Source organism: uncultured Campylobacter sp. (genome assembly GCF_963517995.1).
In the GTDB taxonomy this organism is placed as follows: Bacteria; Campylobacterota; Campylobacteria; order Campylobacterales; family Campylobacteraceae; genus Campylobacter_A.
In genome coordinates this window covers 1-57,671 of sequence record NZ_CAUQHQ010000001.1, presented here as the reverse complement: position 1 = coordinate 57,671, position 57,671 = coordinate 1, and the positions used below count along the sequence as shown (strand labels likewise).

Sequence of the window (57,671 nt, the reverse complement as noted above, 5' to 3'; positions counted from 1 at the left end):
CACGCAATACACCAAAGCGGGCGCCTTTTGCAAATCCTGCGTGCGTCCGGGCGGACACGAAAAGCGCGAGTATTATCTCGTCGATATCCTCGCAGACACTAGAGCCGAGATGGAGCGGGAGAAAAAGCAAGCCCTCATCGACGCGCAAGCCGCGGGTAAATTTGACGACGTGAGCTTTGAAAATATGACCGTCGTGGGCCAGCTAAAAGCCATCGAGAGCGTCATAGATAGAGATATCCGCCCGATGCTGATGATGGACGGCGGTAATATGGAAATCCTCGATCTGCAAAAAGACGCCGAGGGCAAATTTGACGTCTATATCAGGTATATGGGCGCTTGCAACGGCTGCGCGAGCGGCGCAACGGGCACGCTATACGCGATCGAAAACGTATTACAAGAAAACCTCAGCCCAAATATCCGCGTTTTGCCTATTTGATTAAATTCGGGCGATTATTTTAGCCGCCCGAAAAAATCGGCCGCGAATTAAACTGGCTATTATAGAGATAGATTGTTCTAGAGGTAAGAAACTGGCCGCAAGTATTAAATTTCGGGAATCATCCCGAAATTAAGCCCTTTTATTTTCTAGGCGGTTTAAAACAGGTTTTAAAAACTCGTCAAATTCGTCCTGCGTTAGTACTCTTTTGCCCAGTTTTTCCTTGCACTCTTTGCCAAGCTCGCACAAAACCTCTCGGTTTGCTATACTTTGAGCCTTGCCGTGTCTTGCTAGTACGGTGTTTAGCTCGTGTTCTTGGGAAAAGTTAACCAACTCTCGATCTGTTGCCATCTTAGCTCCTTTGTTAAGAATTTTTGTAGATTATACAATTTTTAGCTTTAAAATGTAGCTAAATTTAGCGCCGAATTTGGATACTAAATTTGCCTTGCGGTAGCGATTTTGCTGCCGAATTTAGTCTAAATTTACTTGCAAGTGCTCAAATTTCTTGCTAGGCAAACGACGGCCGTTACGGGGTAGCGTTGGTTAGCGGCAGATGCGAGTAAAAAGCATCGTAGCAATAAGCTAGCGTAAAAGCCGTTGCCTGAAACTCGTAAATGCAAATCTAGTTAAACGGTAAAGTCGGCATTTTTTAAATTTTTAGAGATTTGTGCTTCTAACATTTTAGCCTTTCTGCCGCTTTTGCTTAGCGTAGCTTGGCTTATGTTCTAAAATTTACGTTAAATTCGGACGGTTAGTTTAGCCGCTCTACTCTATTTTTGTAAATTTGATACGACTTATAATATGGTTTTTGGCGCTACAGAATCGCAAAATCCACCTTATGAAACAAACAAATTTAGCTGCTCTAGCTTTGCGTAAATTTGAGTACAGAATTTGACTACTAAAATTTACTCTTTTAGCTCCTCGTAAACACTCTGGTTGTGATATATACAAGCCGCAATCACTATAATTAGTATCGGAGTTAGCAACAAAAATACACCAAAAGCTCCTATTGCCCCATCGTTATGCTGGCTTTTGCCGGATAAAGTGATAGGAAGATAAAAAATCAATGCAAAAGTAGCAAAATGTTCTACCGCAAAAATCGTGTCACTTTTTTCGGGATTTTTAATAAAAAGATTGCTGTATTTGCGTTTTAAAATTAAAAATAATAGCGTACAAACAATGGCAGATAGTGCGACTAGATACAAATTATCCATACCTAAATAGTTCAGGGTTAAGCAATAAGCCAATGCCGTAAGAGTCGGAAAATTCAATCTAATCAAGCGATGAAGCTGATATCTGCGCTTTAAATTTTTAGGGATTTGCGCTAAGGCTTTGCCGTATTCCAGCGCTTCGGCGATTTTATCTTTTTGAGTTTGCATTTTTGCCTCCTTTTTTATTATTTTAGCCTAAATTTTAACTCTATCATCACCAAAACCCATCTACCCCGATTTTCAATTTACAAAATTAAATTTTTCTACTTCATTTATCAAAATGCCTAAAATTCCGATAATCGTTAATGTATGCGTTTTTAGTAATAAAGTTAGATTTTTGCATATTCGGTTTTTAAGTTTTATAAAAGTTTAGGTTGTTAATATTCGCTCAGATTTTAATACGAAATCAAATTTAATCACAAAGGAAAACGCAATGTTTAGCGCAAGAAATCAACTACAAGCTCAAATCACGGAGGTAAGAGAGGGAGCGGTAAACTCTCTAATCGTAGCAAAATTGCAAGGCGGAGAGACCGTAAAAGCAACCGTAACCGTAGATAGCCAAAAGGCTCTAGATCTAGTAGCGGGCAAAAAGGTAGTTTATCTATTTAAAGCTTCTTCTATCATAGTAGCTAAAGGCGAAAACGGTCTAAAACTAAGCGCTACTAACCAACTAAAAGGTAAGGTAGTAAAAGTAGTAGAGGGTGCGGTAAATGCCGAAGTAGATATCGAGATAACAGGCGGAGATAAACTAAGCGCTATCATCACTAACGAATCTGCTAAAAACCTATCTCTAAAAGCGGGTGATGAAGTAACTGCTATCATTAAAGCTAGCCACATTATTATAGGTGCTTAATTATTTAAATAGCGAGTGTTTTAAGTAATGCTCGCTAAATTTTAAATTTGATCCAGATTTACTTCATCTTTTCTTTCAAAATTTAACTTTTTTCATAAAATTTTTAACCCAAAATACCAAATCTATCCGCTCGAATTTAACCCCTGTTTTGTCTGATTTAGCGCTTGTTTGCTCTTTATTTTTTCTTAAATATTTTGATATATAATTTGCCTAATCATTATCAATATTAAGGAGAAAATTTTGAACGCACAATGCAAATTTGCAGGCTTATCTATTTACCTTGCTTGCTCGCTTTATGCAGTCGATGCGAACCTCGGCGAGGTGACCGCCTATGGCAAGGCAGACCTATCCACGACCGAGGGAACGGGCTCGTATACGACGGGAAATATGAGCACCGCAACCGGACTAAATCTAAGCATACGCCAGACGCCCCAGTCGGTATCCGTCGTCTCAAATCAGCTCATAAAAGATCTAAACCTAAAAGACGTAGACACTGCGATGAACTACGCGAACGGCATCACGCTCTACCGCGATAGCGGGCGCGACCGTATCGTCTCTAGGGGATTTAACATCGACAATATCCAAGAAGACGGCGTCGCATCCTCGGTCTCGATCACGGCTCAAGGCACGCTTGGATTTTCAAAAGAATTTACCGATCTCGAGTTTTATGACCGGGTCGAGGTGCTTCGCGGCGTGGCGGGCCTTACGCAGAGTAACGGCGAGCCCGGCGGTACGGTAAATCTCGTCCGCAAGCGCCCGGGTGACGAGCTTGGCGTAAATTTGGGCCTAAGTATGGGCAGCTGGAATAACTACAGAGGCTCGTTTGACGTCACCGACGCGCTAAACACAGATGGCACGATCCGCGGTAGGCTAATCGGCATCCTAAATAAAACCGGCTCGTTTAAAAACCACAAAAACGGTCACCGAGAGGCGCTGGGCGGTACGTTTGAGTTTGATCTAACGGATAAAACGATGCTAACTACCGGCCTCATCTGGCAAAGAACGATCGGCGTCTACGACATCTACGGCGTGCCTGCTAGCGATGCCGGCGGCAATCTTTTAAATTTGAGCCGCAAAAGCTACTTCGGCTCGAGCTGGGACAAAAGCGAATACGAGAAATTTAACGCCTTTACCGAGCTTTCGCACCAGCTTAGCGACGATACGAAAATCTACGCTAAACTAAACTACACCAAGAGCGAAGGAATGTTTAAATTCGGTGCGATGGGCGGCACAAACCCTTACAACGTCGCGATAGCAAGACCGACGCACAACGTGAGATTTAGAAAATACGATAACGAATCGGACGAGGTAAATTTACAAATCGGCGCAGATGGTAAATACGAACTTTTCGGCCAAAAGCACGAGTTTTTCGTAAACGGATCGCTCTCTCGCGAGAAATTTACCCGCCACGACAAATGGGCGCCAAACGCCAGCCTAAGCTCGCTGGGTATAGGGCTATATAACTGGAACGGTAGCGCCATAGCCGAGCCAAACTGGGGCGGTAGTAGCATCACCGACGATGATCTATACACGACTAAAATTTATCAGCGCGCCTTTGGTATCGGCACTAGATATAACTTTACCGATGATTGGCATTTGCTAGTAGGCGGGAGATTTACCAGCGTAAAATACGACAAAAAGTGGGACGACCTAAAAAATCATACGAGCAAAAAGACGCTAGATCTAACCAAAAATCACTTCGCGCCTTATGCGGGACTAACATGGGATTTTGCCAAAAATCACAGCTGGTACCTTAGCTACGCCGAGATATTTAAACCTCAAAGCGCGACGGACGCTAACAAAAATATCCTAAAGCCGATCGTTGGCTACAACGTAGAAACGGGCGTAAAATCAGAGTACTTTGACGGCGCGCTAAACACGGCCGTAGCGCTATTTCAGGTCGTACAAGAAAACAGAGCCATCCAAGATCCGCTAAATACCGCCAACAGCATCGCCGAGGGCAAGGTGCGAAGCCGCGGCCTAGACCTTGAAATTTCAGGCGCGCTAACAGATAGGTGGAACCTCTTTGCCGGCTATACGTTTAACAAAAGCGTCTATATGAAAAGCGAGAAAAAGACCTCTACGAACGTAAACTACGACAAGGGCGCGAACGCAAAATCCTACGTACCTAAGCATTTGTTTAAAATTTACACCAGCTACGAGATACCTTTTTCAAGCAGCCAAAAGCTGAGCTTTGGTACCGGAGTGAGATGGCAGAGCGCGACTTCGGGCTTTTATCAAAACGTAGCCTACGTAGCGCCGGCACAAAAAGCCTATGCGCTTTGGGACGCGAACGTGAACTACTTTTTCAACAAAAATTTCAGCCTCGGACTCGCGGTCAAAAACATAACTGACAAAAAATATTTCATGAACACCCAAAACAGAACCGCCGGCATGAACAACTTCTACGGCGATCCGCGAAATTTCACGCTGACGTTTAACTATACGTATTAAAGGGCTTTGGCGGGCTAAATTTGCGCGAAATTTTGCTTTTTGAAGCGGCGAGTAAAAACGCCGCTTCGCTTTTTCTAGCGGGGCGGGCGTAAATTTGGCGCGAAAGGGCAGAGCGGACAAATTTGCTCAATGCAGGCTAAATTTAGATTAAAATTCGCGCCGTAAAAAAGACTCGCCGTAAATAGCAAAAACCAAACAAAAAGGCTAAATTTGCAAATTTTAAAGAAGTTTTTCATCATCGCGGGCTGGTTTTGGACGGGCAAGCGCTCGCTGGGGGCGTGGACGATGCTGGCCGTGACGCTGGGAGCTAGTCTAGCCATCGTCAAGGTCGCGACGCTCATGAACGCATGGGATAAAAAATTTTACGACGCGATCGAGAAATTTGAAAAAGATCTCATGCTCCCGCTCGTGGGCGAGTTTCTCGTTTATACCGCGATTATCGTGCTTTTTATCGTGATAGGAAACTGGTTTAAAAAGCTGCTTGTGATCTCGTGGCGCGAAAACCTAAGCCAAAAGATGGAAAATTTATGGCTAAAAAACGCAAATTTTTACCGCTTGTCCGGCGCTGCGGGCTTTGATAATCCGGATCAGCGTATCGCCGAGGATAGCCTCCTGCTCGCCGATAAGAGCGTAAATCTCATAAAATCCATGGTTTACAACCTCTCCAAGCTTTTTGCCTTTACCTTTATCCTCTGGGAGGCATCAAAGGTGTTGCGCTTTAGCGCGTTTGGACGCGAGTTTGCGCTGGAGGGATTTTTGGTCTACGTCGCGCTCGTTTATACGCTTTTTAGCTCGCTTATCACACACCTCATCGGCCGCACTCTAAAGCGCCTTAACTACGAAAAGCAGCAGGTTGAGGCCGACTACCGCGCAAACCTGCTCATTACCCGCGAAAATGCCGAAGCCATCGCGCTGATGAAGGGCGCGTGCGCCGAAAAATCGCGCTTTAGAGCGAGTTTTGGCGAGGTAGTGCGCAACTGGCGCGTCATCATGAACACCGAGTTTCGCCTTGAGTGCTTTTCGGCAAGCTACCTAAAGGTCACGAATCTCATCCCGATTTTCGCCTGCTTGCCGCTTTATTTTGCGCACGCGATGAGCTTTGGCGATATGATGCGGGCACGCTCGGCGTTTTACAGCGTGCAGGACGGCTTTGCGTGGTTTATGGATTATTATAAACAGATTATGGAGTGGGCTGCTAGCGTAGAGCGCGTGTATAAATTCATCGATATAGCTCAGGCGACGGATTCTAAGGTCAAATTTGACGCTAAAATTAGAGAGCAAAACAGCGATCTTGACGGAGTGAACGAACCTGCCCAGGTAACGGCAGCAAATTTGGCACAAGATAAATTTGACGAAAACGCCGAAGCAAACGAGCTAAGGTGTACAAATTTACAAATTTTTACCCCGAGCGGCGAGAAGCTGGTTTGCGGGCTAAATTTGAGCGTAAAAAGCGGCGAATGGGTGCTGCTACGCGGCGCTAGCGGAACTGGAAAAAGCAGCGTATTTAGGTATATCGTGGGCATCTGGGATCACGGCTCTGGAGAGGTTTGCGTACCGCGCGGGACGATGAGCGTACCGCAAAAGCCGTTTTTAGCGCGTATGAGTCTAAGGCGGCTTATCGCGTATCCTAGTGATTTGCAAGGCGTCGATACCGATTTTGAGGGGATTTTACGGCGCGTACGGTTGGAGAAATTTATCCGCGAATTAGACGAAGTTAAAGATTGGGGCAAGATTTTAAGCGGCGGCGAAGCGCAAAGGCTTGCGTTTGCGAGGGTTTATTTTGCGCAGCCTACGTTTTTGCTGCTTGACGAGGCGACTTCGGCGCTTGATAGCGCGCTGACAAAAGAGCTTTTAACCGCCCTAAAGCGCGACTTTCCACGCCTTGGCGTACTAGCTATCACACACCAAGAGGAGCTTAAATTTATCTTTGACAAGGTTGTAGATACAGATAAAATTTAAAAATTATCGCTAAATTTTTAGTCCTATATTAAGCCCGTTTTGTTAAATCAATACACTTACGCACCGGAGCGTTTTATATTTTATTTTTTATCAAAACGACCACATTTTATCTTTTTGTATCGGTTCAAAGAGCACGATTTAACGCAAGTTCCAAATTTACGGTTAAACGGTCTCCCAAAAATCTCAGCTTCGTTTTGATCGCGTCCTGATTTTTTTCGCGTAAAATTTGCAAAAACTCTTTAAAATTTGGCATAAAATCGAAACGGCGGGCGCGAATTTATATTCGGCCGAGCCGTCTTGCTCAAACTCGTCCGCAAAACAAATCCGCGCAATCCCGCCAAAAAGCAAAACGCTAAAAGTTATGATTAAAATTTCGGTTATTTTTAAAATTTGAGTCCTTTCAAAAATGCAAATTTAACCCCTGCGTCGCTTGCGGCCGAGCTTAAGCCGCTTTTTTGACGCCGTTAAATTTAGCGCCCTTAAATTTGAGTTCGCCGCAAAATCTCTTGCCGAATTTCGCCTCGACGATAAGAACCAGCACGAAAAATATCTTTTCGTCGTTTAAAGAAGCGATTTGGCGCAGGGTTTGATCTGCACCGCTAAATTTGACGCCGTTTTCGCGCAATGTGCGGCAAAACTCGGTCTCATCAAAACCCAGTTTTTGTGAGATTTGGGCGATAGTGTAGGGCTCTAGCGAGGCGATAATGCGGTCCATGTTGCACATGCTGGGATTTTTGCGGCGAGTGACGACGTCTATGAATTCGTTTGAGAGCTTAATGAGCTTTTTCTTGCGATTTATCACGTGCAAAAGCGCTGCGAGCGCAACCAAAAAGCCTGCAAATTTATGCGCGCTCATCCAAAACTCGCCGTACTCTCCAAGCGCGAAATTTAGTCCCGAAAACGCGAGCAAACTGAGCCCCAAAATCAGCGCGCAAACCAGGCAAAATTTATAAATAATCTCGACTTTAAGCATAAAATCTCCCAAAATATATTTTCGTAATTATACATTTTTAAAATAAGCAATATTTTAAGGACAGATTTTATCCTTTTATTGACGCAAATCATTCGATTAAATTCTCGTTTTGGATAAACTATCGCCCGAATTTTCATATCACAAAGGAGAAAAGTATGCGTGAATACAAGAAGTATTGGTGGGCGCTGGTAGCAGTCGTTACTATCGCCTTCGGGATACTCGGCTATTACGGCGTAGAGGTTTACCGTGAAGCGCCGCCGGTGGTGAGTTTTGCCGATAAAAACGGCAAAATAATAGTCGAGCAAGAGCAAATTTATAAAGGTCAAGAGGCCTGGCAAAGCATCGGCGGTATGCAAGTGGGCTCGGTCTGGGGACACGGGGCGTATCAGGCGCCTGATTGGACGGCTGATTGGCTGCATAAAGAGCTAGTCGCGTTTATGGATATAAAGGCAAATCAGCTTTACGGAGTTAAATTTAATGCTCTTAACGCCGAGCAACAAGCAAACATCAAGGCTCTAACAAAGAGCGAATACCGCACGAATACGCTAAAAAACGGCGTTATAACGATCAGCGACGAGAGGATCGCCGCGGCAAAAGTAGTGCGCGACGAGTACAACGGGCTTTTTGGCAACGATCCGAAATACCAGAAGCTACGCGAAAACTACGCGATGAAAAACAACACGCTGGCTAAAGAAGAAAACCGCGAGCAGCTAAATGATTTCTTCTTCTGGGCGACCTGGGCTACGGCGACGAATCGCCCAAATAGCGAAGCTACGTACACGAACAACTGGCCGCACGAGCCGCTAATCGACAACGTTCCGACGCAAGAAAACGTATTTTGGACGATTATTAGCGTCACGATTTTGGTTGCGGGAGTTGGCTTACTAGTTTGGTTTTCAAATTTCTACGGCGAAAAAGATCACGAGAAACTCGCTCCTATCGATGCCGATCCGCTTTCAAAGCTAAATTTGACTCCGTCTCAAAAGGCGCTTGGCAAATACCTTTTCGTAGCACTCGCGCTATTTGTTTTCCAGATCATGATAGGCGGCTTCGTGGCGCACTACACGGTCGAGGGACAGGAGTTTTACGGTATAAATTTATCCGAGCACATACCGTACTCTTTGGCGCGCACTTGGCATATCCAAGCGAGCATTTTCTGGATCGCGACGGGCTTTTTGGCGGCCGGACTTTTCCTAGCGCCTATCATCAACGGCGGTAAGGATCCTAAATTTCAAAAACTAGGCGTGGATTTGCTATTTTACGCGCTGCTTTTCCTAGTCGTGGGTAGCTTTATCGGCGAGTACATGGCGATAGCGGGTAAGATGGAAACGTCTACTAGCTTTTGGCTCGGTCACCAAGGATACGAGTATATCGAGCTTGGCAGGGTTTGGCAGCTTATTTTGTTTGTCGGTCTTGTTATCTGGATGGCGCTCGTGCTTCGCGGATTCGTCGGCGGATTTAAGGCTGACGGCGATAAAAACCTGCTAGCTATCTTTACGGCTTCTGCTATCGCGGTGGGACTTTTCTACGGCGCGGGACTATTTTACGGACAAAGAAGTCCGCTACCGGTGATGGAATACTGGCGCTGGTGGGTCGTTCACCTTTGGGTCGAGGGCTTTTTCGAGGTGTTTGCGACCGCTTCGCTTGCGTTCGTGTTTGCATCTTTAGGCTTAGTTGGTAAAAAATTTGCGACCTATTCGACTCTAGCGAGCGCGAGCTTATTTTTGATCGGCGGCATCCCGGGCACCTTCCACCACCTTTATTTTGCCGGAACGACTACTCCGATCATGGCGGTGGGCGCTAGCTTTTCTGCGCTTGAGGTCGTGCCTTTGGTGCTTCTTGGAGCCGAGGCCTTTCATCAGTATTCGCTTCAGTTCGCGCAAAGCTGGGCGAAAAATCTCAAATGGCCGCTTTACTGCTTTATCGCGGTGGCGTTTTGGAATATGCTGGGCGCGGGCGTGTTTGGCTTCCTTATCAACCCGCCGTTATTTTTATTCTACATCCAGGGTCTAAACACCACTTCGGTGCACGGACATGCGGCGCTGTTTGGCGTTTACGGATTTTTGGCGCTAGGTTTTGTTTGGCTCGTGGCGCTTTACCTTTTCAAAGGGCAAGAATTTAACGACAAGCTGATGAAAGTAGGCTTTTGGTCGCTAAATGCGGGACTAATGCTGATGATTTTAGCGTCGCTGCTTCCGATCGGTCTTTATCAGGCCGTCGCCGCGATAGACGTGGGCATGTGGTACGCTAGAAGCGCGGAGTTTTTACAGATGGATCATTTGCAAAATTTACGCTGGCTAAGGATGATCGGCGATACGATCTTCATCATCGGCGGCATTTGCTTCTTTATCCAGATTCTTAAATTTATCGCGGGAAGCTGCGGCTGCAAGGCCAAAGCCTAATCCCTCTAAGCCCCTATTTTAGGGGCTTAGCTTCTTCTAAACTTCTATCTTGTAAAATTCGTCCCAAAGGACGAAAATGCAAAAATTTAAAAAATATCTCCGAAATTTTATCTTTGGCTTCTTGATTGCCCTGCACGTTACGGCGTTTGCGGCGATAAACTACGCTTTTCCGCACTACGACGAAGCGATCATCACGGGCGGCGAGGTCAAGCGCATGGACAAAGACGGCTTTATCGACGCGCAAAATCCCGCTGACGGCCCGACGCGCGACGTGTATTTTATCTACACGCGCGAAATTAACGGCACGAAAGTGATGCCGTATCGAAACGAGGACACGGGCTGGGGCTTGCCGCTTTATTTTAAATTTAACTCCGCCGATGTCCAAGCCGCCGCCCAGAGTCTAGTGGGCGAAGGCAGGGCGCAGATCAAATACTACGGCTGGCGTATCGCGGTGCTAGATATGTTTAGAAACGCCGTTTCGGTAAAAAAGCTAAAAGATGGCGAAACGCGCGCAAATCCTATTTTTAGCTATGTATTTTACGCTTTGACTGCGGTTTCGCTTGCGGTTTGCGCCGTTTTTGTTAAAAGGAAATTTAAAGACGAGCTAAGCTCAAATTTATAATCCAAGCTAAATTTGAGCGGTTTTTCGTCGCCTCGCTCAAATTTGGCTAGGCAAAAGCGGCAAATTTGACGTAAAATTTGAGACCAAAGGACATGCGTGAGCGAGCTATACATCTTTATCTCCGAGCTTTGCTCTCTGATAAACGAAAATTTAAAAAAGAATTTTTATTTTCAGGCGGGATTGTTTTTAGTTATAGTTTTACTCGGATTTTTGGCGGTTTGGATGCGGGATTAGTCAAATTTGAGCGGACAAATTTGGCTAAGACGAGCTAAATTTAACGGACGCAAGCCGCGTAAATTTAATGCTAAAAAGCAAATTTTAAAAATCCCAAAAATACCGCCAAGGTAGCATCAAACTAGCGCATCCAGACGTCCCGGCGTTTTAGCGTAAAAAGCTAGCATAACAAACCAAGGTTAAATTTGCTTAGTAAATTTACCCCGCTTATACGCACTCCGCCGTCAAATTTAACGCGGTATAGCCGCCGCACGAAAATTTACTCTTTTATGTTATCCGGCAGCATCGGTTTGCCTAGCAAAAATCCCTGCGCGTATTTGATACCGAATTTTTTTATTTCTGCAAGGATCTCTTCTGAGCTAACAAACTCCGCCACGACGTTGTAGTCCTGTCTTGCGGCAAAGTCGATGATGGTTTGCAGCAAGTAGCGGGCGTTTTGATCAAACGGTAATTTTTTGATAATCGAGCCGTCGATCTTGATCGTGTCGATATCAAGCTCCAAGATACGGTAGTAGTTAGAGTAGCCGCTACCGAAATCATCGATCGAGATTTTGCAGTCGTAGGCGCGGACCTTGTTGATGAAATCGTTTACGATATTATAATCGTCCACGCCTTCGCTCTCTAATATCTCAAAATACACGCGCTCGGGGCTAGAGCATACGCGTAGTTTTTTCTCAATGAGTTCTCTTATGCTCTCGTTTGTGATATCGCTACTTGAAAGATTCATCGAAAAACCCACGTTTTCAAATCTCTCGACCAGTCTAAAGACGTGTTCGATGACCTTTTTTGTGATGTCGTTATAAAGCGAAATTTTCTTTGCGATATCAAGAAATTCGCCAGGATAGCGTATCTTGCCGTTTTCGTCGATGAGGCGCACGAGCACTTCGTAGTATTTTATCCGCGCGCTTTGGCCGGATACGTCGTAGATAGGCTGACACTCGACGATAACGGTGTCGTTATATAGTGCGCTCTCGATAGTGCGCGACATGATTTGGTTGTGGTAATACTGCTGCTCGATGTAGCTGTTTTCGGTATAAAACTGCGCCGCCTCGCCCCTTTGCACGGCTTCGTGGTGGGCTAGCATGGCTTGAGTTAGGCGATTTGTCTGCACTGTGTCTTGAGGCATACTGACGCCTAAGGTTATTTTTATGTTAGGTATGGATTCGCGCTCGCCGTCTACGGTTACGTAGAGATTTTGCGTTTTGAAATAATCTACGAATCGCTTAGCGTCCCTGTTTGCGTCCTCGCCGTTATACCAGATGCAAAATTCGTCAAACTGCACTCTGTAGATATCCGCGTCCATCGCGTAAGTATCAATACAAAGCTTTAGCGTAGAGGCAAACGAGGCGATGATAAGGTCTACGGTTTTGGTCTTGTAAAAAAATCTAAAATCCATAAAATTGTTTATGTTTATGTAGATTATCATCCCGCTAGGATGGCGCTCCATGCGCTGCGTGAGCGCGAAATAGCTGCCAAATCCAGTTAGCTTGTCTATGAGGGCTTCGTTTTGCAGCTGCTTGTTTTTATCTTCGAGCTCTTTTGTTATCGCTATCTCTTTGGTTCTATCGAATTTGATCGCCATGTAGCCGTCTTTGTAGCCTTTTTCGTTAAAAAGCGGCGAGAAAACGACCTGCTCGCGTATTAATTTACCGCTTTTGGTTTTGCTGATTAGCTCATCAGCGCGCCAGATATTATCGTTTTCTATCGCGTCTATCATTCTTTGATAAAACTCTTGCGGATGTAAGCCAGATTTTAGTAAATTTATATTTTTGCCGCTTATCTCTTCAAATTTATAACCCGAGTTTTGCTCGAAAATTTTATTTACGTATCTGACTTGCTTATTTAGATCGGTAAAAGCGATGGAGTTAAAGCTGTTATCCACGGCTTGTTCGAAGCGATTTAGCAGTCTGATGTTGTTTCTAGCCCTAATATACGATAGATAAATAAACGCCGCCGTAATCCCGAAAAGTACGAACACGAAAATCGTCGTGCCGCGTAAATTCGACGTCACGCGCTCTACGTAGGCATCGTTTTTGCTTCTTAGCTCGTATAGCTTTTTGCTTAGATTTAGGTCTTGTATGCTAGCTAGCGTCCGGTCTGCTTCCTCGTAGCGCTGCAGCAGCTTTTGCGCGCTTTGTAAAAAATCTTTCTCGCGCTCGTTTAAATTTAGGCTTTCATAGCTTTTTAGCAGCTCTTTAGCGCCGTTTATATCGGCGTTTATACCGTATCTAATCAGCAAAATTTTAGGCAGCAGTTCGCTAAAACGCGAGTCGTTTAAAGAGCTAAATTTCAGCATCGTTTCTTCAAAACCAAGCTTTGCCAGAGCGCTAAGAGAGTTAAATTTATCGATTAGCTCGCTTTTTTGATCAAACGTTTCTCGTATCTCGTTTACCGCTCCCTCGCCGATAGCTAGCCGCTCAAACGATGCCAGCTTGCCGGAGCTTAAATTTAACAAATCGTTTTTAAGACTGGCCGCATATCTCATCGTCGCATCGTAATCAGCCTGCAAAAACGTCCTTTTTAGCGCAAAGTCTATCTCGTCGTCGGAGTCTATCATGTTTTCTATCGCGCCTTTGTATTCGTAGGCTTTGATTACGTCTTTGGTGGCTTTTTGCGTCATCACCGTGCCGAAAAACGCGATGCAAGCGATGATGAAAAGTAAAATTTTGTGAAAGATTATCTTGTGTTTCATTTTAAAATTTCCGGTCGTTCGCCGCTTAAAGCAAGCAAAAATTTATAAAGCAACCTTGTCTGCTCGTCGCTTAACTCATAGCCGATACGCTCTTTGGCGATAAATTTTATCGCGTCTTTTAGATCCGCTATCTCGCCGCTATAAAGATAGGGCGCGGTCTTTTCGATATTTCTTAGGCTAGGCACTTTGTAGCGAACCTGTTTGCCTTTATCGCTGGAGCTTAGCTCGTAGTAGATATTAGCGCCTAGATTGACCCCGCCGTGGCAGTTTATACAGCCGATTTTTTTAAATAGCTCAAACCCGCGTTTTTGCTCCGCATCCAGCGCGTCTTCGTCGCCGCCGATAAATTTGTCGAATTTGGCGTTTGGCGTGACGAGGGCTTTTTCGAAATTTACCAGCGCGTCGGCGATGTTTTCAAAGCTTACGCCGCCCGGGTAAAGCCGCTCGAACTCTTTTTTATAAACCGCGTTTAGACCGACCTTTTCTTCTAGTTTTTTGGGCTCCTCGCCCAACTGCTCTTTGCCGGTTAGACTCTGTTTTACCTGATCTTTTATATCTTTTACGCGGCCGTCTTTAAAAAATATAAAATTTAGCGCCGAATTTAGCGCCGTAGGCGGGCTGGCTTCTTTGTCGGCGGAGATTTTTAGGTTTTTTTTGCTCGTGCCGCTTAGCTCCCAGTAAAGGTTGTGGCATTTCTCGCAAGATACCGTGCCGCCGGGGCTTAGCGACGCGTCAAAAAAGAGCTTTTTGCCTAGCCGCGCCTTTTCGTCGTCGTATTTAAGCGGTGCCGCCGGACTTAGCGAGGATGCGAAAACCTCGGCGCAAAAAAAAGGCAAAATGCAAAAAAATATCGGCAAAAACGCTCGCGGCAACTAAAATCCTTTTTAAATTTTAAATAAATAAAGCGATTATATCTTAAAAAACCAAAAGCTTCATTGAAGAGATGATTTTTTCCGTCACGAGGCCGTCTTTCGCGATGCTTTCTAGCCGCGATCTGACCGCATTTTCATCGTGCGCGAAATTTGCGATCTGTAAATGCCAAAGCGCGTTTTGCGTCATCTCTTCAAGCGTGCGTTTTTGCTCGCGAGACTCCTCGAGCACGCAGGAGTTAAAGGCGATATTTTCTAGGCGCAAGTACTCTTCAAAGAAATTTGCCTTTTCTTTAAAGCATCGCTTCTCGGATCCTTCGTAAAAAAGCTCCAAAACGCTTGAATTTCGCGGTTTATTCCACCAAAGATAGACCCTTTTTTCGCCCAAATTTATAAATTTACTAAAATCCTCCTCGTCCGCGATCGCAGGGCTCATCGTGCTAAAAGCCACGTCGTAAACGCGGCTTGGATTAAAGTTTTTAAAATCGCTTTGAACGGCGGTTAAATTTGAAATATTAAATTTAGCAGCGTCTTCTAGCATGACTTTTAGCATCTCGCCTGAGATATCCATGCCGGTTATCTCGCGGCAAATTTGCGCTAAATGCAGCGTATGTACGCCCGTGCCGCAGCCGATATCCACGACGCTTTTGCCCTCAAATTTGACGCCAAACTCGGCGATCTTAGCGTAAAGCCCTCTATGAAAAACGCTAGGCTCGCCCATAAATCTCGTATAGCTTGACGCCTTTTTGTCCCACATCTCTTTCATTTTGTTTGCCTTTAAATTTTTGCTACAATTTTAGCGTTTTTAGGAGCGAAAATGAAAATTTTTTATTACGAATTTATCGTGGGCGAGGACGCCATCGACGTGAATCATCACGCAAACAACGCTCATTACGTCATCTGGATGCAAGAAGCCGCTAGCGCCCACTCAAACGCCGTGGGCGACCTTATAGAGACCAATCTCGCGCAAAACCGCACGTGGATGGTGCGCAGGCACGAGATAGACTATCTGGGGCAGCTATTTTTGGGCGATAAGGTGCGCGTGAAAACCTGGACGCAGCCCGAAAAAAGAAGCTGCTCGAAGCGTTTTTACGAGTTTAGCAAGGACGGCGCTATGGTCGCCAGCGCGGTGACGACTTACGTATTTTATGATCTTACGCGCGGTCGTCCGATCGCGATACCGTCGGAGATCGCAAAGCTTTACGATGATTAGTTTTTAAATCGCCCGCGTCAAATTTGATTTTTAAATTTGACGCGGTAACCGCTTTAAATTTAGCAGACTGCGGTTTTATAAATTAGCGGTAAAATTTGCTCGCTAAGTCGTTTTTTAAATTTAATGTCGGTAAGCAAATTTGAGTTCGGAATTTATCGCCAAATTTAAAGCGCAAATTTTAAAAGCAGTCGTCACAAACGCCCTTAACTACGACGCTTTTGACGTGATTTTGTTTTAGGCGCGGCATGTCGATATTAGTCATCTTGTGGCAGACGTCGCAGACAAAATACGCCTTTGCTCCGCTTTCAAGCTCGTAGAAGTTTTTGCGGTTATTTTCGCTTTTTAGCACGATGCCCTTAGCCTCAAAAAGGTCCATGCAGCGGTAAAACGTGGTTTTGTTTGCGCCTATTTGGGCTAAAATTTCATCATAGCTAAGCGGCGCGGCGGCGGCGCGTAAAATGCGTAAAATCTCGAGTCTAAGCGGAGTGATTTTGATATCATTTTTCGTTAAAAGCTCCTCAAAACCGGCTTTTTCTTCCAAATTTTCGCCCATATTTTTCCTCCGCGTTAAGAATTTTAGGGTATTATACCTTGAGAAAAATTAATTTGCAACTAAGTTGCTTTTGATATAATTTCGCCCAAATTTTAACATGGAAAGGATAAAAATGAGAAAAATTTTCGCGTTTTTATGTTTGGGCTTAGTCGCGCTCTACGCCAAAGGGCAAGTTAGCGTCAGTATTTTGCCGCAGGAGTATTTCGTCAAGCAAATCGCGGGCGAGGCCGTCGAGGTAAACGTGATGGTGGGCAAAGGAGCCGATCCGCACACGTACGAACCAAAACCCAAGCAAATGACCGCGCTTGAAAAAAGCGACCTTTATTTTGCTATCGGGATAGAGTTTGAGGAGGCTTGGCTGCCGAAATTTCAAAAATCCTATCCAAATCTCAAAATCGTAAAAACCGACGCGGGCGTGGAAAAGATCAAATTTGAAGGCCATCACGAACACGGCGAACACGATCATCACCACGACGCCAAGCACGAACACGCAAGCCACGATGCAGACCACGAGCATAAACACGAACACGCAGGCCACGATCACCACGATCACGAGCATCACCACGGCGAATTTGACCCGCACATCTGGCTAGATCCCGTTTCCGTAAAAGTCCAAGCTAAAAACATCGCCGACGCGCTAATCGAAAAATATCCTGAGAACAAGGCGCTTTTTGAGGCAAATTTGGCCAAATTTGAAGCTAAGCTTGACGAGCTTGACGGATTTATCAAAAGCACTCTAGCAAACGTCAAAAACCGCGAATTTATCGTATATCACCCGTCTTGGGGCTACTTTGCTAAGCGCTACGATCTAGAGCAAATCGCGATCGAAGTAGAGGGCAAGGAGCCAAAACCCGCCCAGCTAAAAGAGCTCATCGAGGAAGCAAAAGAGCACGGCGTGAAGGTCATTTTCGTCGCTCCGCAGTTTTCTAAAAAAGCTGCTCAAACCGTCGCTAAAGAAAGCGGCGCTAGCGTCGTAGAGATCGATCAGCTGCCGCTTGATTGGGACGCCGAGCTACGCAAAACGGCGCAAATTTTCGCAAAGAGCCTGTAAATGAAATTTGGACGCATACTCGCCATTTTAGCGCTTTTTGCGTCCTTTTTTAGCTTTGCGCACGCCTGTGCGCTCTGCGCGCTTTACACTCCGACCGCGCATGCCGAGATTAAATTTAACCTGCAAGGCGAGATGATCAAAACAGCCGCCGTAACCTGGACGTTTTCTGAAAATTTCACCGCTCTTACGCTGCAAAGCTACGACGAAAACGCCGACAAAGCGCTTAGCAAAAACGAAGCGTGGAAGGTGCAAAAATCCCTACTCGACTACATCGTGCCGCGCGGCTATCTAACTAGCGTGGGCTACTACGACGGCGCGGGCGAGACCGTAAATTTGCATACTAAAACGCTCTCGCAGCGGGTCTATCTGGAGGGCGGCAGGCTAAATTTCGAGTATATTTTAGAGCTAAATTTAGCGGTCAAAGACGGCCGCGTCGTCACGGTCGAGATTTTTGACCGCGAGGGATTTTTTAACTTTAAAATAAGCTCGCCAGACCCCTACGCTCTGACCGATAAAATTTATCTCGTACCAAACGTAAATTTGAGCGCGGCATTTTTTGAAATGACTTCAAAAGCGCCTAAAATAGAACCCGCAAAGCCCGAACTTAGCTCGCTAGTTAAAGTGCAAAATAAGCAGAATTTAGAGCAAATCGACGCTGAGGATAAAGCCAAATTTGACTCGGTTTCAGGAATGAGCCTTCAGTTTTTGGAGCGCCTAAAAGAGCTCATCAAGATAAATAGCGCCGAGTTAAACGCGCTAAATTTCGCCTTGTTAGCCGCAGTTAGCTTCTTTTACGGCTTTTTGCACGCAGCAGGTCCCGGGCATGCTAAGATGCTCACGGCTAGCTATTTCGTCGCAAACGGCGGCAGCTACTCGCGCGCGATGGCTTTTGCGATGAAGGTCGGGTTCGCGCACGTGGCGGGAGCGTTTTTGCTCGTGCTTTTTAGCTACGTTTTTTTAAACGCGTTTTTGACGAACAAGGTTAGCGACATGGCGGGCGCGATGACGAAAATCTCGGCCGTAACGATCGTTTGCGTGAGCCTTTATATGATCTACGCCAAGCTTAAAAAGACGGCTCTAAAGCCTAAATTTAGCTTTGCCGCCGCGCCTGTTTCGGGTGAAAAGGGCGCAAAAGGGGCTAGTAAAGTTTTTGGCTCAAATTTAGCTTTTGCTTCAAATTTGAGCGCAAATTCCGTCAAATTTAGCCCCACCGCTCACGAGAGCGAATGCGGCTGCGCGGCTTGCATGGCTTCTAATGAAGCTCCCAAAACCGCTAGCGAGTGGCTCGTGGTGCTAGCAGGATCGCTCGTGCCGTGTCCTGGCACGCTGCTGGTTTTCGTGCTAGCCTTTAGCCTAAACAGCTACGCGGCGGGGCTTGCTAGCGGCCTATTTATGGGGCTTGGCATGGGCGCAGTGATATTTCTGGCGGCCGTTTGCGGCTTTAAGCTAAAGGGCGTGGCGAGATTTCGCGCGCTGCGGACTTGCTGCGAGTTTGCCGCGCTTTTTGCGATGCTGGGGCTTGGCGTTTTTATGTTTTATATTTCGGGTAAGGTGAGCGTTTTATGAGCGACGTTTCGGTGCGAAATTTGAGCTTCGGTTACGATGAAAACCTCGTGTTTGAGGGCATAAATTTAGAATACGACTGTAAGGATTTTCTAGCCGTTATAGGTCCAAACGGCGGCGGCAAAAGCACGCTTTTAAAGCTGATGTTAGGCCTAAACAAGCCAAGCGGCGGGACGATAGAGGTGTTCGGTCAGGAGCCTGCTAGCGTGAGCAAGGCCGTGGGCTACGTCCCGCAAAATATCCCAATAAATCAAAGCTTCCCGATGCGCGTGCTCGAGGTCGTTTTGATGGGGCGGATAGATAAAAAGCTGTTTGGATTTTACGGCAAAGACGACAAGATAGAGGCCGAGGCGGCGCTGGAGCGCGTCGGGATGGGCGAATTTACGCGGCGCAAGATCGGCGAGCTAAGCGGCGGACAACGCCAGCGCGTCTATATCGCGCGCGCTCTTTGTGCAAAGGCTAAAATTTTGATGCTAGACGAACCCACCGCCAGTATCGACACAAAAGGCCAGGCAGACGTTTATAAGCTGCTAAAGCAGATCAATGCTGAAGGCACGGGCGTCGTGCTCATCAGCCACGACGTAAATTTGACGCTAAATTTCGCCACCAAGGTCGCCTACGTCAATCACGATCTTTTCATGCACGAGATCTCGCACGGCTCGAAGCAGGATTTTATCGAGCATTTGGCCAGAGATCATAGGCATTTTTGCGATGTGGAGGTGGCGTTGAAAGAGTGCGGCTGCGGACATCGTTAGGCTATTTGCGGCTTGTCTTTTTCCTTTATACTTCGTTAGAAATTTCGCCGAAGCTCGGTTACATACTACTTGTATGCGCCCTCGCTCGGCTCATTTCCGCCTCGTCTAAAGAAAAAATACTGCGCCTTGGCTCTTTGCGTTCAAATTTGAGCCGCCAAAACCCGCGCCTCAAAAATGTTAAACTAAAAAACATTTGGCGCGACAGCGCCGGATAAAACTGCGCATAGTGCAGCAACCTCTCACGTGCAGTGGGGTTAGAGAGGGCTTGGGAGAGAAAGGGGCAACGCTTCGTAAGTAGGTCTGCTCGCAGTTACGAGCCGCAGGCGAAGTAAAGCCCCTTCCTCTCCCAAAAAAAAAAAGAAAAAGGGAGCTCTTTTGCTTCAGCTACGCTTCGCAACTGCAATGCAGAGCGCAATTTAAGTCCCCACCCCCTTTACAACAAAGTAAAAAATAACCTCAAACGGTTGTTTTTTACGAAAAGAATCTAACTAAATTTGACTAATTCAAATTTGGCACCTTAAAGGTGCAGGTCTCGGCGAGTAAATTTTATAAAATTTCGGCGAAACGACGTATGCGCCAAAACGAAACAAAAAAGGAATAAAATGCTAGAAGCTCTTAGCTTAAATTTTATGCAAAACGCCCTGCTGGCGGGTATCCTCGTTAGCATCGCTTGCGGAGTGATCGGCACGCTCACGGTCATAAACCGTATGGTTTTCATCGCAGGTGGCATCGCTCACGGCGCATACGGCGGGCTTGGCATCGCGTTTTATTTTTCGCTCGAGCCGCTGCTGGGCGCGAGTCTGTTTTCGCTGTTTTTGGCGCTGCTCATCGCCACGATCACGCTCAAAGATAAAAGCAAGATGGACTCGGTTATCGGCGCGCTGTGGGCGTTTGGCATGGCGTTTGGCATCATCCTCACCGACCTAGCGCCTGGCTACAACGTCGATTTAATGAGCTATCTTTTCGGCTCGATTTTGGCCGTGCCGCAGGGCGATCTTGTTTTTATGGCGGTCGCAAACTGCGTCATACTCGCGTCCGTCGCGCTATTTTACCGCCAGTTTGAGGCGCTTAGCTTTGACGCGGAGTTTGCGCGGCTTCGCGGCGTGCGCACAACGCTGCTATACTACGCGCTAACGTGCATGATGGCGCTAAGCGTCGTGATGACGATACGCGCGGTCGGGCTCATACTGGTTATCGCGCTACTCACGATCCCGCCCTACATCGCGGGCGCGATATCAAGCCGCCTGGGCACGATGATGCTAAACGCCGCGTTCATCTCGGCCGCGTTTTGCGTTAGCGGGCTGTGGCTGAGCTTTGAGGCGAATTTAACCAGCGGCGCGAGCATCATCCTCATCGCTTCGGTTTGTTTTTTTGTATTTACGGCGGTAAAGAGGCGGTAGATTCGGCGTTTTGGGTTAAATTTTAGGTCAAATTTGCGAGGATAATTTATAGTCGTTCACATTTGACACAGGCAAATTGACCCCGAAAAGCCGAATCAGATAAATTCCTTCTCCAAAGGCTGCATCGCATTGCCGTCTGCGTCAAAAAGCACCCGCCCGCAGACCTCGCAAACCTCGTTTCTTGGCGACGGCTCGTCCGCATCCAGCTGCCACGCGGACATCTCGCCGCACTCGCAGTTTATAACGTAAAGGATCTGCCTTTTGCGGCGCTTGCCCCACGGCGCGATATCCCAAAATAGCTCCTCGCGCTTGCCTAGCTTTTTAAAATCTTTCTCGGCGTCCTTGTGCGCGACGAGCAGATAGTAGGCATCACTATGAAGATCCAAAGTAAAGAGCCTAAAATCGCTCTTCTTCAGCGCCTTTTGAAACTCGTTCATCAAAAATAGGCTCGCATCGCCGCACTCGAAACCCTCTTTTTCCGCTTCTTTTTCGAGCCTTGCGTAAATTTTATCGCACTCTAGAGCCACGCCGCTTTGCAACGCATCAAGCCTAGAGCTGATAAACTTGCCCAGCTCTCCCGTCTCGTCTTCGCCGGCCCAGTCAAGCATCCAAACAAGCCCTTTACCGATAAGCGCGTTCAAAAATTCGCCGTCATTCATCTCGCCCGTTTTCCCAAAACCGCCCGTCTCGCCCGCCGTCAAATACTTTAGGACGCAGCACTGATCTTTCGTCATTTTCGCTCCTTTGATTAGATTCGTCAAATTTAGCCGCCCTTACGAGCCGGCTACTCGCGATTTTTTATTTTTATAGTAGCTGCCGACCTCGCTAACGACGATGCCAAAGAGTATGAGTCCGGCTCCTGCTATCTGCACGCCGCTTAGTATCTCGCCGCCGAAAAAATACCCCACGATCCCCGCACTCACGGGCTCAAAGGTAAAGATGAGCGAGGTTTTAACTGGCGTGGTATAGCGCTGCGCTGCCGTCTGCACAAAAAACGCCAAAACCGTCGCGAACACCGACGTCACCGCAACCGCGACGAAAAACGCCTCGTCTAAAACGGGGACGACGCCGCGTGGCTCGAAAATCTGCGCCGCAACGAAACAAAGCGCCGCGACAACTGCAAACTGCGCGCTCACCATCCAGTAAAGCTCGCACCTGCGCACCAAAACGCCCGTAAAAATGATATGTAGCGCAAAGCCAAGCGCGCAAACGACGCTAAGCGCCTCGCCCGCGCCAAAACCAAGCTCGCTGCCCGTTAGCAAATAGAGCCCCGCCGCCGATAAAAACGCACCGATAAAAGCGTAAACGACGACCTTTTGCCCAAAAAACGCAAGCGCGATAAAGGGCGTAAAAACGGCGTTTAGCCCCGTGATAAAGGCGACGGTAGAGCTTGGGGCGTATTTGAGGGCAAAGGTCTGAAGCGTAAAAGCCGCAAACAAAAGCGCGCCTAAAAATGCGCCGAATCTTAACGAATTGCGGTCGATCTTACGCGTAAATTTGAGGCTTATTAGCGACATTAGCGCGGCCGCGATCAAAAATCGCCAAAACAAAAGCGTAAAAACGCCGTTTGTCTTTAGCGTCTGCGCCATCGGCAAAAACGTCACGCCCCAGACCACCGCGATCACGAACAGCGCGAGGTCGGCCTTAAATTCGGTTGATTTTTTCATCTAATTTCTTTAGCTAAATTTAAGGGGCAAATTTAACGCAATTTGACTAAATTCGGGCTTTATCGCGTCAAATTTGAGAGTCGCCGCCACCTTGCTAGCTGGCAAACGACGATAAATTTAAATGGAATAAAATCGCCGAGAGAGTAAATTTAGAGGTGGTTTTATAAATTTAATTTTACGGCGAGGTTTTGCCGTGAGCGAAACGGCAAGCAAAACCCGCCCGAATTTAGGCTAAATTTTCCTTTTTAGCGCGCAGGTAGCTGCCTATCTCGCTAATCAAAACTCCGACCAAGATAAGCGCCGCGCCGCAAAGCCTATACGCGCTGATGTCCTCGTCGCCGATGAAATACCCCATCGCCCCGGCGGTTACGGGCTCTAGAGTGAAAAATATCGCCGTTTTAACGGGTGTCGTAAATTTTTGCATCAAGGCCTGCGCGAAAAACGCAAATGCCGTGCCCAGCACGCCCACGACTAGCATCGCTATGATAAACGCCTTGTCCACGACGGGCGCAATTTTAGCGTCCTCAAAAACCAAAATAGCCGCAAAACAAAGCGCGACTAGGGTTAAAATTTCAAAATAAACCATATTTACGAGGTTGCATTTTTGCACTAGGCGGTTGGTGAGCACGATGTGAAAAGAGTAGGCGCAGGCGCAAACCAGAGCCAAAATTTCGCCCAGGCCAAAGCCCACCTTCGTATCGCCTATCATATAAAGTCCCGCCACCGCAAACGCCACGCCCACATACGCGTAAGAGTAAATTTTATGCCTAAAAAGCCCCGCCGCGATAAAAGGCACCAAAGCCACGTTTAGCCCGATGATAAAGGCTACGGACGAGGTGTCGGCGTACTTAAACGCGAAAGTCTGACTCACAAACCCCGCAAACAAAAACAGACCCAAAATCACGCCGGGTTTTATATCAGGCGCGCTTACGTTTTTTAGCTTTTTGTAAAAAATCGCTCCGGCTATGATCGCTGCTAGCAAAAATCTCCAAAACAAAACGCCAAAAACCCCGTTGGTCGCAAGCGCTAGCGAGGTAGGCAGATAGCCCAGACCAAAGACTATCGCAACAAATATCATGCCTACGTCGGCGCGAAATTCCAAACTATTTTTCACTATTCTCCCTTATTTTTACTTAAAAATTCCCTGCAGGATCTTCGTGCCCTGCTCAACCGCGCCGCCTCTTAGCGAGCTTTCCTTTTCGCTCATCACGTTAAAGAGCCCGTCTAGCGTCTTGCGCGTGATGTAGTCGTTTAGATCCTCGTTTTCTTGCGGGATATATTCGCCCGCACCCATGCTAGTAGCGATGCCTTTTAGCTGTTTTGCGGTGTCGGATTTTGCCAGCGCGCTACCCGTGACGAACGAATTTAGCCCGTTATAGGCGGTTGCGAAGGTATTATCGCTCATCATCTTGCTGATGATCGGCTTAAACACGGCTTGCAGCTTCTGGCTCGAGTTTTGTTGCAAAAACTTCGTAAAACTATCCTTACCGCCTTGTAGCACCTTTTTCACGTCCGCTTCGCTCATATTTTTTATCACGCCCGAAAATACATCCGCAGCTCCAGGCACGGCTGCGCTCGCGGCGTTATTTATCGAGGTTACTAGCTCGTTCGCCCACTTTTCGCCGCCTACTTTTTTAGCCAAATTTGCAGCCGTTTCCAGGCTCTTTGGCAGCGGGATTTTAGCCGCGGCGTTGTTTAGAAATCCCCCGTTTGACAGCTCCTTAACGGCCGCGTTTAGAGCCGAGCTAACCGCGCTTTTGTAGTCGCCCGAGTTTGCTGCGCCAAGTATCTGCGCGCCTTGATTTAGAGTCTCTTGCCAGCCGGCTGCCTGCGCCGAAGCGGCGAGTAAAACCGCGCATAAAATCAAACTTTTCTTCATCGCTTTTTCCTTAAAGTAAAATTCGGCGGTTATGATATTAAATTTCAGCTTTTAAACGGGTAAATTTGAGCCTCGAACAGGCGCATTTACCCGCATTTTTACGGCACGGCGGTTCAAATTTGCAAAATTTAAAGCACAAATTTGAGCTGTGATTTAAGGGCTAAATTTAAGCGAAAATTTATATGGTGCGCTCGTCCGTTTGGCTCCAAATTTCAGACGTCAAATTTAGCCGCAAATTTGAGCAAGATTATCCGCAAGAAGTAAATTTTAAGCTAAAATTAGCCTTTTTGAAAGGACGAAATGGAGCTTTTACTTCTCTCTATCGCGCTTGCCATGGACGCGGCGGCGCTTAGCATCGCAAACGGCGCAAAATACCGCAATCTCGCGCTATCAAAGATTTTATTTATCGCGTTTGTTTTTGGATTTTTTCAGGCTGCGATGCCGCTTGCGGGCTATTTTTTGGGTGCTGCTTTTGCGAGATTTATCGCGCAGATCGATCATTTCATCGCGTTTGCGATTTTGGGCTTTTTGGGCGTAAAAATGATCCGCGAAGCCTGTAGAAACGAGCCCGCGCAGGCCGTAAGCCTTGATACGAAGATGCTGCTCTCAGGCGGACTTGCCACCAGCATCGACGCGCTAGCTGTGGGCGTGACGCTGAGCTTTACGGCTGCGGATATCTGGTTTAGCGCCGCCGTGATCGGCATAGTTTGCTTCGCGCTTAGCGTCGCGGCGTTTTACGTCGGTAAATTCGCCGGAGAGTTTTTGGAGCAAAAGGCGCTGATTTTAGGCGGCGCGATCCTCATCGCGCTTGGATTTAAAATTTTAATCACGCACCTTTTAGATCACGGGTTTTTGAGCTAAAGGCTAAATTTAGAATTTAGCAGGCTAGTTTGGCTTTACCGCAAGCGAAAATGCGCTAAAATCGTTAAGCCGGCGTAAATTTAAACGCGGACGGCAAATGCAGAAACATTTTAAGGAATTTTATGAGCGAAAAATTTAAAATCATAGATGCTTGCGTGCAAGGCGATGTGCGCTATCCTTACGCCCCAAAGCCGTCGCAGGGCAGAGATGCTACGGTAGTGATCTACCCGCCTAGCAGACTAGCCGAGGGCATAGCCTTTGCCAAAGAACACGACGTGCGCGTTGTTAGGATAGCAGGCAACCCTAGCGTTGTTTCCTCGCTTGATCTTAGCGCGTTTGAAATCTTTCCCGAGATAGAGATTTTAGAGATTTGGAAGGATTTTAAAATCGGCGAAGTAAAGGGCGCGGAGGCGCTTTACGACACTGAGATGCGAGCTTTGCGATTTTTCGAAAATGCCGAATTCGGGCTTGATTTCTCGCGGTTTAAAAATTTGGAAGCGCTTAAGGCGACGCAAAACAAAAAGATGAAATTTAACCGCCTGCCGCCTACTTTGCGCTGTGCTGATATTTCAAAACTCACGCACGAAAATTTAGCCATTTTCCGCGATACGCCAAAGCTTGAGCGGCTAGAGATTATCTTTTCTAAAATCATGAGTTTAGAGGGCATAGAGGGTTGCAAGGAGCTAGATACTTTGTTTATATTTTCCGCGCCTAGGCTTACTAACATAAGCGAGATAAATGCTCTAAAAAAGCTAAAGTGGCTTTATATCGAGCGATGCAGGCTGCTTAATAGCGCGGCGATAGAAGGCGTGCGGCTAGAGTCGCTAGAGCGTTTTGATGCGCGCTTTAACGCGGAAAATTTAAAATTTTTAGCAAATTTTCCGAATTTGCGAGAATTCTTTTTTAAATACGTAGCAGACGGCGATCTAACGCCCATACTGGAGAGCAAAATCAGCGGCTGCGGTTTTGAAAGCAGGGGGCATTATTCGCATACTTGGAGTAAGCTCCACGACCTACTAAAGGCAAAATACGACAAAAAATGAAGCAAGATAACGCATGCAGACTAAAACCGGCGCAAACGAAATGAAAATTTTAGGCGACGTCATCGCTCCAAACGTCGGAGTCGTGGGTATATATTTGGGCGAAAACGTTAATGATATCTTTAGCAAATTAGACAAACTAGGCTACGAAATAAGCGATATACGCGACGACTGCATAAAAATAAAAGAATCGTTTTTGGATATTTATTTCAACCCTATAAATTTTGAAATTTCCCTTATCTCGTGCGGCGTAAATTTTAACGGATATTATAAAACGTCAAAAGGGCGCATTTGGGCGGGGATGAGCGTAGCAGATATCTTGCAAAATACGACCGAGCAGGTCGCTTGGGGCGGATTCGTCGCGGTCGATAGGATTTGGGGTATCGGGTTTCCTTTACCGGAAGAATTCGACGATTTTTCCGAATTAACCGATTTTTTAGATTATGATTTCGTTTTTAAAGAGTTATGGGTATATAAAGACGCAAACGCGAATAATTTAAAGGCCAATAAGCGGCGCAAGCGATAGAAATAAAAATTCGGCAAAATCGCAAATGAGGCGTTTTATCTAGTAAGAACAATCGGATGGAAAATAAAATAAGAGGTCGTTTATCCGGATTTAGCAAATCCGAAACAAGGCTTGTCGGCGGCGGCTTATACGGACTCGCATAGAGATATCCTTTTAACTAGAAATTATTGCTATTTAAATACGTTAATAGTTAATAAAGATTTAAAAGATGAAATCTTAATTCTTTTTCGTAATCCTTTTTTGTACTCGCTAGGCGAATGGAAAAAGCTATCGTAATTAGCGCGGCCCGCTAAAGCAAGATCAGCCGAAACGAGTGTAAAGCATAGCCGATTTTCGGCTATTAAATCACTTACCGGTAAGCGGATTTTTGCTATTTCCGCCGGTTTTGTATTTTTTGACGACGACGCCTTTTTTGTCAAATTCAAAAACGGTTTTCTCGTCTTTGTTCCCCAGATATCCGACCTTGGAAAACTCATAATACCAAATTTCGCCGTCCCCGAGCTTTTGTTTATTTTGCGGGTAACCGATTATTCGCTCTACGTCGCTTTGCGTGCTTTTGTTTACTACTATTTGCTCCATCGTCGCCTGCGAGATATCCGTGCCTTTTTCCATAGAAAGATAGCTACAACCGCTAAGAGCAAGTAAAACCGCCGCCGATAAAATCGCTTTTTTCATTTTTTTATCCTTTTTAAATTTTGTATATTTTAAGGGGCATTGCCGCCCGCCTTAATTTTGAGCCCTAAATTTACCTAGTCATCTCGTCTACTTTTTGGCTCGCGGCGCGGCGTTTTAGTTCGTCCGAGACGGTTTTGCTAACGCATCTTTTGCCGACGGGATTAAATACCGTGCCAAGAGACTTGGCTAGCACGTAGGCGTTTGGTAGACCCACTACCGTGATAGCCTGAGCAAATGCAGAAAGCGCGACGCCAAGAGCTAGCCAAATGCCCGCGCAAAGGACGTAGACTATCATCACGATGCCGCTGTAAGCTTTCCATGCCGAATTTTTATCGGCATCCAGCTGAAATTTAGCCTCGCTTACCATTTCCATGGAAAACGGAGCGAGTAAAAATTTGCCGTACTGCATCAGCCCAAGGCCTATGGGCGCGGTAATGACTAAAAGTGTAAGAACGACTCCTAATGCGTAAAAAACGAGGGCGACCAACCAGCCAAATAGCACCCACCAAACGATGTTAAACAATAAACGCATTTATCTCCTTTAAATTTAAGCGTAAAAAGGCGGTAAAACCGCAACTAAAACTCAAGTATATAGAATTATAATTATATATATATCGGAGCTTAAATTTAGCAGTTGTTTAAGGTTTGTAAAGATTTATAAAAGATAGAAGCGAGAATTTCGGTAAATTTGAAATTTACCCTCTACTGCCGTAAAGCACCGCACAAGCGCCAAGCAGGCAAATCGTGCCGCCGATTAAGTCCCATTTGGTAAAGGCTTGCTTTTCTACAAAATGCAGCCAAAGTAGCGACGAGACGATATAGATGCCGCCGTAAACGGCGTAAGCACGCCCGGCGAAGTCTAAATTTACTCGCGTCAAAATATAAGCAAATGCCGCGAGCGACGCTCCGCCGAGCCCCAAAAACAGCGTGCTTTTGTAATACACGCCCAAAAGCTAAAGCAGCCCAAAATCTCAAAAAACGCCGCCGCAAAATAAAGCAAGATTTCTTTTAACAAAGTCCGTCCAGATCGATCTCTATGCCGACGGGGCAGTGATCAGAGCCCGTGACTTCGCTTAGGATAAAGGCGTCTTTTAGGCGGTCTTTGAGGTTTGCCGAAATGAAAAAATAATCGATCCTCCAGCCGACGTTTTTGGCGCGGGCGTTAAAGCGGTAGCTCCACCACGAATACGCGTCCGCCTCGTCGCCGCGCACGTGCCGAAAGGTGTCGATAAAGCCGCGCGAGACGACCTCGTCCAGCCATGCGCGCTCGATAGGCAAAAAGCCCGAGGTTTTGGCGTTTGCTTTGGGGTTTTTGAGGTCGATTTCGCGGTGCGCGGTGTTTACGTCGCCGCAAAATATCACGTCTTTGCCCTGCTTTACGAGCTCCTCTATATACGCCAAAAATTTAGCGTAAAAGTCCATCTTGTAGGCTAGGCGCGCCTCGTCTTTTTGGCCGTTTGGAAAGTAGATGTTAAAAAGCGCGACGTTGCCGAATCTATGCTCCAAAACCCGTCCCTCGTCGTCATCAAAAAACGCCGCTTTTTGCGTAGCGGAGCTAAATTTAGCCAGACTCATCACGCCGGAATACCCCGCGCGAGTCGCCGAATTTACGCTGATTTCGTTAAATCCGAGCTTATAAATCTCGGCGGGCACGTCGCTCTCGCGCACCTTGATCTCCTGAAGGCCCAAAAAATCGGGCTTTTGCTCCTCTAGCCAAGCAAAGCCGTCTTTAGCGGCGACGGCGCGCAGTCCGTTTACGTTCCAGCTGATTAGTTTCAAATTTTGTCCTTTATAAAAAACGGCTATAATAGCGAAAAATTTAGAAATTCGGACTTTGATGGACGGGCTAGCAAGGGAAATTTTTGCTCAAATTTTGGGCGAGAAAAAGACGGAAATCATTTTATTTTTAGCGCAAAATGCCGACGAAAACGGCTTTATCTGCATTAAAATTTCGCAAATCTGCGAGCAAACGAGCGCTAGCAAACCAACCGTCATAGAGACGATAAAACTGCTAGAAAGCCGTAAAATTTTTGAGCGCGTAAAAAACGGGATTTACCGCTTTAAAAATCTAAAAGAGCTGCAAAAATAAGCAAATTTTGCCTTTTTGCGCGGCTGTGTCTACTTCGGGCAAATTCGGCGTGCACTAGCAAATTTGCCTAATTTAAATTTAATTGCGCAAAATTTATTCAACCTAACTCACCGAAATTCGGATCAAATTTAATCATACGGATTTTACTGCTCGACCGCAAATTTAACCGACCTTGGCTGGGCGATGCGTTCGTAGTCCTTTGCGTTTAAAATGATAGAGTGATCTAGCAAGCCTGCGTTAAAGGCAAGCTCGTCGTAGCGCGTAAATAAGCTAGGATCGGCGATCAGCTCTAGCTCCTCGCAAAAGCTAAAGGGCGGAACGCTGCCGGGTACGCAGTCCGTTAGCTTCGCGACCTCGTCGGGGCTTGCTAGGCTTGCTCTTGATCCGCCAAGCGCCTGCACGATGAGCTGCAAATCGGCCTTGTAATCAGCAGGCAGCACCGCCAAAACGTATCGTTTGGCGCCGCCGCCTTTTATGGCGCAAACGAGCGCCTTAGCCCCCTGTCCTAGCTGCGTGCCGCGCGCTGCGGCGACCTGGGCCGAGGTTTTGACGCTCTCGTGAGATACCGCGCGAAAGTTTGCGTTTTGCGCGCTTAGCAGCTCTTTTAGTTTCTCGAAAATTTGCTCTGACATCGCTATTCCTTTGGTTTAAATTTTAGTTTAGATTATACAGCAAATTTTAAAATATCCGCCTTGCAGCTCCCGATTATTTTAAAGATTTAGCAAACCAAATGCGTCTAAATTTAAATATTTTTGGCTATCATTTTGTAAATTTGCCTTAAAATGAATGCAAAGAAGAAGAGCAAATTTACAAAGGAAAAATATGCAAATAGATAAAATCCAAATCGAAGCGGGCTGGAAAGAGGCGCTAAAAGAGGAGTTTTTAAGCGAAAATTTCGCCCGCGTGAAGGAAAATTTCCTGCGAGCAAAGGCTGCGGGCGAGGTCTATCCGCCAAACGCGCTGATATTTAACGCTTTTAATCTAACGCCCTTTAACACCGTCAAAGTCGTAATCCTAGGCCAAGACCCGTATCACGGCGCGGGGCAGGCGATGGGGCTAAGCTTCTCCGTGCCGCGCGGCGTCAAAATCCCGCCCAGCTTGCAAAATATCTACAAAGAAATTTACTACGATTTGGGTATCGCGGAGCCAAATTCGGGCGATCTGAGCTACTGGGCGAAGCAGGGCGTGCTGCTGCTAAACGCGACGCTAAGCGTTAGCGCGGGACGGGCAAATTCGCACTCAAATTTTGGCTGGCAGGAGTTCACGGACGCTGCGATCGGGAGGCTTAGCGAGCGCGCCCAAAACGTCGTTTTCATGCTCTGGGGTAATCCCGCTAAGGCCAAAATCCCTCTCATCGACGCATCGCGCCACCTCGTGCTAACGGCGGCGCATCCAAGTCCGCTAGCGCGCGGCGCGTTTTTTGGCTGCAGGCACTTTTCAAAGGCGAATTTATATCTCGCCGAACACGGCAAAGCGCCGATAGACTGGGATCTAAACAATGCCGTTTAGAGCCGAGCTAGCCGAGCAAATTTTACTTTAAATCTACGCAAATAGACAAATTTAACAAAGGAGTAAAAATGGCGATTTCGATCAAACTCAAAAAACGTTGGGATGCTTATCCCGCTTTGCAAGACGTGCTTGCGGCGACTAAAAACCTTAGCGTATCGCCTTTTGGGCTTACGGAAGAGGGCTTGCAGGATTTTCGCGGGATTAAGCTCATAGGTGAAAGAGCGCAAGTTCCTTTGCGAAATGGCTATATGTGGGAAAATATATCCAAACCCCTCCATACCTCCTTGTCCTATGCCGATTTTACGGGCTCGGTGTGGCAGTATTTTGCCATTGAAGAAACAGCCGATTTTACCCCTGTGATTGACCACGTTATTTTTGACGAAAGCGTATTTGAACTGAGCGTCTACGCTATTTGCGGAAATGGCGCTACCTTTTTGTCGTGCAGTTTTGCCGGTTGCAAATACAAATGGGGGGATTTTATAGGGGCTACATTAAAAGACTGTCGTTTTACCCAAATCAAAAAGAATGTCCGCTTAAAATTTAATCGCTGTAAATCGTTAGAAAACTGCCTATTTAGCGGAGAAATCTACAAGGCGCTTTTTTGGTATTCCAATCTGAAAGATTGCACCTTTGAGGGGACGCTATATGACTGCTCTTTTTACGGAGCGGAAAAGGCGGGAGACCTGCGTAAGGGAGAGATTATCCCGCCTGAAAACGTAGATAACAGAATGGACGGCTTGGATTTTTCTAAGGCGGATATCATTATGTGTAACTTTTGGTCATTTTGTTATTTGGATAAAGTGAAACCCTCAAAAAACAATTGCGTATTTAAGGTAACCGATGAATTTTATAGCTGTTTGCTTTCCGTTATCGAAAATAGCGATAGCCCTTTAAAAGAGGAGTTGATAAAAGAGGCAAAATCAGATTATGCTCCACATCCTACAACCCCCTATGAAGTAATACACCCCAAAGATTTTTTATATCCGGAAAAAGCAGAACTTGCCCAGGCGCTCTACGATCTCGTCTGCGAGGCGGCGGAGGCTACGGGATGCAGGGTGAAGTAGCAGAGCCCCGAGACTAAGCGACTATCAAATAAACGAATAAATCTTAAACCGCCAAAATAGCAAAAAGCAAACGGCGCGGGAGGGCTAAAATTTAGAACTAAAATAAACGTTGTCTCACGCGGCGATTTTAAATTTACCGTCAAATTTTGCCTTAAATATAATAGAAACGTAAGTTACATTACATTTAAAATAAATCAAAATAATAAATATATAAGAAATATACTGATACAATTTCATATCAAATATTATTTTCAAGGAGCGACGATGAGGAAAATTTTACTTTTAGCGGCGATTTGCGGCAGCGTTTTTGCAGAGCAAACCTACGAACTAAATGTACCTAACATGAACTGCGGCGGCTGCGCCAAGAAAATCGAAGATGCCGCAAAAAGCGTCAAAGGCGTAAAAAGAGTGAGTTTTGATCTAAAAAGCAAGGACGTAAATATCACCGCAGATAGCGGCGCAAACGTGATGGACGTCGTGCGCGCCATCCAAGCTAAAAAATACAAAGTCGGTATCAAAGAATGAAAAAGCTAGCTCTAGTTTTCGCGCTTAGCGCGGCGGCGTTTGCGGACAAGACGCTAGTTTACGAGATACCCAATATGTCCTGCGTGAGCTGCTACGAGGTCATCGTGCAGACTCTTGGCGAGCTAAAAGGCGTAAAAAATTTTGAGGTAAATTTAGAAGCCAAAACCGCTCAAATCATAGCTGAAGACGATTTGCCCCAAAACGCCGTCGTCGATGCGCTCAAAAAACAGGGCTATCAAGCGGTTTTAAAGTCTGAAAAATAACTCCCGCGCGGGGTAAATTTAGCTCTTAGCGCGGTTTTTGGATTTTTAGCAACCCTGCTTGGCGTAGCTTTTTTAAGCGGCGACTAAATTTAGGCGGCGTTTTTTGTTTAAATTTGCGGTTTAAAGCGCATTTAAAAACAAAGCTTAATCGCTGCGAAGATGAACCGCAAATAGCCGCCTTTTTACAAATTTTGCGGCGTAAATTTAGCCGAATTTAGCGACTTTTTAAAGCTAAAACGTAAGGCGAGTAAAATTTATCGCCGCCTAAAATACGCGGTTTTGACGCAAACGCCCAAAGCCGACGAATAAATTTAACTAAGGATAATTATGAAAAAAACGGCTAGTCTTTTCGTGGCGGTTGCGGCGTTAAATTTGCCGCTTTCGCATTCGGTAGCGAGTCGCGACGCTAATCAAGACTCTTTAAATTTAACCGCATTAAAGGCGTTAAATTTAAGTACGCTAAACGCTGCGGAGGTCATGCTAGATAAAGTCGAGGTCAGCGCCGACGCCAACGCTACGAAAGAACCCGGAAAACTAACGCGCGCGGATATGGATCTGATAACGTCGAAAAATCACGGCATAACCGATCTTTTAAAGGGCAATCCAAACGTCGCCTTTAGCGCGAAAAACGCCAAAAGCGTGCGCGCGGGCGATCTAGCTCCGCAAGATATCAGCATAAACGGCGCGAGCTACTATCAAAATAACTTTACCCTAGACGGCGCAAGCATAAATAACGACCTAGACCCTAAAAAAAGCACGTGGAATAACCATAACAGCATCTGGAGCGACAGCACGATAGGCTCGCAAGCTATGAGCGTAGATGCGGATCTGCTAGGTAGCGTCGAGGTGCTAGATAGCGCGGTCTCGGCTAGGTACGGCGGCTTTCAAGGAGGCGCAGTAAACGCTAAAACCAGAGACCCCAAAAGCGGCTTTCACGGCGTGCTTAGCTACTCTTATACGGGCGGGGATTGGAGTAAAATTTATAAAGACGCCTCCGCCGCGCAAAGATACGACGACGGCGATCTAGCCGATATGAGCGACTTTAAAAAGCGCAGATATAGAGTCGGCGCCGAGGGGTATTTGACGCAGAATTTCGGCCTTTTGCTAGACTACTCGAGGCACCGATCCGTCATAAAAAACCACTACAACAAAAAACAGATAAATCAAAATTTATACTCGTTTCCGGACGACAGGCAGACTAATGATAATCTTTTCGTAAAAGGCGTTTGGGGCGTGAGCGATAAATTTACGCTAAAGCCGAGCTTTTTGTATTCTAGGCTAGATAACTACACCTCCGCCAAGCGGTACCTAGACTCCCAGCTCACGCTAAAATACGGCGGTTACGTCGCGACTCTCGAGGCGCAGGCCGATCTTGAGGGGGTATTTTTAGAGCAAACGCTTAGCTACTCCGCCTCGCAAAACAGCCGCGACTATGAGCATGATACCGAGTACTACGGCTACAAACCCTCAAACGTCAAAAACTGGGGAACCAATCCTAGCCCGAATTTCGGCTCGGGCATAGGGGGTCTAAACGATTTTGAGCAACGCCAAAACAAGCTAGCGTATAAATTCGACGCAAGCGTGAAGGAATTTGAGGCTCTGGGCGCATCGCATCTGGTGAAATCGGGTTTTGAGATAGCTAGACAAAGCGGCAGCTACGAGATACCGCGCACCCGCGTATCCTACGGCACGCCAAAGCCTTTGATGAGCGGAACGTGCATCGCCGGCGATAAAACATGCGTCATAGACGATAGCTTCGCCTCCCAGGGCGCGGTCGGTCAATATCTATCGAAAAAAACCTACTACTACGCCGTAAAAACCAAGGCTACGCAAACCAATCTCGCCCTTTATCTCGAAGACGAGATGAGGTTTGGCGCGTTTAAATTTCGTCCCGGGCTTCGCATTGAGCGAAACGGCGATAACAACGACGTAAATTTAGCCCCGAGGTTGCTAGCCGAGTATGAATTCGCGGATAAAAACTTCATAGGCCTTGGACTAAACCGCTACTACGGACGAAATTTTTTCGCGTATAAGATGTATAACGGCGTGTACAGGATGTATGAGACTTGCGAGAGAAGCTCTTACGGCGGGGCGTATACGTGCGGCGGACTGGCTAATAACCGCCGCCCTATCAGGGAGCTAAAGACGCCTTACGACGACGAATTTAGCGCGTATTATCGCGGCGACGTCGGCAATGCGAGGCTAAATCTAAAATACGTAAGACGCCAAGGCCGCGACGAAGTAGCGATGAAATACGTAAGAGAGCCGCTATCAGGCTACGGAAACGGATATTCTATATTTACCAACGAAGGGCAAAGTAAGCGCGACATCGTAACCTTAAGCGCGTCAAACATCGCTCCGATCGAAATTTGGGGCGTGAAAAACGATTTTGAAGGCTCGCTAAGCTTTATGAAGCAAAGCAGGAGTTTTGAGGATTACGAAGACGACGAGATGAACGACGACGTCTCGTATAACGGTAAAATCATCAAAAAAAGCGAACTACCCGTCGTCGATTACCATGTGCCTTTTACCGCTAAATTTCGCCACTCGGCTAAATTTAGTGGCTTTAGCGTTTCAAATTTCATAAACTATACGAGCAAAACGGACGCGCTGCTAGGCGGCTGGAATAGGACGCGCGGGATGTACGTCTACGAGCGCCAAAAGCTACCGTCTTACGCGACTTGGGATATGCGTATAGGTTACGAAAGGCGGCTGGCAGGCGATTTTCGAGCGTTTGTAAATCTTGATATAAATAATCTTTTAAACAAAAAATTTATCGCCTCAAACGAGGGCAACTACTACGAGTACGGCCTTGGCCGCAACTTTTGGCTGGAAGCGGGTATGAAGTGGTGATTTGCCGGGATTTATCCCGCAATTTATCGCGCAAGACGCGGTAAAAGCGCTTTTGCGGCAATTTAAAAGGCTAAAGCATTTTGGTTTAGTTTTTATACGCGCCCTAAATTTGCGTCTTTTAGCTAGTTTTGGATTTTGCCTTACGGCGCAAAATCGCAAATTTGCCGTTTGCGCGCGGCGTAAATCCGAGCTTTTGCCCTCTTGGCTTGCTAGCGGGCGTAAATTTGCCTACTTGCGGCCGGCAAAATCGGCAAAATAGCTAAATTTCGCGTAGGGCGCGAGCGGCAATTTCCTCGCCTAAACGCAAAACGCGCGAGATGGATTGACGACTCGGCAATTTTGCCGTTTAAAGCTAATTTTGCTCTTGCAGCTTAAAACTCTGAAACCGCGATAAGATTGCGGTTCGCGCTCTTTTTGGCGTGCTTTAAAACGCTATTTTTTATCGCTGCTTAAACGGTGCTAAATTTGCGATGATTTAGCCGTTAGCCCGCGTAAAATCACCCTCAAAAGATACGAATTTATCGCGGCAAAAGGCCGTGTCGCCCGTGCAGGCGAATTTTATAAGCCAGATTTTACCCGCCTATCGCCGCCCGGCAAGACCTCGCGCTGAGCCGTTTTGCTTGCGCGTATCTGCTTTGGTTTTTGTTTAAAAATGTGCTTAACCGCCCGTAACGCAAAGCTAAAAGCGTATTTTGCGTTTTTAAGCTTAAATTTAAGCGCAGGAATCGGCCGCGCGCCTTGATTTTACGGCAATTAGCCATATGTCCGAATTTGCTCGCAAAGCTGCTTAAAGGCAAGCGAAATTTGGCGTTTTGGTTGCAAAACTTCGGGCGACCTAGCATCTAGCGCGGCAAAACGCGTATAAATTTTCGGTTTCAGCGATTTTTTGATATAATCAAAACAAAAGTTAAATCAAAGGAGTAAAATGTATATCGTCCTAGGCGTCCTCGCCGTTCTCGCGCTCATCGTCATTTCGACCTATAACTCGCTAGTGGGCAAGCGAAACCAAGTCCTAAATATCAAATCAGGCGTCGATACGCAGTTAAAAAAGCGTTTTGACCTCATTCCGAATTTAGTCGCCACCGTCAAGCAGTATCTCACGCATGAGCGCGAGCTGCTAGAAAATATCTCCGCGCTTAGAAGCGGCATCCAAAAGGCTGCGGGTGACGAACAGAGATTTGCGCTAAACGGCGAGCTGTCAAATCTGATCTCAAAGTTAAACGTCGTCGTGGAGAACTATCCTGAACTAAAAGCAAACGAAAACGTAATGCACCTACAAAAAACGATAAACGATATCGAGGAGCAGATCTCCGCTGCGCGTCGCGCCTACAACGCTGCCGTGACCGACTATAACAACGCCGTGGAGATGTTTCCCTCAAACATCGTCGCTAGCTGGGCGAGGTTTAGCAAGGCGGCATTTTTCGAGGTGCCTAAGGGGCAAGACGATCCGCACGACGTGCACGAGCTTTTTAACCGCTAAATTTGCACTCGATTCGCCAAATTTGAACTAAATTTAGGCGCTTTAACCGCGGCGTTCTTAAATGCAAGCGGACTTGCTAAATTTGAACGCAAAAAGCGGCTCGGACGGTAAATTTGGGCGGCAAACTCGGTTTTAATTAAAACGCCGCGGCTCGTAAACGTCGAGCTTAGATTAATGCAGATTAAAGCAAATTTAAATGCCAAAGCCCAAATGCAGGTTTAAAATAGTCAAATTCGCAAAAACGGCGTTAAATCAAAAATGGAGTAAAAATGGACGATCTGGTCTTGCTAGAGCTTGAGCGGCAAAGGGTTTTACGCTCACTTTTTCGCCTAAAGCTCGCCTGCGTCTTTATCGCTGCGGCCGCGTCTTGGCTGCTTTATCTAGCCTCGCATAAAGCCGCGCTTAGCATCGGCGCTTTCGTGGTTTGCGCGGTCGGGGCGTATTATTTTTTCGAGAGCATTTTCACTGATAGCTTTACATTTAAATTTAAACGAAAAGTTATACGCAGCATCGTCGAAAGCTGCGGCCTAACCTACCACCCGGGCGGCTTAGTGGAAAATGATTATTTATATATGATTTATGATTTTGACATCGATAAATACTCGGGCAACGACCTGATTTTCGGGCAGATAGAGGGCGTGCGGGTCAAATTTAGCGACGTAGAGGCGATAAGCATCAAAGAGGACTGGCAGGGGAACAAGACGCATAGAGTGCTTTTTGCGGGGCTTTTGTTCGTGGCCGATTTTCCTAAACGCTTAAAGGCCGTCACTCAAATTTGTAGCGGGACGGATGAGTTTAAGGACTACGGCGGCAAGCGCGCGAGGATGGACGACGCGGAGTTTGAGCGGTATTTTAGAGTCTACGCAACCGATCAGATCGAGGCTAGATACGCGCTCACGCCTGGCTTGATGGAAAATTTAAAGCTGCTAAAAATGAGATTTCACCGCCCTATAAACATCGTGCTAACTGGGGATAAAATCTGTATGGCGATCCGCACGGGACGCGATAACTTCGAGCCAGATCTGCGCCGCCCGCTCGTTGGTAAGGGAGCGAATAGATTTTACAAAGACGAGATCGGCGGCTTTTTGCGTATCGTCGAGGAGCTGCGGCTAAACCGTAAAATTTGGGCGGATTAGAAAGTGCGGCGCTAAATTTGACGGGCGGCGTAACCCGCACCCTAAAAACCTAAACGAGCGTGCGAGACGAAAGTCACCGAGCGTGGCGGTAAAACGAAAAAGGAGAGCGGATGAAGGGCGTAGCGATAAGCGAAACGACGATAGTCGGCGATGATGGGAAATACTATAAATTTAGCTTTGAAGAGGTGCGCGCGGGGCGGCCTGGCGGAGGAGAGTGCGTGGCGTTTCGAGCCGACGGGGAGTTTGCCCGCGACGTATTCGTGGTGACGGACGAGGGCGAGAGGCGCGCCACGAAAGACGCCAGAAGCGAGGAGACGAAGGCGGCACTAAAAGAAAGCGCGGCATTTTGGCGGGCTAGGACGGCAGGCATAGCTTCCGGCGTCGCGCCTGCCGTTATCAAACTTTACGCGTTTTTTATCGCGGACTACGCGGGGCTAAAGCTACAAATCGCCGTTGCTCTAGCAGTCCTCGTAGGCGCGCTGCTAACCTATGCGGCGCTAGGCGGTATCGCGCGGCTTGCGGGTAGCGATGATCTGCACGTAAACTACGGTAAGGCGATGATGGCGATGTTCGTCGCCCAGGTCACGCAGACGTTGGCGTTTTATTTGGCGCAAACGGGCCATCCGCTAGCTAGGCTCGTCGCCGTTATCGCGGCGCTTTTGCTAGTTTACGTGGCGGTAGTTTGGGCGAAGGTCTTTTTTAAGCTTGCTAGGCTAACTAGAAACGGGCTTTTTAAAGCATATATTTTCGTATTTTTTATCGGGGAGCTGATGCAAGCAAGCGGGTACTTGTTTATATTTAGTTTTCTTTTTATCGTGGCATCGTTTATTATCTACGTCGTAGCGTGGGTCAAAACGGACAAGGTCGGCGAGGCAAATAAAGAGGGGCTTTTTATCTATTAGCCTAGCGCGTTTGCTCTTGCGCGGTTTGGCTCGTTAAATTTAATATCGCCGCTTGCGCCTGCTAGCGCGTCCTTTCTCGCTAGATTTTGAGAACGACTGCGGCGATGAGCTTTTGGGGAGTTACGTCAAATTTGGATATCGCAGTTGGTTTTACCCGGTCTTAAATAATGCGATGAGCTTTTGGAGAGCTTGCCTGTTTTGCGCCAAAAGGCTTTGTTTTAGTCCCCCATGCGCGGTTTTATACGACGGTTTTTGCGGATAGGCAAAGGGGCTTGACGCCGCAGATTTGTTAGTGCTTTGGATTTGACGCATTAAACCAACGCTCTTAAATTTACTCGCGCGCCGCGGGCATATGCTGCTATTTTTGGACTAATTTGCGCAAAAATCTAACGGCGCCAAAAATAGGATTTCTAAGGGCGCAGACGATTTTGGGCTAAAGCGTTTCTAAATTTCGGTGCTAGCGGCGCAAGCGGAGGTAAATTTATAGCGCCGCATTTTTATCCTAACGCCTGCGGCGGCAAAACGTGCAAAACTCGTCGTCGGCGAGCCGTAAATAAAGATAGTATCTTAAATTTATTCCGATTTTTGCTGTTTTGCTTGCTAAATTTTAGCGAAACGGGCTTTGCTTTTCTATGCTTTTAAATCAAAAATCGCCGCCTAAATCTTTATCGGCGGCGCAAAATTTTTCTCTTTTATTTTTGATTTTGCGGCATGATTAGCGCCTTTGTCCGCGTTTTGGGCCAAACCGCTGCTTTTAGGTTTGGCGCAAATTTGCCCAAAATCTTGCATTTATTATAAAAACGAGGCTTGTAAAACAGTGCAAATAAAAATATAATGATTAACCAACCTCAATCAAAAGGAAAACAATGAAAAAAATCGTTTTAGTTATGGTCGTTGCCATGCTATGCTCTTTAAATTTGAGTGCCGGGGAGCTGGAGGATAATATCAAAAAATGCGACGGCGGCGATGCGCAGGCTTGTTTGAAAGCTGCTGAAAAATACTATGTTGCAGGCGAAAACGATCCTAAAGAAATTGAACTTTTTCGAAAAGCTTGCAATCTAAATAATGCCGAAGCTTGCACTTTATTGGCATATAAATACAAAAAAAGTGGAGATATGGCAAATGCTAAAATATTTTATACAAAAGCTTGCGATCTAGGCGATCAAGTAGCTTGCACGATGAAGTAAAAAATTAAAAAATAAAGCCTGATTTTGCAATCAGGCTTTTTATTATCTAAGCGGTTAAAATATACGCCGAATTTAGAAATCTAAATTTGCGTCAAGAGTTTAAATTTAGGGCCGCATCTGACGCTAAATTCGGTAATTTAAAACCTAAGCCTTAATCAGGCAAATTTACCAAGTAGATCCGCGCTAAAAATGCCTAAAACTGCGGCTTACCGCCGTTTGCTTTGGCGCCTTTTACGAAGTCTATCGCGTATTTTTGGCACGCGGTTTTGTCCTTTTTCTCTAGGCACAGCGTTTCTAGCTGCTCGCTACTCATGCCCTTGTAGTCGGCCACGGTTTTATTCGTTCCGCCCATATAAAACCACGTGATTAAACCTAGAATTAACAAAATAAAAACTAGTCGCGCCATTTTTCTCCTTTACAAATTTATTTTTAATGATACAATGGCGACGGTTAAATTTAGCTTGTTTTTGCGTAAAATCCAAGCTGCGCGGCGATTTTTAAAATAATATCTGCATAAAATCGCATTTAGCCTTACGTCGCGGTTAGACCGGCGCCCGTCTTATGCTTAGCGGCACGGTTTGCAACGCCTAAATGACGATACGCTTTGCGCTAGCGATGCACTGGGCTTGCCGTTTAGGCGATTTTGTCCGCCGACGCGACAAGGGCCGCTTTAGGCTAAATTTCAAAGCCGAGCTAAAATTTAGAGAGAAATTATTCAGATTTGGTTTTTGAAAACTTGATTTGCCGTTTATATACATTATGCTAAAATGCGCCGAAATTTTTATAAAAGGATAAGGATGAAAAAGATCTTTTTGGGCTTTGCGCTATTTTCCGCGATCGCGGCTGCCGCGCTAGGCGAGACGATCGAGGTTTATAAAAGTCCCGAGTGCGGTTGCTGCGGCAAATGGGGCGAGGTAATGAAGCAAAACGGCTTTGAGATAACCGAGCATAAAACAAACGAGATAATCGAAACAAAAAATAAATACGGCGTGCCGGCGGAGCTATACAGCTGTCATACCGGCATAGTCGGAGGCTACGCTATCGAGGGGCACGTACCGGCGCAGGAGATAAAAGCGCTTTTGGCCGCTAAACCCTCTGACGTCGTGGGCATCTCGGTGCCCGGCATGCCGCTGGGAAGTCCGGGTATGGAGCAGGGCGACATCGTCGAAGACTACGACGTGATCGCGTTTAAAAAGGACGGCACGACCGAAATTTTCGCCAGCTACAAAAACGGCAAAAAAGTAAAATGATCTAACTTAGCCCGCACAAATTCGCTCGCCTTTTTGCGGATTTGTGCAAATTTTGTCGCATAAATTTTACTTGCGGCGCCGATTTTGGCTATTTTATTCGGATTTATTCTTGCGCGAGACCGCTAAAATTCGCCGTTTTTTAAATTTTGCTTTTTTATGGGCGGCGTTTGACGCTCTCTGGGTTTGAGTGTGAGCTTACTCCAGGTGCGGCGGGCGTTGACGACTGGTTTGTACTGCTTCTATTGCTTGCAAATTTGCAATGCCGAATTTATAAAATTTACGCCGTCTTTTTTGCTTCTTTTTTACGGCGTCAAATTTGGCGACTCGGACGTCCGCGACCCGCACAAATTTAACTCTTGTTTCATTTTCTTCGCGCGATTTGCCGCTAGTGCCTCAAAGATTGTAAAACGGCCGTTATGTCGGTGTAGTTTTGTTAAATTTAATCCGCTCGCCGCCGTTGCCCGCGCGCCAAATTTGGCCCATATAAAAGAGAGAAGAGATATAAAACGGCGACCGATTTTCTTTTCTTGGATTGCGATCTCGGCTTGATCGTTTTTGAGCTGAAATTTACGGGTCGCGACCCAGATGACAGGGCGATACTAGCGTTAGTTTTTTGCGGTAGCGATCTAGCCGCAGGCGCTGTTTGGGGGCGATCGGTTTTTGCCGCGATATCGGTTCGTTAGGCTCTTTTTCTAAAAATGTCGCAAATCTGCGCAAAATCAAGCTAAATTTAAACCCCTTGCCGCTGTATATTAAAGCTAAATTTACAAAGGAGCGGGCGCGAGCGATATTTATACTGTTTATCTTGGGGCTTTTGGCGCGGATTACATGGGCGGGACGACGAAAACGCCGACTACGAGGGGCTTGAGGCTTTGCGTCTTAAAAAGGGATCAAAAGGCCTGCTAAAAAAGCGACCGACTTTGTAAACGGCGCTAAAGCAAACGGCGACAAAGCGCAGTTTTAGCGGTTTTGCGGGCGGATTTTACGTTCAAATTCGCCGCGTCGGTTCGGACTTGTGTTGGCAAAACGGCTAGATCGCAAGTCAAATTTAGCTTCAAAATTTAAATTTGCCGTAGTTCAAATTTGCGGTCAAATTTGACATTTCAAGCGCTAAAATCGCCGCGTCAAAGCCGCCCGATCTTGGCTCAAATTTTAAAATTTACAGCGAGCCGATTTGCTTTTAGAGCTTAAATTCGGTGCTGCCGGCAAAGCCTTAAAACTAATCCAAATTTAACTCCTTTATCAAATTTAAGAACTTGAGCCCCAATGACGCAGGCGACGCAAATTTAAATTCTTTCAAATTTGGCTTGTATTTTTGCGTTTTGCGTTTTTACGGCGCGGGTTTAGCCGGGGATTGGCGTACAAATTTGCTGCAAAAAGCGGATAAAATAAGCAATATTTTTATTACAAGTTTAGCACGGAGGTCAAATTTGTGCTAAAATTTAAACGGCGAGCAGGGCGCGTGCACGACTAAAAGCGCCAAAACGCGGCAAAATAGCCTCCGCGACTCTCGCCCGCTCCGGCGGCGACAAAAATGCGCTTTCAGTTTAAAATTCCCGATTTTTTGCTATAATCGCCGCATTTCATTTTAATTTTTTAAGGATTTTAATTGCACCCCAGTAGCGCCGACTCGCTTTTTATGATCGCTCTCGCGTTTTTCTTCGTATTTCTAAACGCTTTTTTCGTCTTATCAGAATTTTCCATCGTCAAAGTCCGCAAGACCCGCCTAGAGGAGCTTGTTAAGGACAAAGTGCCAAACGCAAAAACCGCGCTTGATATGTCAAACAACCTCGACACCTACCTCTCCGCCACGCAGCTAGGCATCACGCTAAGCTCGCTAGCTCTTGGTTGGATCGGCGAGCCTGCGGTAGCTAGGCTGATAGAAGAACCGCTAAAAACATACTTTAATCTAAACGATATATTAGTCCATACCGTCGCGTTTGCGATCGCGTTTACGCTGATCACGCTCATGCACGTGGTGCTAGGCGAGCTGGTACCAAAGTCTGTCGCCATCGCAAAATCTGAAAAAGCAGTCCTAGCCATCGCGCGTCCGCTACATGTATTTTGGGTAGTTTTCTCGCCGCTTATCAAGACTTTTGATTTTCTAGCCGGCGTTTCGCTTAAAATTTTGGGCATCAAACCAGCCAAAGAGAGCGAGCTAGCCCACTCCGAAGAAGAGATAAAAATCATCGTGGGCGAGAGCCTAAAGGGCGGCGTTTTAGATAGCTTTGAGACCGAGATCATCAAAAAAGCGGTCGATTTCTCCGACACGGTGGCTAAAGAGATCATGACTCCGCGCCGCGACATGGTCTGCATAAACAAGCAAAAAAGCTACGAAGAAAACATCAAAGTGATCTTTGACTCCAAATATACGCGCTATCCGTATATCGACGGTAGCAAGGACGCGATACTAGGTATGATCCATATTAGAGATATCTTGCAAATCGATCTTGGTAACAAAAAGCGCGAATTTGACAGCATCGTGCGTAAATTTGTCATCGTGCCCGAAAACCTCTCGATATCTAAAATCCTCGTGATGATGAACAAGCAGCAAATCTCCGCCGCTCTCGTCGTAGACGAATACGGCGGCACGGCGGGGCTTCTTACGATGGAAGACATAATGGAAGAGATCCTAGGCGACTTTAACGACGAGCACGACGACGCCGACCCGCACTACAAAAAAATCAACGAAAATATCTACGAGTTTCAGGGGCGCTTTGATTTAGAGAGCGTCGAGGAACTGATGGGGATAAGCTTTGCCGACGAGACCGAGGAGCTAACGATCGGCGGGTATGTCTTTAATCTCATCGGTCGCTTGCCTGTCGTAGGCGACAAGATCGAGGACGAAAACTGCTACTACGAGGTGCGCAAGATGGACGGCGCTAGCATCTCTAGCGTCAAGGTACGCAGAAAATTTGAGCAAAAAGAGGATGAAGACTAGGCAAATTTGCGCCTTGCTTTTTGCAGGCGGGGCGTAAATTTAGTTTTAAATTTGAGATTCGGAGACGGCGTCTTAAATTTAGCGACTCTAAATTTGAAAATGCCGTCGCATTCGAAACCGGCTTAAATTTAAGCTATTTCGTCAAATTTGAGTTTGCGGCACGTGCGCTAAATTTATCGCCGTTTTGCCGAGTCTTGCAGAACTAGCGTTAAATTTTATCGCCGGCTTTAGCTGGGCTAAATTTTCAAATTTACGCGAAGCATAAATTTCAGCCGATTTTTCTCTCGGACTCTCTCAAAATCAGTAAATTTAATCTAACTTTTTAGCTTATTTTGATAAACTTCACGAAATTTAATAAAATATAAAATTTAAATTCTACATTTTGAAATTTAGAAAACAAATTTAACACAGGAGGACAGATGAGAGTAGTTCAAGCAGAAACGATCTCCAAAACCGTAAGCGAGCTTTGCAAGCAGGCCTGTTACGTCGTAACGCCCGATATGAGAGCGGCTTTTGAAAAAGCTAGAGAAAACGAGAGCTCGCCGATAGGCAAGGACATCCTAGGCAAGGTGCTCCAAAACGCTGATCTAGCCGAGAAGCGCATCGCTCCGATCTGCCAAGACACGGGCATGGCGGTCGTGTTCGTCGATCTGGGACAAGACGTGCATATCGAGGGCGGATTTTTAGAAGACGCGATAAATGAAGGCGTGAAAGACGGCTACGTGGGCGGCTACCTGCGCAAATCAGTCGTAAACGATCCGATCTTTGAGCGTAAAAACACGACAAACAACACCCCCGCCGTCATAAACGTAAGGATAGTAAGAGGCGATAAAATCCATATAAAAGTGGCTCCAAAAGGCTTTGGTAGCGAGAACAAATCGGCTCTAAAAATGCTAGTGCCAGCAGACGGCCTAGAGGGCGTGAAAAAGGTATTTCTAGACACAGTTAAGCTAGCGGGTCCAAACGCCTGTCCTCCGATGGTGATCGGCGTAGGCATAGGCGGCACGATGGATAAGGCCGCGCTAATGGCAAAATACGCCGCCGCTCGCGACGCAGACAGCAAAAACCCCGATCCGCGGTACGCCAAACTAGAGGAGGAGTTGCTAGAACTCGCCTGTAAAACGGGCGTCGGACCGCAAGGTCTAGGCGGCGACACGACCGCGGTAAAAGTAAACATCGAGTGGTATCCGACCCACATCGCGGGCCTACCGGTCGCTATCAACATCAACTGCCACGCCGCTCGCCACGCCGAAGCTGAAATTTAAGGAGAAAATATGTCAGAAGTAAAAAAGATAACCGCGCCGTTTGACAAAGAGGTCGTAAAAAGCCTAAAAGCAGGCGATAACGTACTAATAAGCGGCACCATCATCGCAGCCCGCGACGCCGCGCACAAGGCGCTAACCGAGACTTTGGCTCGCGGCGAGGCCTTGCCCGTAAATTTAGCCGGCGAGACGATCTACTACCTAGGACCAAGCCCCGCAAAACCGGGCGACGTCATAGGAGCTGCGGGACCGACTACTAGCGGACGCATGGACAAATACACTCCGACGATGATAAACGAAGTAGGCATCAACGGCATGATCGGCAAAGGATATCGCTCTGATGCCGTCGTCGAAGCGATGAAAAAATCAGGCTGCGTCTATATGGTCGCTATCGGGGGTGCGGGCGCGCTAATTAGCCAAAGTATCAAAAAGTACGAAGTGCTAGCCTACCCAGAGCTTGGCCCTGAGGCGGTCGCGAGGCTTACGGTTGAGGATTTCCCGGCTATCGTAGCGATAGATAGCGAGGGTAATAACTTCTACGAAGTCGGACAAGCTCCGTATAAAAAGATATAAATTTATCGGCGCGGGTTATAGCTAGCTCGCGGCTTATCTGCGCGCCGCTTTTGGTTTGCGCGCCGTTTGAAAAACGGGCAAATTTGAAACCAAACGGCGCAAAAATTCTCAAATTTTATGCTTAGTCTTTAAAAATTTTGCCGTAATTACTCGGATACGCTTTTTCAAAGATTTTTTAATCTTAGCCTTTAGCGAGCCTACGTCACTAAGCTTTACGTCGCCAAATAGGCAATCTTTATCGCAGATTAGGCGCAAAGTCACGTCCCGTTTTTCGCCGAATAACTCAAATTTTACTCGTACTTCATTCTCCGAGACTGCTTTTGCGCTAAAGTTTTTGAGCTCGTCAATCTCGTGCGAGCCTATAAAAGGGTTGAGGTCTAGATCCGATTCGTATATAACATTGTTTGAAGTATGCGAATGTGAAATAAATATTTGAGATTGTATATTTTGGGCTGGAAGGTAAAAAATATGGGGTAAAATACGTAAATTTAAAGTAAAATTTCGTATAATGAGCACTCAATTCTAATTAAAGGAAAACGTATGAAAAAGCTACTTTTACCACTTGTTGTCGCCGTCACGGTATACGGCGGAGGATCGGACTATGTCTCTGAAAATACGAAAAAATGTATAATGAACTCTCAAACTACCGACCAAGTTATTGGATGTATACAGGCCGATCTCACGACGCAAGGCTCGTCACTTGATTATGTAAAATTTGAATGGAATTATGGTGACATAATAAGTGAGAAAATAAATCGTGACTGCCAGGAAGCATCCGATAAAGGTCATTTTGGGCAGCTGGCAAACTGCACTGATTTTGAAATGAGTATTTACGATAAAGTTTTAAACATAAAATATAAGAGCGTATTGCAAAGGTTTACTAACGATAAGTCAAAGCTGGCAGCAAAAGAGCCTAGTAAAAACGATTTTATTGCAGCGCAGAGAGTATGGTTGAAAATGAAAGAAGGCTGCATGAATATTAGGGAGGAGATGGGTGGAGGAGACTATCCGCCGTCGCTAATAGAATTGAACATGATAGCGCAGTGTGAACTAGATATGACAAAAGATAGAGTAAAATACTTTGAATACATCATTGAAACAAGAGATATAAAAGAATAGTCCGAGTTGTTTTTGTAATTATTTAAATTTAACTTCAAACCAAATTTCAGTTCAAATTTAATCTCAAATTTGCACCAGCCTTCGAGCCGTCATTTTACTCGTACGGCTCGTTAAATTTAGCAGAGATCACTCCGTAGTACTGTTTATGTAGCTGTTTTCGGAGATCTGCGTCCAGACCCTAGCCTTTTTCATAAATGCTTTTTGCGAGTCCAAAATTTCCTTAAATGTCGCGTCTTTGGCCGAGAGCTCGTCTAGGATCTCATCCGTGGCTTTGCGCAGCGCAGCGATGATCTCGGGCGGAAACGAGGCGATTTTCACGTCCGGGTGCTCGCTTTTGATTTTATCAAGGACTAGCGAGTTTTGATAGACCGCCGACTCGTAGACATCGGTCGCTACGGCCTTGGTCGCGGTCTCTACGATAGCTTGGAGGTCGGCGGGTAGCTTGTCCCAGAGCTTTTTGTTGATGTAGAATTCGTTTTCGCTCGCGGGCTCCTGCCAGCCCGTGTAGTAAAATTTAGCCACCTTTTGAAAGCCGAAATTTATATCGATCGCAGGACAGACCCACTCTACGGCGTCGATCGTGTTCATCTCCATCGCCATGTATAGCTCGCCGATCGGGATCGTGTTGATGCTAGCTCCCAGTTTTGCCATTATCTCGCCGCCAAGCCCGGCCATGCGCAGTTTTAGTCCCTTTAGATCGTTCGTACTTTTGATCTCTTTTTTAAACCAGCCGCCCATTTGCATACCGAAATTTCCGCCGTGAAAGGTCACGATGCCCTGCTCGCCAAAAACCTTTTGCGCTAGCTCCTTGCCGCCGCCGTACGCGTACCATGCGTCCTGCTCGGCCTTGTTCATACCAAAAGGCACGGTTGTAAAGAGCATGAGCTTGGCGTCCTTGCCCTTATAAAAGTAGCTCGCGGTGAAAGCCGCGTCGTACTGGGCGCTTTTTACCATATCAAGCAGCGCAAACGCCGCCTTGTGCTTGGACGGATAGTCGACGCGAACCTCGATACGGCCGTCACTCATCTTTTCTACGAGCTCTTTAAATTTTTTCGGAGCATCGCCTAGTACGGGCACGTTGCTCTCGTAGGTGGAGGCGAGCTTGATCTTGTATTTTCCCGCAGCCTGCGCGCTAAACGCCATCGCCGCGCACAGAGCCAGCGCTGAAAATAGTTTCATTTTTTCTCCTTTCGGTTTTAAATTTACCGATTATAGAGCTTTGTATTATATTTTCTGATTAATTTTGAAATTTAAGTTACAAAAATCTATACAAAGTGAGTAAAAACGTAAATAAATTTACAAAATGTTACGAAAGTTAAATTTCGCCACTTACGGATAAATTTGACGGTCGCCGCCGTTAAAACGGCAATGTCTAGGCTAGGGCTTGACAAATTTTATTTAAGCCGTCGGAAAATCGGCCTGCGAACAAGGCTTTAAATCAGTAGGCTGCCAGACGCGACGCATCAAAATTCGGCGGTTTAAATTTACCCGCGCCTTTTGGATAAAATAAGGCAACCCGCAGTAAAAATATACGCTAGCGCACTCTTGGGCTAAATTTTGACGATTTTATGAGCTGTAAATGCTAAATCAAAGTAGCGTCGCTTGCGCCGTTGTCGAGTAAATTTAGCGGCGGTTTGTGTTTGTAAGTGTTTTTTCTAAATTTAGGTAAATTTCGTTTGGTCAGCAACAAAATTTAAGCGTAGGATTTAACAAGACGGCTTTTTGATAAATTTGCCAGGCGAAATTTGTAAAATTTAAGCTGTCAAACGCGCGATTGAAGCCTAAATTTAAACCGTGTAGCGCAAAAGCGGCAAACCGGAGAAAGCGGATAGCGCCAAAAAGTCGGCAAGATAAATATCGTTAGGACGCAGCGCGTTCGGCTAGAGTATTTTGCGCGAGGCTTACCGTTAGCTTTTGGTCTGCACACGGTTTGTCGCCAAATTTGCAAGTTTTTTGGCAAAAGCCTACGATTTCGTGCTTGCCCATATAAATTTATATTAAATTTACCGCGGCGCTTTGGATAAATTTTGCGCGTTTTGCCGTCAAATCCGCGCTTTGCGGCAAAAATATTTGCTAAATTTAAGCCGCGATTTTTGCTGAAATTAAAAGAGCATAAAAAATTTAAAGTCGGTAAATTTAAATTTTGGTCTTGAGATTAGACGCGTCTTTGATCTCGTCGTCGCAAATCTCGCAAAAGCGCGTCAGCAGCGAAAATAGCTTCTGGGTATTTTTTTCGCCGAGCCTAGCAAATACCCGCTCGCCCAGCTCATCGCTAGCGCGTACGATAGGGTCTGCCGCGTCGCGTCCTTTTTGCGTGAGGCTCATCGCACGCTCCCTTTTATCAGTGCTTTGCTCGCTTGGCTGCACTAGCCCTTTTTGGCGAAAATCCTTGCAGACGTTAAAAACCGTTTGCTTGGGTATGAGCCACTCCTTGCTGATCTTTTTTTGCGTCGAGCGGCCGTCTTTTGCTAGCGTATAAAGCACTGCAAATTCGCTGTAGCTAAGCCCGGTTTTAGCGATCAGCGCGTCTATACGCTCGTCAATCTCGCTGATTTTTTTGCCTAGGTCGTCAAAGTTATACATCGTTTTCCTTTTTTATTTTGCGCGAATTTTAGTAAAATCCCAAAATATTTTCAAGGTTTTAGGATTGACTTTTAGTCCTAAATTTTGCTAATATGATAAATTTTAAGACTAATTTCAAGGGAATTTTTATGAAATTCGGCAAAATTTTAAAGGCGTGTTTTTTATCGTTTGCGCTGGTTTTGACCGCGCAGCAAACGACGGCGGCGCAGGAAAATAAATCGGCGCAAGAAACGCCGCCGCAAAACAAGCAAAACGCGTCCGAGTATAAAACGGCTCAAGCGGACGTAAAAGACGGCGACGCTAGCGAAACAAACGTCGGCCAAGATGACAAAAATTCGGACGCTAGACAAAATCAAAACGACGAAGCCATAAAGCTCACGGTCGTCTCGCCCAAGGTCGCAAAATTTAGCCCAAAGCTAAATTTGCACGGCGAGCTAGTTGCTAAAGACGACGTTGCCGCAGGTTCGGCGCTGCAAGGCCAACAAATCGCCCAGATCTTAGCCGAAGTGGGCGAAAACGTGCAAAGGGGGCAAATTTTAGCCCTGCTAGATAGTGCCGGCCTAAAAGCGAAATTTGACCAGCAAACCGCCGCGCTTGAAGCCGCAAAGCAAAATTTAAACTCCGCCAAGGCAGCTTTTAGCGAGGCTAGCTCCGCGCTAAAGCGAGCTAAAGACTTGGCGGCAAAAAAGGCGATCAGCTCGCAAGAACTCGAACAAGCAAACGCAAAAGAAGCAAGCGCCAGAGCGAATCTAAACTCTGCAAAAGCCCAAATTTCGCAGATAGAAGCGCAGATCGCAGAGGCTAAAGATCAGCTGACAAAGGCTAGCGTGATAGCGCCCGTTAGCGGTGTAATAACGGCCAAAAAAGCCCAAATCGGCGCGCTAACTAGCGGCGAGGCTTTGTTTAACATCGCAAAAGACGGCGTCATCGAGCTATCTGCGGACGCGGACGCAGCCGAGCTAGCGCAGATAAAAGTCGGTATGAGCGCGCAGGCTCAAATTTACGGCGTAAAAGAGGCGGTAAACGGCAAGGTGCGGCTGGTGCCTGTTAGCGTGGATACGAGCTCGCGCCTAGGTAAGGTCAAAATTTCGCTAGACGGCGGGGCTAAATTTATCGGTTCGTACGCCAAGATTGTCATCGACCTGCCCGAATTGAGCGCGTTAGCGCTGCCCGCGCAGGCGGTTTCGTTTACGGAGGCGGGCGCGTTTGCGACGATAATAAAAAACGGCAAGGCGCAGAAGCGAAAAATCCAAACCGGACTTAGAGCAAACGGGCTAGTGCAGGTGATTTCGGGCGTTAGCGAGGACGATGAGGTCGCGCTAAAAGCCGCCGCGCTGGTAAATGACGGCGAAGCGGCGCAAAGGGGCGCGGAGTGAAAATTTCGTCTTGGGCGATCCGTCATCCTATCCCGATTATCGTGCTTTTTATCGCGCTTAGCTTAGGCGGCGTAGCGTCGTTTCTGCGCCTACCGATAAACGCAAACCCAAACGTAAATTTTCCTATCGTTAGCGTCACGGTCACGCAGACCGGCGCGTCGCCTACTCAGCTGGAAAGCTCGACTACTAGGCGCATAGAAGACGCCGTGAGCGGGCTGGCGGACGTGAGGCACGTTAGCTCTACGATCTCCGAGGGCAGCTCGGCTACGACGGTGGAGTTTGCTATCGAGACGGACGTCGATAGGGCCGTAAACGACGTGCGAAACGCTATCTCGCAGATCAGAGACGAACTGCCCGCCGACATCGATACGCCGCTAGTAGAGCGCGTGGACGTCGAGGGCGGGGTGCTCGCGTTTTATTCGGTAGGAAGCGTAAATTTAGACCAAAGCGAGATATCGCGCCTGATAGATAACGAGATAAAAAGGCGGCTGCTAGCGATCCCGGGCGTGCAACAAGTAAAGCGCCTAGGCGGCGTTACGCGCGAGATTAGGGTGCTTTTAGACCCCGCTGCGCTTAGCTCGCTAAAGATAGACGCGGCTTATATTAACAAGCAGCTCGCGCAAAATAACGCCGATTTGCCCGCGGGCAGGACCGTTTTAGACGGCGCGGAAAACAGCCTGCGCGTAACGGGCGGCGCAAAGAGTATCGAGGAGCTAGCAGACACCCCCATCCGACTAGAGGGCGGCGGTAGCGTCCGTCTGGGCGATATCGCTCGCGTAGAGGACTCGCACGCCGAGGTTAGGTCGCGCTCTAGGATGGACGGGCTGGAGACGGCGGGATTTAGCGTCTCGCGCTCAAAAGGCGCCAGCGACACGGTCGTGATGCAAAAGATCGAGGAGGAGCTGGCTAAATTTACCGCAGAGCATGCGGAAGTAAAGATAGACGAGATATACACCTCGGCGAACGAGACTAAGCAAAGCTACGACCAAACGATCTGGATGCTAGCCGAGGGCGCGATACTGACGGTTTTGGTCGTGTTTGTTTTCTTGCGAGACGCGAGAGCGACGCTGGTGGCGGCCGTGTCGCTGCCTCTTTCGATCTTGCCGACGTTTGCGGCGCTTTATCTGCTGGACTACACGCTAAACGGCATCACGCTGCTAGCTTTAATGCTAGTTATCGGCATACTCGTAGACGACGCGATCGTGGAGATAGAAAATATCAAAAAACACCTAGCCCTAGGCAAGCGCCCGTATCAAGCCGCCATCGACGCGGCTGACGGTATCGGCTTTGCGGTGGTTGCTATTACGCTAACGATAGTGGCGATATTTTTGCCCGTTAGCTTTATCGGCGGGGGCATCGGGCAGTACTTTAGGCAGTTTGGCATAACCGTCGCGGCGGCGGTTTTGGCTTCGCTTTTAGTAGCGCGCCTAGCTACTCCGCTGCTAGCGGCCTACGTCCTAAAACCCGAGGCCAAAGAGGAGCGCGAAGCGGACAAGCTAAAGGCCGCCTATCTAAATTTGCTAAATTTCACGCTAGATCACCGTAAATTTACGCTTTTTATCGGCTTTTTGCTGCTGCTGGGATCTTTTGTGCTCATTCCGCTTTTGCCGACGGGATTTTTGCCTCAAAGCGATTCTGGCAGAAGCAGCGTAAATATCACGCTAGCTCCCGGCTCTACGCTAGAGCAGACCGATGAGAGGCTGCTAAATTTAACCCGCGTCGTTAAGCAAAATCCGGCCGTTCTGTCGGTTTTTGCTATAGCCGGAGGCGGCGGCGAAACGCACAAGGGCGAGCTGCTAATCACGCTAAAACCGCACAAGCAGCGGGGCGCTACGCAAAAGCGGTTTGAAGACGAGCTGCGGGCGGAGCTGGCTAAATTTAGCGATATGAGATTTGCCTTCGCTAACGATATGGCCGCGCGCGATATCTCGGTAATCCTAACCGGCGAGGACGCGGACGCGCTCTCTAAAACCGCCGCGCTGATAAAATCCCAAATGAGCGACGTGCCGGGTGCAAAAAACGCTCAAGTAAACGAGCCTTTGCAAAAGCCCGAAATCCGCGTAAATTTAATCAAAAAAGAGGCCGCGAGGCTAGGCGTGAGCCACCAAGCCGTAGCCGAGGCTCTGCGTATCGCTACCGTGGGCGACACGGACGCGGCGTCGGCGAAATTTGACCTGCCTGACCGCCAAGTGCCTATCCGCGTTAGCCTAGATGGGGACGCTAGAAACGACCTTGAAGTCCTGCGTAAAATTTACGTCCAAAGCGCGGCGGGGACGGCCGTGCCGCTCTCTAGCGTGGCAGAAGTTTCGTATTTGCAAGGCGCTGCTAGCATAGAGAGGTTTGATAAACGCCGCAAGATCGCGCTCGAGGCCGATTTGCAGCCCGGATTTACCGTAGGCGAGGTTTTGGAGCAAATTTACGCGCTGCCCGCGATGAAAAACTTGCCCTCAGGCATCTCGTCGCCCGAGTACGGCGATAGCGAGTATATGAGCGAGATGTTTGAGCAGTTTGGTATCGCGCTGGGCTTTGGCGTGACGATGTTTTTACTGGTTTTGGTCGTGCTATTTCGCGATTTTTTGCAGCCCGCTACGATATTTATCGCGCTTCCGCTTTCTATCGGCGGCGCGGCGGGCGGGTTGCTGCTTTACGGCGGGGCGCTTGATCTATCTGCCGTCATCGGCATCTTGATGCTCATGGCTATCGTGGGTAAAAACTCTATCTTGCTCGTTGATTTCGTCATCGAAAAGCGTTTGCGCGGAAGCGGCGTCAGGCAGGCTTTGCTAAGCTCGGGCGCGGAGAGGGCGCGGCCTATCGTGATGACTACGATAGCTATGATCGCCGGCATGGCGCCTGCGGTGTTTGCTAGCGGCTCGGGCGCGGAGTTTCGCGCGACGATGTCGGTAGCCGTGATTTGCGGACTAGCCGTTTCTACGCTGCTTAGCCTCGTTTTCGTGCCGACTGTTTACTCTATCGTAGACGATGCGAAAAAATTTCTCGGTAAGCGCCTCTCTAAACTCACGTCCGTAACCCAGCAAGATAAGCAAAATGCGGCAAGGTAGGAAGCTCGTTAAATTTAGCGCGTAAATTTAGCTTTAAATTTATCGCTTCGCTCCGCGCGGCGCAGCAAAATTTGACTAAAACTCGGTTTATTCGGCGCGGATTAAATTTGAGTCTGGATTTACGGCCGAATTTGGCTAAATTTGCAAGCCAAAAAGCCTAAATTTCGCGGTTTAATAATACCCCAGGCACATCGTTTCGGTTAGCTTTATGCGCTTTTCAAGCGGTTCGGGCGAGAAAAACGAGCACTTTTCGATGTAAATTCTATAGCCGTAGTCAAGTCCGAAATCGTCGTAAAATTTCTTTAAATTTATAAATTTTATCCCGCAAATTTCGCGTAGATCAAAAAGCGGATAGAGTTTGGAGCCGTTTTTGGCGACTAGATGCGAGGGCGCTAGCGTCGTAAACGAGCAAAACGCCGACGTGAGCGTTAGACCTGCTAGGTCGCTGCAGCGCGCGGCCGCCTCGCAAAATCGCGCGGGGATGCTTTTTTTATGCAGAAAAACGGTGCGCGAGTTTTCAAATTTAGCGCAGATCGCGCCGCTCCAAAACAGATACGCGTTGCCCGAGATTTCGGCGTTTTTTGCAAATTCGCAGCCAAGAACGTAATCGTCTAAAAACTCGTTTGGAGCAAGGGTGATTTTCATATTTTTAGCGCCTTTTTACGGGAAATTATAGCTAAATTTGCAAATTCGGCGCTAAACTGCTAATATTCGCGAAATTTTTTACAAAGGACGAAAATGAAAAAGGTTATCTCTACAAAAGACGCCCCGCAAGCGATCGGACCGTATTCGCAAGCGATCGCGGCTAACGGATTTTTATTTATTTCCGGGCAGCTAGGCGTGACTCCTAGCGGCGAATTTGCGGGCGCGGACGTAAAATCGCAGGCGCAAAGATCGCTTCAAAATTTGCAAGCGATTTTGAGCGAAGCGGGGCTTAGCTTTGAAAACGCGGTAAAAACGACGATTTTTCTAGCCGATATCGCGGACTTTGCGGCGGTAAACGAAATTTACGCCGAGTTTTTTAACGAGCCCTATCCCGCTCGCAGCACGGTTGCTGTAAAAACGCTGCCAAAGGGCGGTTTGGTCGAGATCGAACTTATCGCGGCGACGAAGTAAAATTTAAAATAAGGAAAAAAATGAAAAAGGTTATATTTGCGCTTGCGGTCGTTTTGATCGCGGTTTTTGGCGTCGCGTTTTACGGCTCGTCTAAGGCCAAAGAGTCCTACGATAGGGGCGTGGCTAGGCTAACGGGCGAAACTTTGAGCTTGCCGTTTGTCGACCTAAAAGCAAACGTGACGCAAAACGAGTACGACAAGGGGCTCTTTAGTTCGCGCGCGACGCTTACGTTTGAGCTAACCGACGGCAAAGATCCGGTAAAATTTGAGGCTAAAACCACGCTAAAGCATGGATTTGCCGAGATTTTTAGCGGATTTAAGGCGCACAGCGATATCAAGGCTCTAACGCCCGAAGCCGCCGCCGAAGCTAAAAAGATATTCGGCACGGACGAGTTTTTGAGCGCCGACGTGCTAATACATTTAGATAAAACCCGCGACGGGACGCTAATTTTGGCCGTCCTTACAGTAGACGAGAGTTTCTCTAAATTCTTCGTCTCAAAGCCTTTTGTAAAGGCCCAAATCAAAGAAAACAAGATAAAATCCCTAGAAATCGGCGTCGGCAAGATTGACGGCGGCGATATGGACGACTCGGGCAAATTTGCGATGGAAAACGCATCCATGCTCATCGAGCTTAGCGATTTTAAGAGCTTTAGCGATCTAGTTTCGTTCGTAAATTTGCAAACCGCCTACGAAAATATATCTAAAGTAGGAATAAAGGTCGGCAAAATGAGCTTTAGCAACGCTAGAAGCTATGATTTTCCAAAAGCCGTCAGGATAACCGATATGGCGTTTTTGGCGCAGATTAAGCAAAATGCGAACGCAAATTTGCTCGATACGATGACGGAGGCTAACCTAGGCGCGCTAGAAATAGACGACAAGAAAATCCTAACTCATCTAAACGCCGCTATGAACGAAAAAAACGTAAACAAGCTTGCTATGGCGATGTATCTTAACGATCCTAAAGAATCGGCGGTTTATAAAATTTTAATGAGCGAAAACTACGTGCTGGAGGTTAAAAATTTTAGCTTTAAAAATCCGGGCGGCAAGGAGATCAAATTTAACGCCGTAGCCGACGTGTCGGGGCTTGGCGTCAAAAGCAAAACGCTAGAAAACGACGCGGACGTGGAAACGGCGCTAAAGGCGGTTAAATTTGACGGCGAGCTAAAAGTGCAAGCCGCGTCTATAACGGAGTTTTTAAGCGAATATAAAGGGATAATGCCGGACAGAGATTTTAATGAAATGATTAACGGTATTAAGCCTTTTGAGGAGCGCATAAATTCGCTTTTTACTAAAGATGGCGAGTATATGAGCGCGAAATTTAAGCATGACGTAGGTAGCGATGATCTGCTGATAAACGATAAAATTTCGCTTAAAGAATTTATAATTAACCTGGCGGTAAATTAAGCTGCTGCAAAAGTAAGGGCGCAAAACGGCGCTCTTGCTTTTATTTTCATTCAAATCTAATACCACCCAAAAATCTTTTCCTAATTTTTTTAAATT

54 protein-coding genes and 1 pseudogene (1 of these 55 running past the window's edge) are annotated in these 57,671 nt (G+C 46.9%); 35 read left to right on the top strand and 20 right to left on the bottom strand.

Annotated features, from left to right (window positions below; translation table 11 throughout):
• On the top strand, positions 1-436 hold the final stretch of the coding sequence (locus RYL88_RS00275; RefSeq protein ID WP_314988469.1) for an iron-sulfur cluster assembly scaffold protein. 557 nt of this gene lie to the left of the window's left edge; the window shows 436 of its 993 coding nt (coding positions 558-993); its start codon lies off the left edge, out of view; its stop codon occupies positions 434-436.
• Positions 437-565: 129 nt separating this feature from the next.
• Here the strand turns inward: RYL88_RS00275 and RYL88_RS00270 are convergent, their stop codons facing one another.
• Together RYL88_RS00270 and RYL88_RS00265 are read right to left on the bottom strand one after the other, a co-directional pair.
• A complete protein-coding gene (locus RYL88_RS00270) occupies positions 566-784 on the bottom strand; it encodes a hypothetical protein (protein ID WP_314988468.1) in 219 nt (72 codons plus the stop codon).
• 554 nt (positions 785-1,338) lie between these two features.
• A complete protein-coding gene (locus tag RYL88_RS00265; protein ID WP_314988467.1) occupies positions 1,339-1,812 on the bottom strand; it encodes a hypothetical protein in 474 nt (157 codons plus the stop codon).
• Between the two features lie 265 nt (positions 1,813-2,077).
• Here RYL88_RS00265 and RYL88_RS00260 point away from each other — a divergent pair, with 265 nt between their 5' ends.
• From RYL88_RS00260 to RYL88_RS00250, 3 genes are all read left to right on the top strand, one after another.
• Positions 2,078-2,497 carry a TOBE domain-containing protein gene (locus RYL88_RS00260; RefSeq protein WP_314988466.1) on the top strand — a complete coding sequence of 140 codons (420 nt, stop codon included), beginning with the start codon at positions 2,078-2,080 and terminating at the stop codon, positions 2,495-2,497.
• A 240-nt stretch (positions 2,498-2,737) separates the two neighbouring features.
• Complete coding sequence (locus RYL88_RS00255; protein ID WP_314988465.1) at positions 2,738-4,951, top strand: TonB-dependent siderophore receptor; 2,214 nt, start codon at positions 2,738-2,740, stop codon at positions 4,949-4,951.
• Positions 4,952-5,161: 210 nt separating this feature from the next.
• The gene (locus RYL88_RS00250) at positions 5,162-6,910 is read left to right on the top strand and encodes an ABC transporter ATP-binding protein/permease (protein ID WP_314988464.1); all 1,749 of its coding nucleotides are present in this window, start codon (positions 5,162-5,164) and stop codon (positions 6,908-6,910) included.
• 442 nt (positions 6,911-7,352) lie between these two features.
• Here RYL88_RS00250 and RYL88_RS00245 read toward each other — a convergent pair whose 3' ends face one another.
• On the bottom strand, positions 7,353-7,883 hold the full coding sequence (locus RYL88_RS00245; protein WP_314988463.1) for a chemotaxis protein: 531 nt from the start codon (positions 7,881-7,883) through the stop codon (positions 7,353-7,355).
• A 155-nt stretch (positions 7,884-8,038) separates the two neighbouring features.
• On the opposite strand from RYL88_RS00245, the gene RYL88_RS00240 reads away from it, so the two are divergent.
• The 3 genes from RYL88_RS00240 to RYL88_RS00230 all read left to right on the top strand — a co-directional run bounded on the left by RYL88_RS00240 (position 8,039) and on the right by RYL88_RS00230 (position 11,141).
• Positions 8,039-10,285, top strand: a complete 2,247-nt coding sequence (locus RYL88_RS00240) for a nitric-oxide reductase large subunit (protein ID WP_314988462.1) — start codon at positions 8,039-8,041, stop codon at positions 10,283-10,285.
• 76 nt (positions 10,286-10,361) lie between these two features.
• A complete protein-coding gene (locus RYL88_RS00235) occupies positions 10,362-10,907 on the top strand; it encodes a DUF1523 family protein (RefSeq protein ID WP_314988461.1) in 546 nt (181 codons plus the stop codon).
• Between the two features lie 96 nt (positions 10,908-11,003).
• A complete protein-coding gene (locus RYL88_RS00230) occupies positions 11,004-11,141 on the top strand; it encodes a hypothetical protein (RefSeq protein ID WP_314471421.1) in 138 nt (45 codons plus the stop codon).
• A 259-nt stretch (positions 11,142-11,400) separates the two neighbouring features.
• On the opposite strand, the gene RYL88_RS00225 is transcribed toward RYL88_RS00230, so the two are convergent.
• From RYL88_RS00225 to RYL88_RS00215, 3 genes and pseudogenes are all read right to left on the bottom strand, one after another.
• Positions 11,401-13,833, bottom strand: a complete 2,433-nt coding sequence (locus RYL88_RS00225) for an EAL domain-containing protein (RefSeq protein ID WP_314988460.1) — start codon at positions 13,831-13,833, stop codon at positions 11,401-11,403.
• The gene (locus tag RYL88_RS00220; RefSeq protein WP_314988459.1) at positions 13,830-14,705 is read right to left on the bottom strand and encodes a cytochrome c peroxidase; all 876 of its coding nucleotides are present in this window, start codon (positions 14,703-14,705) and stop codon (positions 13,830-13,832) included. Before RYL88_RS00220 ends, RYL88_RS00225 begins: the two co-directional genes overlap by 4 nt.
• A 43-nt stretch (positions 14,706-14,748) precedes the next feature.
• Positions 14,749-15,471, bottom strand: a pseudogene (locus RYL88_RS00215) (trans-aconitate 2-methyltransferase); the annotation flags it as partial.
• A 48-nt stretch (positions 15,472-15,519) separates the two neighbouring features.
• On the opposite strand from RYL88_RS00215, the gene RYL88_RS00210 reads away from it, so the two are divergent.
• A complete protein-coding gene (locus tag RYL88_RS00210) occupies positions 15,520-15,915 on the top strand; it encodes a thioesterase family protein (protein ID WP_314988458.1) in 396 nt (131 codons plus the stop codon).
• Positions 15,916-16,093: 178 nt separating this feature from the next.
• On the opposite strand, the gene RYL88_RS00205 is transcribed toward RYL88_RS00210, so the two are convergent.
• Entirely contained in the window at positions 16,094-16,468 is a 375-nt protein-coding gene (locus tag RYL88_RS00205; protein WP_314988457.1) for a transcriptional repressor, read from the bottom strand.
• Positions 16,469-16,580: 112 nt separating this feature from the next.
• On the opposite strand from RYL88_RS00205, the gene RYL88_RS00200 reads away from it, so the two are divergent.
• The 4 genes from RYL88_RS00200 (at position 16,581) to RYL88_RS00185 (ending at position 21,237) form a co-directional block, all read left to right on the top strand.
• Positions 16,581-17,519 (top strand): metal ABC transporter solute-binding protein, Zn/Mn family, encoded by a 939-nt coding sequence (locus RYL88_RS00200; RefSeq protein ID WP_314988456.1) that lies wholly within the window; start codon positions 16,581-16,583, stop codon positions 17,517-17,519.
• Positions 17,520-19,085, top strand: coding sequence for a DUF1007 family protein (locus RYL88_RS00195; RefSeq protein ID WP_314988455.1), 1,566 nt, complete (start codon positions 17,520-17,522; stop codon positions 19,083-19,085).
• Positions 19,082-19,837 carry an ABC transporter ATP-binding protein gene (locus tag RYL88_RS00190; protein ID WP_314988454.1) on the top strand — a complete coding sequence of 252 codons (756 nt, stop codon included), beginning with the start codon at positions 19,082-19,084 and terminating at the stop codon, positions 19,835-19,837. Before RYL88_RS00195 ends, RYL88_RS00190 begins: the two co-directional genes overlap by 4 nt.
• 548 nt (positions 19,838-20,385) lie before the next feature.
• Entirely contained in the window at positions 20,386-21,237 is an 852-nt protein-coding gene (locus RYL88_RS00185) for a metal ABC transporter permease (protein WP_369011025.1), read from the top strand.
• Between the two features lie 95 nt (positions 21,238-21,332).
• On the opposite strand, the gene RYL88_RS00180 is transcribed toward RYL88_RS00185, so the two are convergent.
• From RYL88_RS00180 to RYL88_RS00165, 4 genes are all read right to left on the bottom strand, one after another.
• Complete coding sequence (locus tag RYL88_RS00180; protein ID WP_314988452.1) at positions 21,333-21,971, bottom strand: hypothetical protein; 639 nt, start codon at positions 21,969-21,971, stop codon at positions 21,333-21,335.
• A gap of 39 nt (positions 21,972-22,010) precedes the next feature.
• Positions 22,011-22,904, bottom strand: a complete 894-nt coding sequence (locus RYL88_RS00175) for a DMT family transporter (protein ID WP_314988451.1) — start codon at positions 22,902-22,904, stop codon at positions 22,011-22,013.
• A gap of 226 nt (positions 22,905-23,130) precedes the next feature.
• Positions 23,131-24,018: a DMT family transporter gene (locus tag RYL88_RS00170; protein WP_314988450.1), complete on the bottom strand. Its 888-nt coding sequence runs from the start codon at positions 24,016-24,018 to the stop codon at positions 23,131-23,133.
• Between the two features lie 15 nt (positions 24,019-24,033).
• Positions 24,034-24,783, bottom strand: coding sequence for a DUF4197 domain-containing protein (locus RYL88_RS00165; protein WP_314988449.1), 750 nt, complete (start codon positions 24,781-24,783; stop codon positions 24,034-24,036).
• A 141-nt stretch (positions 24,784-24,924) separates the two neighbouring features.
• On the opposite strand from RYL88_RS00165, the gene RYL88_RS00160 reads away from it, so the two are divergent.
• The 4 genes from RYL88_RS00160 (at position 24,925) to RYL88_RS00145 (ending at position 27,210) form a co-directional block, all read left to right on the top strand.
• Entirely contained in the window at positions 24,925-25,047 is a 123-nt protein-coding gene (locus RYL88_RS00160; RefSeq protein ID WP_314988448.1) for a hypothetical protein, read from the top strand.
• 36 nt (positions 25,048-25,083) lie between these two features.
• Positions 25,084-25,644, top strand: coding sequence for a manganese efflux pump MntP family protein (locus RYL88_RS00155; protein ID WP_314988447.1), 561 nt, complete (start codon positions 25,084-25,086; stop codon positions 25,642-25,644).
• Between the two features lie 122 nt (positions 25,645-25,766).
• The gene (locus tag RYL88_RS00150) at positions 25,767-26,687 is read left to right on the top strand and encodes a hypothetical protein (RefSeq protein WP_314988446.1); all 921 of its coding nucleotides are present in this window, start codon (positions 25,767-25,769) and stop codon (positions 26,685-26,687) included.
• 13 nt (positions 26,688-26,700) lie between these two features.
• Positions 26,701-27,210: a hypothetical protein gene (locus RYL88_RS00145; RefSeq protein ID WP_314988445.1), complete on the top strand. Its 510-nt coding sequence runs from the start codon at positions 26,701-26,703 to the stop codon at positions 27,208-27,210.
• 345 nt (positions 27,211-27,555) lie between these two features.
• Here RYL88_RS00145 and bamE read toward each other — a convergent pair whose 3' ends face one another.
• The 4 genes from bamE to RYL88_RS00125 form a co-directional block, all read right to left on the bottom strand.
• Entirely contained in the window at positions 27,556-27,885 is a 330-nt protein-coding gene (gene bamE / locus RYL88_RS00140) for an outer membrane protein assembly factor BamE (RefSeq protein ID WP_314988444.1), read from the bottom strand.
• A gap of 70 nt (positions 27,886-27,955) precedes the next feature.
• On the bottom strand, positions 27,956-28,417 hold the full coding sequence (locus RYL88_RS00135; protein ID WP_314988443.1) for a YccF domain-containing protein: 462 nt from the start codon (positions 28,415-28,417) through the stop codon (positions 27,956-27,958).
• Positions 28,418-28,580: 163 nt separating this feature from the next.
• Positions 28,581-28,829, bottom strand: coding sequence for a hypothetical protein (locus tag RYL88_RS00130; RefSeq protein WP_314988442.1), 249 nt, complete (start codon positions 28,827-28,829; stop codon positions 28,581-28,583).
• Between the two features lie 64 nt (positions 28,830-28,893).
• On the bottom strand, positions 28,894-29,664 hold the full coding sequence (locus tag RYL88_RS00125; protein WP_314988441.1) for an exodeoxyribonuclease III: 771 nt from the start codon (positions 29,662-29,664) through the stop codon (positions 28,894-28,896).
• Between the two features lie 58 nt (positions 29,665-29,722).
• Here RYL88_RS00125 and RYL88_RS00120 point away from each other — a divergent pair, with 58 nt between their 5' ends.
• A complete protein-coding gene (locus RYL88_RS00120; protein WP_314988440.1) occupies positions 29,723-29,974 on the top strand; it encodes a replication/maintenance protein RepL in 252 nt (83 codons plus the stop codon).
• 143 nt (positions 29,975-30,117) lie between these two features.
• Here the strand turns inward: RYL88_RS00120 and RYL88_RS00115 are convergent, their stop codons facing one another.
• Entirely contained in the window at positions 30,118-30,606 is a 489-nt protein-coding gene (locus RYL88_RS00115; protein WP_314988439.1) for a YbaK/prolyl-tRNA synthetase associated domain-containing protein, read from the bottom strand.
• A 190-nt stretch (positions 30,607-30,796) separates the two neighbouring features.
• Between RYL88_RS00115 and ung the strand changes: the two genes are divergently transcribed.
• From ung to RYL88_RS00070, 9 genes are all read left to right on the top strand, one after another.
• Entirely contained in the window at positions 30,797-31,483 is a 687-nt protein-coding gene (ung, locus tag RYL88_RS00110) for a uracil-DNA glycosylase (RefSeq protein ID WP_314988438.1), read from the top strand.
• Positions 31,484-31,551: 68 nt separating this feature from the next.
• A complete protein-coding gene (locus tag RYL88_RS00105) occupies positions 31,552-32,547 on the top strand; it encodes a pentapeptide repeat-containing protein (protein ID WP_314988437.1) in 996 nt (331 codons plus the stop codon).
• A 264-nt stretch (positions 32,548-32,811) separates the two neighbouring features.
• On the top strand, positions 32,812-33,072 hold the full coding sequence (locus RYL88_RS00100) for a heavy-metal-associated domain-containing protein (RefSeq protein WP_295140952.1): 261 nt from the start codon (positions 32,812-32,814) through the stop codon (positions 33,070-33,072).
• Positions 33,069-33,335, top strand: coding sequence for a heavy metal-associated domain-containing protein (locus RYL88_RS00095; protein WP_314471640.1), 267 nt, complete (start codon positions 33,069-33,071; stop codon positions 33,333-33,335). The genes RYL88_RS00100 and RYL88_RS00095 overlap by 4 nt, the downstream gene beginning before the upstream one ends.
• 327 nt (positions 33,336-33,662) lie before the next feature.
• Positions 33,663-36,188, top strand: coding sequence for a TonB-dependent receptor plug domain-containing protein (locus RYL88_RS00090; protein ID WP_314988436.1), 2,526 nt, complete (start codon positions 33,663-33,665; stop codon positions 36,186-36,188).
• Positions 36,189-37,113: 925 nt separating this feature from the next.
• The gene (locus RYL88_RS00085; protein WP_314988435.1) at positions 37,114-37,668 is read left to right on the top strand and encodes a LemA family protein; all 555 of its coding nucleotides are present in this window, start codon (positions 37,114-37,116) and stop codon (positions 37,666-37,668) included.
• Between the two features lie 269 nt (positions 37,669-37,937).
• Positions 37,938-38,804: a DUF3137 domain-containing protein gene (locus RYL88_RS00080; RefSeq protein ID WP_314988434.1), complete on the top strand. Its 867-nt coding sequence runs from the start codon at positions 37,938-37,940 to the stop codon at positions 38,802-38,804.
• Between the two features lie 110 nt (positions 38,805-38,914).
• Positions 38,915-39,706 (top strand): hypothetical protein, encoded by a 792-nt coding sequence (locus tag RYL88_RS00075; protein ID WP_314988433.1) that lies wholly within the window; start codon positions 38,915-38,917, stop codon positions 39,704-39,706.
• 866 nt (positions 39,707-40,572) lie between these two features.
• Positions 40,573-40,893, top strand: coding sequence for a hypothetical protein (locus RYL88_RS00070; protein WP_314988432.1), 321 nt, complete (start codon positions 40,573-40,575; stop codon positions 40,891-40,893).
• A 193-nt stretch (positions 40,894-41,086) separates the two neighbouring features.
• On the opposite strand, the gene RYL88_RS00065 is transcribed toward RYL88_RS00070, so the two are convergent.
• Positions 41,087-41,299, bottom strand: coding sequence for a hypothetical protein (locus RYL88_RS00065; RefSeq protein ID WP_314988431.1), 213 nt, complete (start codon positions 41,297-41,299; stop codon positions 41,087-41,089).
• Positions 41,300-41,690: 391 nt separating this feature from the next.
• On the opposite strand from RYL88_RS00065, the gene RYL88_RS00060 reads away from it, so the two are divergent.
• The 5 genes from RYL88_RS00060 (at position 41,691) to RYL88_RS00040 (ending at position 48,038) form a co-directional block, all read left to right on the top strand.
• Positions 41,691-42,143: a DUF411 domain-containing protein gene (locus RYL88_RS00060; protein ID WP_314988430.1), complete on the top strand. Its 453-nt coding sequence runs from the start codon at positions 41,691-41,693 to the stop codon at positions 42,141-42,143.
• A 1,609-nt stretch (positions 42,144-43,752) separates the two neighbouring features.
• Positions 43,753-45,084 carry a hemolysin family protein gene (locus RYL88_RS00055; RefSeq protein ID WP_314988429.1) on the top strand — a complete coding sequence of 444 codons (1,332 nt, stop codon included), beginning with the start codon at positions 43,753-43,755 and terminating at the stop codon, positions 45,082-45,084.
• Positions 45,085-45,503: 419 nt separating this feature from the next.
• Positions 45,504-46,349 (top strand): fumarate hydratase, encoded by an 846-nt coding sequence (locus RYL88_RS00050; protein ID WP_314988428.1) that lies wholly within the window; start codon positions 45,504-45,506, stop codon positions 46,347-46,349.
• 9 nt (positions 46,350-46,358) lie between these two features.
• Complete coding sequence (locus RYL88_RS00045; RefSeq protein WP_122862386.1) at positions 46,359-46,919, top strand: Fe-S-containing hydro-lyase; 561 nt, start codon at positions 46,359-46,361, stop codon at positions 46,917-46,919.
• Positions 46,920-47,459: 540 nt separating this feature from the next.
• Entirely contained in the window at positions 47,460-48,038 is a 579-nt protein-coding gene (locus RYL88_RS00040) for a lysozyme inhibitor LprI family protein (protein WP_314988427.1), read from the top strand.
• 126 nt (positions 48,039-48,164) lie between these two features.
• On the opposite strand, the gene RYL88_RS00035 is transcribed toward RYL88_RS00040, so the two are convergent.
• Together RYL88_RS00035 and RYL88_RS00030 are read right to left on the bottom strand one after the other, a co-directional pair.
• Entirely contained in the window at positions 48,165-49,217 is a 1,053-nt protein-coding gene (locus RYL88_RS00035) for a TRAP transporter substrate-binding protein DctP (RefSeq protein WP_314988426.1), read from the bottom strand.
• A 957-nt stretch (positions 49,218-50,174) separates the two neighbouring features.
• Positions 50,175-50,621, bottom strand: coding sequence for a MarR family winged helix-turn-helix transcriptional regulator (locus RYL88_RS00030; RefSeq protein ID WP_314988425.1), 447 nt, complete (start codon positions 50,619-50,621; stop codon positions 50,175-50,177).
• A 128-nt stretch (positions 50,622-50,749) separates the two neighbouring features.
• Here RYL88_RS00030 and RYL88_RS00025 point away from each other — a divergent pair, with 128 nt between their 5' ends.
• A complete protein-coding gene (locus RYL88_RS00025) occupies positions 50,750-51,997 on the top strand; it encodes an efflux RND transporter periplasmic adaptor subunit (protein ID WP_314988424.1) in 1,248 nt (415 codons plus the stop codon).
• Positions 51,994-55,056 (top strand): efflux RND transporter permease subunit, encoded by a 3,063-nt coding sequence (locus tag RYL88_RS00020; RefSeq protein ID WP_314988423.1) that lies wholly within the window; start codon positions 51,994-51,996, stop codon positions 55,054-55,056. Before RYL88_RS00025 ends, RYL88_RS00020 begins: the two co-directional genes overlap by 4 nt.
• A 171-nt stretch (positions 55,057-55,227) precedes the next feature.
• Here RYL88_RS00020 and RYL88_RS00015 read toward each other — a convergent pair whose 3' ends face one another.
• A complete protein-coding gene (locus RYL88_RS00015; RefSeq protein WP_295145141.1) occupies positions 55,228-55,701 on the bottom strand; it encodes a cysteine permease in 474 nt (157 codons plus the stop codon).
• 93 nt (positions 55,702-55,794) lie between these two features.
• On the opposite strand from RYL88_RS00015, the gene RYL88_RS00010 reads away from it, so the two are divergent.
• Together RYL88_RS00010 and RYL88_RS00005 are read left to right on the top strand one after the other, a co-directional pair.
• On the top strand, positions 55,795-56,172 hold the full coding sequence (locus tag RYL88_RS00010) for a RidA family protein (RefSeq protein ID WP_314988422.1): 378 nt from the start codon (positions 55,795-55,797) through the stop codon (positions 56,170-56,172).
• Positions 56,173-56,192: 20 nt separating this feature from the next.
• The gene (locus tag RYL88_RS00005) at positions 56,193-57,575 is read left to right on the top strand and encodes a DUF945 family protein (protein WP_314988421.1); all 1,383 of its coding nucleotides are present in this window, start codon (positions 56,193-56,195) and stop codon (positions 57,573-57,575) included.
• Positions 57,576-57,671 lie beyond the last annotated feature (96 nt).

Excerpts from the sequence above, each read along its gene's own strand:
- RYL88_RS00265 (WP_314988467.1), bottom strand. The coding sequence starts at position 1,812 with ATGCAAACTCAAAAAGATAAAATCGCCGAAGCGCTGGAATACGGCAAA.
- RYL88_RS00210 (WP_314988458.1), top strand. The coding sequence starts at position 15,520 with ATGAAAATTTTTTATTACGAATTTATCGTGGGCGAGGACGCCATCGAC.
- RYL88_RS00195 (WP_314988455.1), top strand. The coding sequence starts at position 17,520 with ATGAAATTTGGACGCATACTCGCCATTTTAGCGCTTTTTGCGTCCTTT.
- RYL88_RS00105 (WP_314988437.1), top strand. The coding sequence starts at position 31,552 with ATGGCGATTTCGATCAAACTCAAAAAACGTTGGGATGCTTATCCCGCT.
- RYL88_RS00010 (WP_314988422.1), top strand. The coding sequence starts at position 55,795 with ATGAAAAAGGTTATCTCTACAAAAGACGCCCCGCAAGCGATCGGACCG.
- RYL88_RS00145 (WP_314988445.1), top strand. The coding sequence starts at position 26,701 with ATGCAGACTAAAACCGGCGCAAACGAAATGAAAATTTTAGGCGACGTC.
- RYL88_RS00200 (WP_314988456.1), top strand. The coding sequence starts at position 16,581 with ATGAGAAAAATTTTCGCGTTTTTATGTTTGGGCTTAGTCGCGCTCTAC.
- RYL88_RS00085 (WP_314988435.1), top strand. The coding sequence starts at position 37,114 with ATGTATATCGTCCTAGGCGTCCTCGCCGTTCTCGCGCTCATCGTCATT.
- RYL88_RS00090 (WP_314988436.1), top strand. The coding sequence starts at position 33,663 with ATGAAAAAAACGGCTAGTCTTTTCGTGGCGGTTGCGGCGTTAAATTTG.
- RYL88_RS00165 (WP_314988449.1), bottom strand. The coding sequence starts at position 24,783 with ATGAAGAAAAGTTTGATTTTATGCGCGGTTTTACTCGCCGCTTCGGCG.
- RYL88_RS00100 (WP_295140952.1), top strand. The coding sequence starts at position 32,812 with ATGAGGAAAATTTTACTTTTAGCGGCGATTTGCGGCAGCGTTTTTGCA.
- RYL88_RS00150 (WP_314988446.1), top strand. The coding sequence starts at position 25,767 with ATGAGCGAAAAATTTAAAATCATAGATGCTTGCGTGCAAGGCGATGTG.
- RYL88_RS00035 (WP_314988426.1), bottom strand. The coding sequence starts at position 49,217 with ATGAAACTATTTTCAGCGCTGGCTCTGTGCGCGGCGATGGCGTTTAGC.
- RYL88_RS00115 (WP_314988439.1), bottom strand. The coding sequence starts at position 30,606 with ATGTCAGAGCAAATTTTCGAGAAACTAAAAGAGCTGCTAAGCGCGCAA.
- RYL88_RS00235 (WP_314988461.1), top strand. The coding sequence starts at position 10,362 with ATGCAAAAATTTAAAAAATATCTCCGAAATTTTATCTTTGGCTTCTTG.
- RYL88_RS00270 (WP_314988468.1), bottom strand. The coding sequence starts at position 784 with ATGGCAACAGATCGAGAGTTGGTTAACTTTTCCCAAGAACACGAGCTA.
- RYL88_RS00040 (WP_314988427.1), top strand. The coding sequence starts at position 47,460 with ATGAAAAAGCTACTTTTACCACTTGTTGTCGCCGTCACGGTATACGGC.
- bamE (WP_314988444.1), bottom strand. The coding sequence starts at position 27,885 with ATGAAAAAAGCGATTTTATCGGCGGCGGTTTTACTTGCTCTTAGCGGT.
- RYL88_RS00050 (WP_314988428.1), top strand. The coding sequence starts at position 45,504 with ATGAGAGTAGTTCAAGCAGAAACGATCTCCAAAACCGTAAGCGAGCTT.
- RYL88_RS00135 (WP_314988443.1), bottom strand. The coding sequence starts at position 28,417 with ATGCGTTTATTGTTTAACATCGTTTGGTGGGTGCTATTTGGCTGGTTG.
- ung (WP_314988438.1), top strand. The coding sequence starts at position 30,797 with ATGCAAATAGATAAAATCCAAATCGAAGCGGGCTGGAAAGAGGCGCTA.
- RYL88_RS00095 (WP_314471640.1), top strand. The coding sequence starts at position 33,069 with ATGAAAAAGCTAGCTCTAGTTTTCGCGCTTAGCGCGGCGGCGTTTGCG.
- RYL88_RS00180 (WP_314988452.1), bottom strand. The coding sequence starts at position 21,971 with ATGACGAAAGATCAGTGCTGCGTCCTAAAGTATTTGACGGCGGGCGAG.
- RYL88_RS00030 (WP_314988425.1), bottom strand. The coding sequence starts at position 50,621 with ATGTATAACTTTGACGACCTAGGCAAAAAAATCAGCGAGATTGACGAG.
- RYL88_RS00260 (WP_314988466.1), top strand. The coding sequence starts at position 2,078 with ATGTTTAGCGCAAGAAATCAACTACAAGCTCAAATCACGGAGGTAAGA.
- RYL88_RS00025 (WP_314988424.1), top strand. The coding sequence starts at position 50,750 with ATGAAATTCGGCAAAATTTTAAAGGCGTGTTTTTTATCGTTTGCGCTG.
- RYL88_RS00225 (WP_314988460.1), bottom strand. The coding sequence starts at position 13,833 with ATGAAACACAAGATAATCTTTCACAAAATTTTACTTTTCATCATCGCT.
- RYL88_RS00045 (WP_122862386.1), top strand. The coding sequence starts at position 46,359 with ATGTCAGAAGTAAAAAAGATAACCGCGCCGTTTGACAAAGAGGTCGTA.
- RYL88_RS00070 (WP_314988432.1), top strand. The coding sequence starts at position 40,573 with ATGAAAAAAATCGTTTTAGTTATGGTCGTTGCCATGCTATGCTCTTTA.
- RYL88_RS00190 (WP_314988454.1), top strand. The coding sequence starts at position 19,082 with ATGAGCGACGTTTCGGTGCGAAATTTGAGCTTCGGTTACGATGAAAAC.
- RYL88_RS00075 (WP_314988433.1), top strand. The coding sequence starts at position 38,915 with ATGAAGGGCGTAGCGATAAGCGAAACGACGATAGTCGGCGATGATGGG.
- RYL88_RS00205 (WP_314988457.1), bottom strand. The coding sequence starts at position 16,468 with ATGGGCGAAAATTTGGAAGAAAAAGCCGGTTTTGAGGAGCTTTTAACG.
- RYL88_RS00005 (WP_314988421.1), top strand. The coding sequence starts at position 56,193 with ATGAAAAAGGTTATATTTGCGCTTGCGGTCGTTTTGATCGCGGTTTTT.
- RYL88_RS00175 (WP_314988451.1), bottom strand. The coding sequence starts at position 22,904 with ATGAAAAAATCAACCGAATTTAAGGCCGACCTCGCGCTGTTCGTGATC.
- RYL88_RS00120 (WP_314988440.1), top strand. The coding sequence starts at position 29,723 with ATGGACGGGCTAGCAAGGGAAATTTTTGCTCAAATTTTGGGCGAGAAA.
- RYL88_RS00060 (WP_314988430.1), top strand. The coding sequence starts at position 41,691 with ATGAAAAAGATCTTTTTGGGCTTTGCGCTATTTTCCGCGATCGCGGCT.
- RYL88_RS00240 (WP_314988462.1), top strand. The coding sequence starts at position 8,039 with ATGCGTGAATACAAGAAGTATTGGTGGGCGCTGGTAGCAGTCGTTACT.
- RYL88_RS00155 (WP_314988447.1), top strand. The coding sequence starts at position 25,084 with ATGGAGCTTTTACTTCTCTCTATCGCGCTTGCCATGGACGCGGCGGCG.
- RYL88_RS00245 (WP_314988463.1), bottom strand. The coding sequence starts at position 7,883 with ATGCTTAAAGTCGAGATTATTTATAAATTTTGCCTGGTTTGCGCGCTG.
- RYL88_RS00065 (WP_314988431.1), bottom strand. The coding sequence starts at position 41,299 with ATGGCGCGACTAGTTTTTATTTTGTTAATTCTAGGTTTAATCACGTGG.
- RYL88_RS00080 (WP_314988434.1), top strand. The coding sequence starts at position 37,938 with ATGGACGATCTGGTCTTGCTAGAGCTTGAGCGGCAAAGGGTTTTACGC.
- RYL88_RS00015 (WP_295145141.1), bottom strand. The coding sequence starts at position 55,701 with ATGAAAATCACCCTTGCTCCAAACGAGTTTTTAGACGATTACGTTCTT.